Source organism: Sphingobium sp. DC-2, from assembly GCF_000722555.1.
Lineage (GTDB): Bacteria > Pseudomonadota > Alphaproteobacteria > Sphingomonadales > Sphingomonadaceae > Sphingobium > Sphingobium quisquiliarum.
In genome coordinates this window covers 1-56,834 of record NZ_JNAC01000024.1, presented here as the reverse complement: position 1 = coordinate 56,834, position 56,834 = coordinate 1, and the positions used below count along the sequence as shown (strand labels likewise).

Sequence of the window (56,834 nt, the reverse complement as noted above, 5' to 3'; positions counted from 1 at the left end):
GGCAGCGGCCGTGACGGGCCGCGACACGGTGACGCCAAGCCGCAAGGCCAGCCGCACCATTGCCGCAAGTTGCGGAATGGCGAGCACGGCGCCAACATCCGCCCCCGCCTCCCGCTGCAATTGCAATAGCGGCGGGTCCGCGCTCAGCAGCAGGCCGTTGGCCGCCACCATCGCACGCACGACGGCCGGGTGCGCGGACATATGCATCAGAAAGCGACCCGGCGCAGATGATCCAGCTTCGCCCGCAGCGCAACCGGAGCGCGCATCGTGCTGACGGCCGCGTCCGCCTGTGCTTCGGTCAGCGCCTGGTAACGATCCGCTTCCCCGATGATCGCCGCATCTGTGAGGGACGGGCGCACCGGCCGCAAGGCAAGCAGCAGATGCCTGTAGTCCGCATCCGATCCGCCAAGGGACCGGCACAGCGCCGCCAGTTCGTTCACCGGGCCCAGCACCATGATGTCGGCCACCTGGGCGCAATCCATGCGCAAACGCCGGGCGGCAAGGGCGGCGAACAGCAGGAAGCGCCGCTGCCCCAAAGCCGCACCCAGAAGATCCGGCGCGTCGGCCCGCTCGCCCAACTGACGCACGAGGCGCGCGGCGATCGCGATCGGCCCCCTGGCTTCGTCATGCGCCGCCAGCAGCGCCCGGCCAGCCTGTTCGAACATGGGCAGAGCCGTTTCGGCGCCGTCCATCCCGCTCCGCTGCACCACCGCCGTCATGCAGGCCGCAGCCGTCCACAGCAGCTCGGCGAAATGCTCGGCCGGCAAGTCCGCCAGCATCGGTTCATCCTCCGCGCCGATCGCCAGCCACCGGCCTTCCGCCACCGCCAGCGCCGCCAGCGTCTCTCCAATCGCCGGATCGTCATTGGCCAGCAACGCGTCGGCCTCCGCCTCTTCAAACTCCCCATCCGGCTGACCGAATTGCCGCAGCATCAGCGTTACGCCCGCTCGCATCTGCATATGGGCGAGCAGCGCCGGGCTCAACAATGTGGGCTGGGCGCATACCATCGGCCAGCACAGCATAGCCCGCTGCTGTCCGGCCAAAGCCGCGATGGCAGGCCGGTCGCGCAACGCGATTCGCAACGCCGCTTCGATCCCGGTCAGGCACCCGCCCAGATGCCGCCGCGTCTCCGCCATCAGGGCATCATGCCGGTCCCGCTCCGTTTCGGGAAAGAAAAACGCCAGATCAATGGCATGGCCGACGGGAACAGCGGACATGCCCGCCATGACTCGCGCCATGGGCCAGCTGTCCGCCACCATCGTACCGGAAGGGAACGAAAAGGCGCTCATGCCGGGCAGCATAGCCACGCGTCCTTAAAATGCACTAAACCCTAAGCAGGAAAATTTTTCAGTCGCGTTTCAGCAGGATGATGGTGCCCACGGACGCGATCACGCACAGCATCGACACTTCATAGCCCAGCGAAAATGCACCTACCCATGTGGTCAGCAGTAAAAGCAGCAGGGCGCTGGCGGGCGTGAAGATCATCCATGGCCGTGCCGCGCCGGTCCTGCGCCAGCGGTCGGCGACCTGCACGATCGCAAGCAGCAGAGCGAGGCATGTCGCCAGCACGCCTGCTCCGGCAAGCGAAATACCACCCACGGCGAAGAAGGGAACGACGAATGCGGCCCATCCCGATGGCGGCAATCGCAACGCCAGTTCATCCAGCCGGTCAGCAATCTCCGCGATCAGCAATGCCAGCAGCAGAAGGAAGAAGCCGGTCGCGGGCCACAGCAGTTCAATCGGCACCAGCGCGATTGCGCCAAGAGCCATTCCCGCTATTCGGACCTGCATCGCGGGAACCTGCGTTCGCATCAGCGCCGGGCTTGCCAGACGCGCCAGCGGTGCCAGCAGATAATGTTCGGCCAATCCCCGCACATATGTGGCGCGGGAACCGGAGGACATGACGGTCTGTGCGGCGACGTCCGCCTCCGCCTGCGTTTCGACGAGCGCCACGCGCCCGGTCAGCAGGTCGTCCTGCGGCACGGTTACCCTCCGCGCGCCGCTCTGCACCGCCGCGCGGACCAGGGTCAGCGACAGGTCCCAATCGCCGATCATGTCCAGCGTCCCGAACAGCAGATCGGGGCTGACCCGCGCCAGCCCTGCCCAGCGCTGCCCGGCATCGATGCGCTCGAACGGCGCGCTGGCGCGGCTGTCGTCAGTTACCAGCAGGGCATTGCCCTCCCGCTCGGCCATGGCATCGAAATGGCTTTGCGCGACGACGACGCCGTCAGCGACCAGCAGGACGTCCGTGTCGCGCGGGGCATCCCGCACCATCGACACCATGTCGCGTACCAGAGCAACGGGAATGCCGTCGGCGCTCAACCGGTCCACGGCCTGCGACAGGGCGGGCGTTATCACGCTGACCAGGATCATGATCCTGTCCGCCCCCGCCCGCGCCGCCTGCCGCGCCTGATATTCCACCAGCGTCTGCCCGGCGAAATGCAGGCTCGCGCGCAGTGCTCCGCTGGAATCGCCGGATGCCCGGCTGGCGCTGAGAATGGCCGCAAATGTCATGCTGCGATGGAACCGACCCGTGCTTGTGAGGCCCGCCTTTTCGCAAGGAGAAGCCGTCCGCGCAAGCGCCGCGCGTCAGCCGTTGCGAAGCCGGTCCAGCGTCATGCGCATCTGCCGCAGGACGCGCGGGTCGCCTGGCGCGCTGCTGGCCGCCTCATCCGCGATCGCCATCAGGCTGGTGAGGCCGAAGCTCGCTGCCAGCCCCTTGAGCCGCCACGCCGCCAATTCCCAGTTCGCGTCGCAACGGGCGCGGCGGAGCAGGTCCAGCTGCCGCTCGGCGCTCTCCATGAACGCCACGCGCAGATCGGCGATTAGCGCGATATCTTCGCCGACCGCTGCGGCAAGTGCGGCATCCAGGGCGCCAGGATCATAGGACATGGGGTCAACGCTATCGGGCTTGCGTTAAGTTTTGGTAACGGGGCATTTTGTTGCGCTGAAAAGCTGTTAGGATGGGTGCATGACCGGGGGCAGCACAATCGTCGAATTTTGGCGCAACAAGAGCATAGCGACCACCAATGAGTCGCAGGCGGAGGATGATCTGCAATCGAAGCAGGCCCTCCAGGATCTGGAGGCGGAAAGCGAAGCCATCGCCAGGGATGAGCGCGCGGCGCGGCGGACGGCCATGGCCTTCGCGGTGCTTGGCGCGGCATGGCTTGGCTTTGCCGGCTGGGCGACCATCAGCACGGGACAATGGCGTGCCGGTCCCGCCGCATGGCCGGGCATCGTGGCGGCGATCCTGGTCCCCATCGTACTGCTTGGCCTCTGCTACCTGCTGATGACCCGCAACAGCCGGGCCGAGTCGCGCCGCTACCTGAACAGCGCGCGCGCGCTGCGCACCGAAACGGAAATGCTGGAACTGCGGCTTGCGCGGATCAATGCCCAATTGGCGAGCGCGCGGCAGAACATGCATGATCAGGCGGAACTGCTCGACAGCTATGGCGCGGCCGCCAGCAGCAATATGGAAGCCTCCGCCGAACTGATCGCCAGCCGCGCGAACAGCACGACGGAAAAGGCGGAAGCGGCGGAACGGGCGGGCGCTGCGCTGGCGGCGCGGATGGATGCCCTGATCGCGTCCATGCCGGACCTTGAGGAACGCGCCACCCGCATGGCCGCCCAGATCAGCGACAATGGCCACGCGCTTGCCGAGCGAATCGACACGCTCGAAGCGCGCCTGCACGCCATTGGCGAACTGTCGGACGATACGCGGGCACGAACGCTTTCGGCTACCAAGAGCCTGTCCACCCAGCTCACCCAACTGCGGGAAGCGACCCGTTCCGCCAGCGAGGAAGTCAATGGCCTCGCCGATGTCGCGTCCGGCCGCATCGACGCCACGGCCCAGAGCGCGCGCAAGGCGATGGAGGAAGGCTGGCAGGATCTGGAACAGAAATCCGCCATGCTCGACAGCCTGATGGGGCGGACCAGGGACAATCTGTCTGCAACGACCCAGTCCGTTGCCGCGATCCTCACGGACCAGCTGGAAGCGGCGGAGGCTGACGTCCGGCAGCGGCTGGAAGCCTCCCTCGCCCATGCCCGCGGCATCATGGCCAGCGCGGATCAGGATCTCACCGCCCAGGCAGGCGCGCTGCGATCCCTCGTCGAAACCGCGCAGGCGGGCATCTCCGCCACCAGCCAGAACGCTACCGCCGCCCTTGCCAGGGATGCCGAAGCGATCGAGGCGGAGTTCCGCCACCGGATGGACGCCGCCCTGGCGCGGGCGAAAGAAGGCATGGCCGCCACGGATCACGGCCTCGCCCGGCAAGCCGAAGCGGTCGACGCCCTTATCACCCGCTCGCGCGCCAGCATCGACAGCATCAGCAACGAAACCGTGTCCGGTCTTGCCGACCATATGGGCGAGATCGAAAGCAGGCTTCACCAGATCAACGATCTGGTCGATGGGCAGCGGACGCTTGTCGCGGGGCTGCACGCCACCCTGGGCGAAGCGGTCGACAGCGCCCAGGCGCGTTTCGCCGCGCTGGAAGACGCCGCCTTGTCGCGCAATGAGCGGCTGACCGAAGCGCTGACCCGCCTGACAGCGGAAACGCAGAGGATCGACAGTTCGCTGGCAGCGGGCGGTGTCACCGCCGAAAAGCTGATCAGCTCCGCCGAAACCCTGCTGGTGGCGCTCGATTCGAGCGTCCGCGAATTGGACGAGACCTTCCCGGCGGCGCTGCAACGCTTCGACGCGCGGATCGAAACCAGCCGGACCCTGCTGGAAAGCGCCGCACCCGAACTGGAACGGCTGGAGGCCATTTCCGAGGCATTGGTCGGGCGCACGCAGGAAGCGGAAGAATTGCTGCGTGGACAGGGCCGTCGCCTCACCGAATGGCTGGAAAGCACGCAGAGCGGCGTCGAAGCCAATCGCGAACTGGTGGAGAAACTTCGCACGGCCCTCGACAACGCGCATCAGGACGCGACGCGCATCACCGAAGGGGCCGGGCCACTTCTCGTCACGGCCCTTCTGCGCGTCAAGGACACTGCCGATCAGGCAGCGGAGCGCGCGCGCCAGGCGCTCGGCCGGGCCATTCCCGACGCCGCCCAGTCCCTGGCCGACGCAAGCGAGCAAGCCTTGCAGCGCGCCATTGATGACAAGGTCACCGCGCAGATCGAAATGGTCGCGCGAGTCGCCGAAGAAGCGGTGAAGGCCGCACATCAGGCATCCGACCGCCTGACGCGCCAGCTGCTGACGATTGCCGACACCAGCGCCAGCGTCCAGTCGAAGATCGAGGAAGCCGAACGCGCGGCCGAGGAGCGTGACCGCGACCATTTCGCCCGCCGTGCCGCCTTGCTGATCGAATCGCTCAACAGCACCGCCATCGACGTCACCAAGATCCTGTCCAACGATGTGACGGACTCGGCCTGGTCCTCCTATCTGAAGGGCGATCGCGGGGTTTTCACCAGACGCGCGGTGAAGCTGCTCGACGCCGGAGAGTCCCGCGAAATCGCGCTGCACTATGACAATGACCTGGAATTTCAGGATCATGTGAACCGCTACATCCATGATTTCGAATCGATGCTGCGGATCATCCTGTCGGCGCGTGATGGCAATGCGCTGGGCGTCGCCATCCTGTCGTCTGACATGGGCAAGCTCTACGTCGCCCTCGCGCAGGCCATCGAGCGGCTGCGTCAATAAGAGCGAAGCGCTGCATGGGGAGAAGGTGCGATAGCCCTCCCCGGCCGCTTGCAACACCGCGAGCGCTCGTGGCGACGTGGGGCCCGCCGGTCCATATTCCTGCGCTGGCGGACAGTTGCTACTCATCAAAGGCTTCGGAGATCGAGCGCCTCGCGCGGCAGGCGGATCAGCGCAAGTTGCTGATCATCATGCTGGCGATCAACGCCATCATGTTCTTCGTCGAGTTCGGGGCGGGCATCGTTGCCGGTTCAACCGCTCTGATGGCCGACGCCACCGGCATGCTCGCGATGCGCTGGTCTATGCCATCAGCCTCTACGCGCTTGGCAGGACGGAACGGTGGAAGGCGGGCGCGGCCTTGTTCAAGGGGCTGTTTATCCTGCTGCTGGGCGTTGGCATCGCCATCAGCGTGATCGTCAAGATTCAGTCCGGCATGCCGCCCTCGCCCGTACTGACGCTCGCCTTTGGCGCGCTCGCTTTGGTTGCCAATCTCTATCGCCTGCGTTTGCTCTGGCCCTTCCGCAGCGAAGATATGAACATGGCAAGCACATTCGAATGTTCGCGCAACGATGTCATTTCGAACAGCGCCGTGCTCATTGCGGCGGCTGCGGTCGCCCTGCTGCAATCGCCTTGGCCTGACATAGCGATCGGTTCCGCCATGGCGCTGCCGCTCCTGCGAGCGGCCTGATCCGCATTGCGCTATGCTGGCCCGGTCACGACAACCGGACGAACTGATCCAGCGTCACCCAGCCCTGAACATAGTTGGCGTAGTAGATCCCGAACAACACCGCCGACAGGATCGTCGCCCGAATGGCGACAATGCCGGGACGGAAATTGCTGGGCGCGCTGTCCGCCTGTCCTTTCAGTATCACTTCGCCCGTTTCGTCGGGCGTCCTCAGTCCGAAAGGCAGCACGATGAAAGCGCTGATCACCCAGAACAACACATAGATGGCGAAGATGGCATACCAGTTCATGATGCTGTCTTAGGCTCGAATGAGCAGCACGTCGACCACGGGCTTCTTGCCGGTCCAGCGCGTCGCCGTCCTCCGCACCGCCAGCCTGACCCGCTCGCGCAGGGCTTCCTCGTCCAGCGAGCCCTTGGCGACCGCCGCGACGGCCTCCTCCGCTGCTTCATCAAGAAATGCCGCCTTGTCTTCTTCCACCGGCACGCCCTGCGTCCGTAGCGCCGGCGTCCCAAGGACCCTGCCCTTGCCGTCGAGCGCCACCGCGACGCTGATCTGGCCATGCAGCGCCACCTTGCGCCGCTCATTCATCGTCGCGCCGTCTGCGGGCAGGATCACGTCACCGTCCAGCACCAGTCTGCCGGTCGCTTCATGCCCGATGATCTCCGGCCCGTTGGGGGCCAGACGCAGCAGGTCGCCATTGGATTGCACCACCGCGTGGGGAATGCCGCTGGCAAGGCCCAGCCGCGCCTGCTCGGCCATGTGCCTCCGCTCGCCATGCACTGGCAGCAGGATCTGCGGGCGAACCCAGCGATACATCGCCTCCAGCTCCGGCCGCCCCGGATGCCCGGAAACATGCACCTCGGCCTGACGGTCCGTGACCATCAGCACACCCTTGGCCGCGAGCGCATTCTGGATACGGCCGATGGCGATTTCATTGCCGGGGATCTGCTTGGAGGAAAATACGACCGTGTCGCCAGCATCCAGCTTGATCGGATGGCTGTCGAACGCGATGCGCGACAGCGCGGCCCGCGCCTCTCCCTGGCCGCCGGTGGCGATGATCATCACCTCATTATGCGGCAGGGCCATCACATCGTCCCAATCCACGGTCGGCGGAAAGTCCTTGAGATAACCCGCCGCCTTGGCGGTCGAGATGATGCGGTCGAGCGAACGCCCCGCGACGCACAGCCGCCGCCTGGTGGCGGCCGCCACCTCGCCCAGCGTCTGCAATCGCGCGGCATTGGATGCAAAGGTCGTGACCAGCACGCGGCCCTTCGCGCCCGCGACCGTCTGCATCAACCCTTCGCGAACGTCGCCTTCCGATCCGCTCGCTTCGGGATTGAAGACATTGGTGCTGTCACACACCAGCGCCAGCACGCCTTCATCACCGATCGCGGTCAATTCCTCCGGCGTCGACGGCTGGCCCAGCAGAGGCTTCTCATCCAGCTTCCAGTCGCCCGTGTGGAATATCCTGCCATAGGGCGTGTCGATCAGCACGGCATTGCCCTCCGGGATCGAATGCGCCAGCGGCACATAGCGGAAGCCGAACGGACCGAGCGCGAAGCTCCCCTCATTCTCGATGACGTTTAGCTCGACCTCGCTGGTCAGCCCCTCTTCCTCCAGCTTCAACCGGATCAGGCCAGCCGTGAACGGGGTCGCATAGAGCGGCACGCCTAGATCCGCCGCCAGATAGGGCAAGGCGCCGATATGGTCCTCATGCCCATGGGTCAGCACGATGCCCAGCAGGTCGTCGCGCCGCTCCTCGATGAAGGTCAGGTCGGGCAGAACCAGTTCGACGCCCGGATAGGCGGGATCGGCGAAGGTCAGGCCCAGGTCGACCATCACCCATTTACCCTGGCAGCCATAGAGATTGACATTCATGCCGATCTCCCCCGACCCGCCCAGGGCCAGGAACAGCAGCTCATTTCCAGGTGTCATCAGTCTTTCAAACTCCGTTCGTGCAGCAGCGCCAGCCCCATGATCGTCAGGTCCGGCACGATCGCATCGAAAATATCGCTATTCTCGTCAAAAAGGACGGCAAGGCCGCCCGTCGAAATCACCTTGGCAGGGCGGCCGATTTCGGCGCGCATCCGCGCCACCAGCCCTTCCATCATCGCCACATAGCCCCAGAATACGCCGATATGCATCTGCGCTTCCGTCGTTCGCCCGATAACCGATCGGTTCTCCGGCGGAGCGATGGCGATCTTGGGCAGCTTCGCCGCCGCAGCAACCAATGCATCAAGGGACAGGTTGATGCCAGGGGCGATGATGCCGCCCTTGTAGCTCCCCTGATAATCAACCACGTCGAAGGTCGTCGCCGTCCCGAAATCGATGACGATCAGGTCGCCTTCATAAAGGTGGTGGGCAGCGATGGCGTTTACAACCCGGTCAGCGCCGACCGAAGCAGGCTCCGCAACGTCCAGTTCAATGCCCCATTCCACCGGAGCCTGTCCCGCGATCAGCGCCGGCACCTTGAAATATTTCTCGGCCAGCACCTGCAAATTATGCAACGCCCTGGGAACGACCGTTGCAATGATAACCGCATCGACATCATTGATCTTGTGGCCTTCCAGCATCAGCAGCTGGTTCAGCCAAACGGCATATTCGTCTGCCGTCCGGCGCGGGTCGGTCGCAATGCGCCAGCGCGCGCGGATTTCGCGCCCGTCCAGCAGCGCGAAAACCACATTGGTGTTGCCCGCGTCGATCGCGAGAAGCATGGCCGGTCCTCGAATTCAGATGAGAAATATGTCGCCCGCATGAATGGCACGCGTGTCGCCATTCGCCAAGCGGAGGATCAGCATTCCCTGCCGGTCCAGCGTATCGAACGCACCCTCGATCACCTGACCGTCGGGTTGCACGACACGCATCGGCGTTCCGGCCGGATGGGCGTTGAGCAGCCAGTGCGTCAATACCGGCTCCAGCCCCTGCGCCCTCCAGATCGCCAGCCAATGAGCGAACAGATGGGCCAGCCGCTCAAGCAGCAGGCCCGCGTCAGTCTCCGGCGCGCCTTGTGCCGTCAGGCTCGTCACGGGCCGGTCGAGCCCCGCCGGATGTCCGGCCACATTGACGCCGATGCCGACGACGATCGCGTCGCCCGCCCGCTCAAGCAATATGCCCGCGATTTTCGCGCCATCCACCAGCAGGTCGTTCGGCCATTTGATCTGCGCCTGCCCCTTGCACAGCGGTGCGATCAGCGCATGGACCGCGTTGGCCGCGACCAGAGCCAGGGTGTGCGCCAGCGGGTCGCCAGCGTGCAGCCGGACGAGGGTCGAACAATGAAGGTTGCCTTCCGGGCTTTCCCAGGAACGGCCCATCCGCCCCCGGCCGCCGGTCTGGCGCGCCGCCCGCAGCCATGTGCCTTCGGCAGCGCCCTGCTCCGCCAGCGCCAGCATGTCGGCGTTGGTGGAGCCGGTCTCCTCGACGAAGCGGATGCCGGTCAGAATAACGACGCCGCAGCCACCGCGCTGGCATGATCAAGCGCCGGATTGAGAAGGTAGCCGACCACGATCACCACGGCACAGGCCGTCAGGATGACATTCTCAACCGGGCCGCCCCGTGACTCATAGGCGTCGGCAGGCTCATCGAAATACATCGTCTTGATGATCTTGAGATAATAGAAGGCGCCGATCACCGAAGCGGCAATGCCGAACACCGCCAGCGCCGTCAGGCCCGCCGCGACGGCGGCATCGAACACCAGGAACTTCGCCCAGAAGCCGAAGAGGGGCGGAATGCCCGCCATGGAGAACATGAAGATGGCGAGCGCCGCCGCCAACCCCTTGCGCGACTGCGACAGTCCGGCCAGGCTGGCAATGCTCTCGACCGGACGGCCTTGTGCATCGCGCATTTGCAGGATGCAGGCAAAGCCGCCGATGGTCATCACGACATAGATTGCCATATAGCTCATCGTCGCCGCCACGCCCGCGGGCGTCGCTGCGGCCAGACCGATCAGCGCGAAGCCCACATTGTTGATCGACGAATAGGCCATCAGGCGCTTGATGTTGGTCTGCCCGATGGCCGCTACCGCGCCGAAGATGATGGAGGCGAGCGCCACGAAGATCACGATCTGCTGCCAGTCCAGCCCGGCTGGACCCAGCGCCTCGATCGCGACGCGTACGGTCAGCGCCATGGCGGCGACCTTGGGCGCGCTGCCGAAGAAGGTCGTGACCGGCGTCGGCGCGCCTTCATAGACGTCCGGCGTCCACATATGGAACGGCACGGCGCTCATCTTGAAGGCCAGGCCCGCCAGCAGGAACACCATGCCGAACAGCTCGCCCCTGCCCACGCCATCGCCCATTGCGACGGCGATGCCGTCAAAGCTCGTGCTGCCGGTAAAGCCGTACAGCAGCGCGATGCCGTAGAGCAGGATGCCGCTCGCCAGCGAACCCAGCACGAAATATTTCAGGCCCGCTTCGGACGAACGTTCATCCTGCCGCATGAAGCTCGCCAGCACATAGGCGGCAAGGCTCTGCATCTCCAGGCCGACATAGAGCGTCAGCATGTCGCCCGCCGACACCATCATGCCCATGCCCACGCTGCTGAACAGGATGAGGACCGGATATTCAGGCCGCAGCGCGCTTCCAGCAAGGAAATAGCGCGGCGCGAGCAGGATCGCCGCGCCAGCAGCGGCATAAATCAGCGCCTTGGCAAAGACCGAGAAAGCATCGGCGCGGACTAGCCCGTCAAAAGCAACGGGCCCATTGGCCACGGAGGTCGACAGGGCGAGGCCCGCAACCAGCAGGGTCAGGACCGACAGCCAGTTTACGACGCGCGCGGCCGCGTCACCGCTAAAGGCGGCGATCATCAGCAGCACGAGACCGCCAGCGGTCAGGATCAGTTCCGGCAGGACAGCCAGAAGGGAAGCGGATTCAATCATCAGTGCGCCTCCCCATGCGCTGCTTCTTCTTCATGATGAGCCTGCGCCGTGGGAATGGCGGGCCCCATCTTGATCTTGGAATCCCCCGCCGGAGCGGCAGAGGCAATGCGAGCTTCCAGCGCGCGAATGTCTGACCGCATCGGCGCCAGGAAGCTTTCGGGATAGATGCCCATCCACAACACGGCGGCGGCGATCGGCGCCAGCAGCCAGATTTCGCGCGCCGACAGGTCGGGCATGGCCGCGGCGTCGGCATTCTTCTGCTCGCCATAGGCGATGCGGCGGTAGAGGTAGAGCATATAGGCCGCGCCCAAGATGATGCCCGTGGTGCAGACCAGCGCCACCCAGGTCGACACCTGGTAAATGCCCATCAGCGCCAGAAATTCGCCGACGAAGTTGCTCGTGCCCGGCAGGCCGATCGAAGCCATGGTGAACAGCAGGAACAGCACCGCATATTTAGGCATGTTGATGCTGAGGCCGCCATAGCGCGAAATCTCACGCGTATGCAGGCGGTCATAGATGACGCCGACGCACAGGAACAGCGCGCCCGACACGAGGCCGTGGCCCAGCATCACCATCATCGCGCCCTCGATGCCCGCCTGGTTGAAGGCGAACAGGCCGACCGTCACGATCGCCATATGCGCGACCGAGGAATAAGCGATCAGCTTCTTCATGTCCGTCTGCACCAGCGCGACGAGGCTGGTATAGACGACCGCGACCATCGACAGTCCCCAGATCAGCCAGGCAAGCTGCGCCGAAGCCTCCGGGAACATAGGCAGCGAGAAGCGGATGAAGCCGTAACCGCCCATCTTCAACAGCACGCCCGCCAGGATGACCGAACCGGCGGTCGGCGCCTGAACGTGCGCGTCGGGCAGCCAGGTGTGGACCGGCCACATCGGCATCTTCACCGCAAAGCTCGCGAAGAAGGCGAGGAACAGCCAGACCTGGACCTGCGGATCGAAATTATAGGTCATCAGCGTCGGGATGGCGGTGGTGCCAGCTTCATGCACCATCCACATCATCGCGATCAGCATCAGCACCGATCCGAGGAGCGTGTAAAGGAAGAATTTGTAGGAAGCGTAGATGCGATCCGCCCCGCCCCAGATGCCGATGATGAGGTACATCGGGATCAGGCCAGCCTCGAACATCACGTAGAAGAGGTAGAGATCCTGCGCCGTGAAGACGCCGATCATCAGCACCTCCATGAACAGGAATGCGGCCATATATTCGCCAACGCGCTTTTGGATCGCTTCCCAGCTCGCCCCGATGCAGATCGGCATCAGGAACACGGTCAGCATGATCAGCACCAGCGCAATACCGTCAATGCCCAGCGCCCAGGCGAACCGGCCGAAGATCGGCGCATATTCCTGGAACTGCCACTGCGCCCCGCTGCCCGACTGGTCGAAATTCGCCCAGAGCAGGATACCGAGCGCCAGATCGACCAGCGTCGCCAGCAACGCGATCCAGCGCGCCTGGTTGGCGCCCGCATAAAGACAGGCGATGGCCCCCGCCATCGGCACTGCCATCATCAGGGAAAGGATGGGGAAGCCGTCCATTATCGTGTCATCGCCCAGGTTGCGGCCGCGGCGAGGCCGATCAGCATCACCAGCGCGTATGTGTAGAGGTAGCCGGATTGCAGCCGGCGGGTGACTTTATTGCCCTGCACGACCAGAGCAGCGAGGCCATTAGGCCCGAAGCGGTCGATGAAGCCCACGTCGCCGAACTTCCAGAAGAAGCGGCCGATGGCGAAGGCAGGCTTGACGAACAGGAAGTTGTACAGCTCGTCGAAATACCATTTGTTGAGCAGGAACTGATAAAGGATGCCGAAGTGGGCGACGAAACGCCGCGGCCAGTCGGTGTTCTTGATGTAGCTTAGCCACGCGATGACGAAACCCGTCAGCATCACCGCGAAGGGCGAGAACTTCACCCATACCGGCACTTCATGCGCTGCATGCATCAAATGGCTGTCGAACGCGAGAGCTCCCTTCCAGAACTCGACGCCGCCTTCGGCCCCGATGAACTGGTCATGGAAGATGAAGCCCGCGAACACCGCGCCCAGGCTCAGCACCACCAGCGGCAACAGCATGACCCAGGGGCTTTCGTACGGATGGTAGCCGCCCGTTCCGGCGGGCAGAGCATGCGCGTCCCTCTCAGCACCGTGCGGATCATGACCCGCATTCTCCTGCGCGGGCGCATTGTCATCCTCCGCGCCATGGCCATGGGTGGCATGATCGTCATGCCCATGGCCATGCGCGTCGTGGATCGCATGCTGAATATGCTCCGACGCGGCCCAGCGCGGTTTGCCGAAGAAGGTCAGGAACACCAGCCGCCAGCTGTAGAAGCTGGTGAGCAGCGCCGCGAACACGCCGACCAGGAATGCGCCGGTGCCATATCCGCCAGCCGCAAAGGCCGACTCCAGAATGGCGTCCTTCGAATAGAAGCCCGCGAAACCATAGCCCAGCAGCGGAATGCCGACGCCGGTGATCGCCAGCGTGCCCAGCGTCATCGTCCAGAAGGTGACCGGAATCTCCTTCCTCAAACCGCCATAGTAACGCATGTCCTGCTCATGGTGCATCGCATGGATGACCGAACCCGCGCCCAGGAACAGCAGCGCCTTGAAGAAGGCGTGGGTGAAGAGGTGGAACATCGCCGCGCCATAAGCGCCGACGCCCGCCGCGAAGAACATATAGCCCAGCTGTGAACAGGTCGAATAGGCGATGACCCGCTTGATGTCGTTCTGCACCGTGCCCACCGTCGCCGCGAACAGGCAGGTGGCCGCGCCGATGAAGGTCACGAAGCCCAGCGCCGTCGGCGAGGTTTCGAACATCGGGGACAGGCGGCACACCATGAACACGCCCGCCGTCACCATGGTGGCGGCATGGATCAGCGCCGACACGGGCGTCGGGCCCTCCATCGCGTCCGGCAACCATGTGTGCAGACCAAGCTGTGCCGACTTGCCCATCGCGCCGATGAACAGCAGCAGGCAGAGCACGGTCATCGTGTCGAAACGATGGCCAAGGAATCCGATGGTCGAACCGGCCATCGACGGCGCGGCGGCCAGGATTTCCGGGATCGAGATGGTGTCGAACACCAGATAGGTGCCGAAAATGCCCAGCATGAATCCAAGGTCGCCGACGCGGTTGACAACGAACGCCTTGATCGCGGCCGCGTTGGCGGAAGGCTTGCGGAACCAGAAGCCGATCAGCAGGTAGGAGGCAAGGCCCACGCCTTCCCAGCCGAAGAACATCTGCAACAGATTGTTCGCCGTCACCAGCATCAGCATCGCGAATGTGAAAAGCGACAGATAGGCGAAGAAGCGCGGCTGGTCCGGCTCCTCCTCCATATAGCCCCAGCTATAGAGATGGACGAGGCTCGATACGCTGGTGATGACCACCAGCATGACCGCCGTCATCGCATCGACACGAAGCGCCCACTGCGCATCGAAGCTGCCCGACTGAATCCAGGTGAAGGCGGGCGCGACATAGGGTTCCGCATGTCCGGTCAGGAAGCTGATGAAGATCGGCCAGCTCAGCGCGCAGCTGACGAACAGCGCGCCGGTGGTGATGATCTTCGCGGGCAGCTTGCCCAGCGCCTTGTTGCCGAGACCGGCGATGACAGCCGCGATGAGCGGGAGAAGGACGATAAGCTGGATCATCGAGCTTTAGCCCTTCATCCGGTTGACATCGTCAACGGCGATGGTGCCGCGACCACGGAAATAGATGACGAGGATGGCAAGGCCGATGGCCGCCTCACCCGCCGCAACGGTCAGCACGAACATGCTGAACACCTGCCCCACCAGATCGCCCAGGAAGGCGCTGAAGGCGACGAAGTTGATGTTCACGCTCAGCAGGATCAGTTCGATGGCCATCAGGATGATGATGACATTCTTGCGATTGATGAAGATGCCCAGCACCCCCATCACGAACAGGATCGCACTGACCACCAAATAGTGCTGAAGGCCGATCACAGCTCCACCCCCTGCCCCACGGGCTGATTGACGTTACGCACGGCATCCTGCGGACGGCGGCGGTTCTGCTTCGCAATGACCTGTCCGCGCACGCCGCCGCGTGCACGATGGGTCAGCACGATCGCGCCGATCATCGCGACCAGCAGCACGATGCCGGCCGCTTCGAACAGGAAGATATAGCGCGTGTAAAGAAGCGTCCCGATCGCCTGGATGTTCGACATTTCCGGGTTCACCGGAGCCGCGCGCTGCGCCAGTTCGATAGGGCCTGCGCTCCAGATGCCGATGCCCAGCACGATCTCGGCCAGCAGCACCAGCGCGATCAACATGCCGAAGGGCAGATAATCGACGAATCCGGCGCGCAGCTCGGCAAAATCGATGTCCAGCATCATGACGACGAACAGGAACAGCACGGCGACCGCGCCCACATAGACGATGACGAGCAGCATGGCGATGAATTCGGCGCCCAGCAGCACCATCAGGCCAGCCGCATTGAAGAAGGCCAGGATCAGCCACAGCACCGAATGAACCGGGTTGCGCGACAGGATCGTCAGCGCGCCGCTGCACACCACCAATGTGGCGAACAGGTAAAAGGCGAAGACGTGAATCATGTCAGAGTACCAGCCCCTTCATGCGGCCTTGGATTAACCGCCGTTCGTTTCGAGCGCGGCCGAGAAACGCCGCGCCAGGTTCCAGTTTCTCGACGGCGCTCAAAACGAACGGAGCCGAGTGTAATGGCAAGTGCGCGCCCATTAGCGGTAGGGCGCATCGGCGGCAAGGTTCGCGGCCAGGGCGCGTTCCCATTTGTCACCATTTTCAAGAAGCTTGGCCTTGTCGTAGATAAGCTCCTCGCGGGTTTCGGTCGAAAATTCGAAGTTCGGCCCTTCGACGATGGCATCGACCGGGCAGGCTTCCTGGCAGAAGCCGCAATAGATGCACTTGGTCATGTCGATGTCGTAGCGCGTCGTGCGGCGGCTTCCATCCTCGCGCGGCTGCGCCTCGATGGTGATCGCCTGCGCGGGGCAGATCGCCTCGCACAGCTTGCACGCGATGCAACGTTCCTCCCCGTTGGGATAGCGGCGCAGCGCATGCTCTCCCCGGAACCGCGGCGAAATCGGGTTCTTCTCATAGGGATAGTTGATCGTCGCCTTGGGCTTGAAGAAATATTTCAAGGTCAGGGCATGCGCCTTCACGAACTCCCAGAGGGTGAAGGATTTGACATAATAGCCGAGGCTCATTGAACGCCTCCGTAGCGCGTAAACATCAGGAAGCCCGAAACCAGGAAGACGAAGAAGAGGGAGACCGGCAGGAACACTTTCCAGCCCAGCCGCATCAACTGGTCGTACCGGTAGCGGGGCACCGTCGCCTTCACCCAGGAGAAGACGAAGAAGAAGAACAGGATCTTCGCGAAAAGCCAGATGATGCCCGGCACATAATAGAGCGGCGCCCAGTCGATCGGGGGCAGGTAGCCACCCCAGAACAGGACGGCGTTCAGCGCGCACATCAGCAGCACGTTCGCATATTCGCCCAGCCAGTAGAGCGCGAAGGCCATGGACGAATATTCGGTCTGATAACCGGCCACCAGCTCCGACTCCGCCTCGGTCAGGTCAAAGGGCGCGCGCGCCGTTTCGGCCATGGCTGAAATCAGGAACATGATCGCCATCGGAAAGAGCAGCGGGTTGAAGCCATTGCCGTTCAGGAAGCCATAATAGCCCTTCTGGCTTTCAACGATCATGGTCAGGTTGAAGCTGCCCGCCCACAGCACGACGCAGATCAGGATGAAGCCGATCGAGACTTCATAGCTGATCATCTGCGCGCTGGCGCGGATCGCCGAATAGAAGGGATATTTGGAGTTGGACGCCCAGCCAGCCAGCACGATGCCGTACACCCCCAGCGAACTGATCGCGAGGATGTAGAGCAGGCCGACATTGATGTTGGCCAGCACCACCCCGGCCTGGAACGGCACCACCGCCCAGGCGATCAGCGCGACCGTGAAGGTGATGATCGGCGCGATCAGGAACAGCACCCGGTTGGCGGCCGAAGGAATGATGGTTTCTTGCAGGAACGCCTTGGCCCCGTCGGCGAAAGATTGGAGCAGACCGAAAGGTCCGACGACGTTCGGGCCGCGGCGCAGCGCCATCGCCGCCCAGATCTTGCGGTCGGCATAGATGATCATCGCCACCGCCAGCATCAGCGGCAAGGCGATCAGCAGGATGCCGATGACAGTGGAAAGCAGCCACGCACCGTTGAAGGGCATACCAAGATTTTGGAAGAAAGCGGTCATCGGGCCTTATGTCCTTCCCCCGTTCGCTTCGAGCGAAGTCGAGAAGCATGTTTCGCAAGGTCGGTGCAGCGGTTCTCGACAGGCTCGAACCGGACGGATGTATGTACCTGTTCCATCACTCCGCGGCCTCCGCGAAGCTCTCGCCATGGATCAGCTCGGCCGAACATTGCTGCATCGTCGGGCTGGCGCGGCAGATGGCGTTGGTCAGGTAGAAGTCCTTGATCGGCGAACCGAACTCGCCGCTCGCGCCGGTAGGTAGCCTGGGCATGGACCAGCCATAATCGGCCAGCCCTTCGACGCCCAGCGCCGGAACGGCCTTCGCCATTTCGGCCCGAAGCTGCTCGAAGCTGTCGAACGGCAAGGTCGCGCCCAGCACTTCGGACAGCGCGCGCAGGATCGACCAGTCCTCGCGCGCGTCGCCTGGCGCGAACACGGCCTTTTCGCCGTGCTGCACCCGGCCTTCCAGATTGACGTAGGTGCCCGCCTTTTCGGCATAGCTCGCGCCCGGCAGGATCACGTCCGCCGCATGCGCGCCCTTGTCCCCATGGTGGCCGATATAGACCTTGAAGCTGCCTTCGAACGCCGAATAGTCAACCTCGTCCGCGCCCAGCGACAAGAGCAGCTTCGGCTTCGCCGCCGCCACCGACCTAATCCCGCCGTCCACCGCATAGCCCAGCATCAGCCCGCCCATGCGCGCCGCTGCGAAATGCAGGACATTGTAACCGTTCCAGCCATCTTTGATGAGGCCCAGCGTCTCGACCAGCGCCAGCGTATCGCCATGCGCGCCGTCCTTGGCCAGAACGCCGCCGCCGACGATCACCGCCGGACGTGCCGCCTTTCCGAACGCCTCGACCACCGCTTCCGGCAGCTTGGCCAGCAGCGAAGCGTCATTGCCCAGCCATTCGACCTTGTAGGTCAGGTCCACCTGCGGGCCGAGGGCGAAGACCTTCGCGCCCTTCTTGATCGCCTTGCGGATGCGCGTGTTCACCAGCGGCGCTTCCCAGCGCAGGTTGGTGCCGACCAGCAGGATCGCGTCCGCCGTTTCGATGCCGTTCAGCGTCGTGTTGAAGTTCACCGCCGACAGGCTCGACACGTCATAGGCAAGGCCGGTCTGACGCCCTTCCAGCATCGTCCCGCCCAGCTTCTGGACCAGCAGCTTGGCCGCGAACATCGTCTCGCAATCCAGCAGATCGCCCGCGAGCGCGGCCACCGAACCGCCATGCTTGACGGCGGCGATCGCGGCGAACGCCTCGTTCCATGTCGCCGGCACCAGCTTGCCGTCTCTGCGCACATAGGGCTTGTCGAGCCGCTTGCGAACCAGGCCATCGACATTGTGCCGGGTCTTGTCGCTCGCCCACTCCTCGTTCACGTCATCATTGATGCGTGGAACGGCGCGCAGCACCTGACGGCCACGGCTGTCGAGCCGGATGTTGGTGCCGACCGCGTCCATCACGTCGATCGCCGGGGTCTTGCGCAGTTCCCAAGGACGCGCCTCGAAGGCATAGGGCTTGGACGTCAGCGCGCCGACCGGGCACAGGTCCACCACATTGCCCGACAGTTCGCTTTTCGCGGCATGTTCGAGATAGGTGGTGATCTGCATATTCTCGCCGCGATAGATGGCGCCGATTTCCGGCACGCCCGCGACTTCCTCGGCAAAACGCACGCAACGGGTGCACTGGATGCAGCGGGTCATGACCGTCTTAACGATCGGACCCATATACTTCTCGGTAACGGCGCGCTTGTTCTCGTCGAAGCGGCTGCCGCCACGGCCATAGGCGACCGATTGGTCCTGCAAATCGCACTCGCCGCCCTGGTCGCAGATCGGGCAGTCGAGCGGGTGGTTGATGAGCAGGAACTCCATCACCCCTTCGCGCGCCTTCTTGACCATTTCAGTCTGCGTGAAGATTTCCTGATTGTCCGCTGCCGGGAGCGCACAGCTCGCCTGCGGCTTGGGCGGCCCGGGCTTCACCTCGACCAGGCACATGCGGCAATTGCCCGCGATGCTCAGCCGCTCATGATAGCAGAAGCGCGGAATTTCCTTCCCCGCCAGCTCGCAAGCCTGGAGGACGGTCGCGCCCGCCGGGACTTCGAGTTCTACGCCGTCTACTTTGACCTTGGGCATGATTACTCCGCTGCCTCCATGACGGGGGCGCCACCCTTATTCTCGTTGATCCGCCGCTCGATCTCCGGGCGGAAGTGCCGGATCAGGCCCTGGATCGGCCAGGCCGCCGCGTCGCCGAGCGCGCAGATGGTGTGGCCTTCGACCTGCTTGGTGACCTCATGCAGCATGTCGATTTCGCCGATGTCGGCCTCACCGGTGCGCAGACGCTCCATCACCCGCCACATCCAGCCGGTGCCTTCGCGGCAGGGCGTGCACTGGCCGCAGCTCTCATGCTTGTAGAAGTAGGACAGCCGCGAAATCGCCCGGACGATGTCGGTCGACTTGTCCATGACGATGACCGCCGCCGTGCCGAGGCCGGAGCCAAGCGCTTTCAGGCCATCAAAGTCCATCGGCGCGTCCATGATCTGCGCCGCCGGAACCAGAGGAACCGAAGAACCGCCGGGGATCACCGCCAGCAAATTGTCCCAGCCGCCGCGAATGCCGCCGCAATGCCGGTCGATCAGTTCCTTGAAGCTGATGCCCATGGATTCTTCGACGACGCAGGGCTTGTTCACATGGCCGCTGATCTGGAACAGCTTCGTGCCCTTGTTATTCTCCCGCCCGAAGCTGGAGAACCATTCGGGCCCGCGCCGCAGGATCGTCGGCGAAACCGCGATCGATTCCACATTGTTGACCGTCGTCGGGCAGCCATAGAGGCCCGCGCCCGCCGGGAAGGGCGGTTTAAGGCGCGGCTGGCCCTTCTTGCCCTCCAGGCTTTCGATCTGCGCGGTTTCCTCGCCGCAGATATAGGCGCCCGCGCCGCGATGGACGAAGACGTCGAAATCATAACCGGAGCCGCATGCGTTCTTGCCCAGGAAACCCTTTTCATAGGCCTGCTCGACAGCGGCGAAGAGGACTTTCGCCTCATAGATGAACTCGCCGCGAATATAGATATAGGCGGCCCGCGCCCGCATCGCGAAACCGGCGACCAGCGCGCCCTCGATCAGCTTGTGCGGATCATGACGGATGATCTCGCGGTCCTTGCACGAACCGGGTTCGGATTCGTCCGCATTGATGACCAGGAAGCTCGGACGGCCATCCTTGCTTTCCTTGGGCATGAAGCTCCACTTCATGCCGGTCGGGAAGCCTGCGCCGCCACGGCCGCGCAGACCGCTGGCCTTCATGCGCTCGATGATCTCGTCCTGGCCGATGTCCAGCAGCGCCTTGGTATTATCCCAATCGCCGCGCTTCATCGCCGCGTCGATGCCCCAGTCCTGGAAGCCATAGACGTTTGTGAAGATGCGGTCCTTATCGGCAAGGGGTGCGATGACGTCAGACATCAAGAGTCACTCCACATCCGAACGGAGTTTCCTTGGAAGGCATGCGGTTCATTACCACTCCCCCCGGTAATCGTGATTTTCGCTGACCATCTCCCTGAGCGTGGTCGGGCCGCCTTCGGGGCAGCTGGTCTGGCGATCGATCTGCGGCCCGATCCTGGGCTGCTTGCCAGCGGCGAGATCGTCGAGGATCGCGCTCATGCTGTCATAGGTCAGGTCTTCATAATTGTCGTCGTTGATCTGGACCATCGGCGCGTTGGCGCAGGCGCCCAGGCATTCGACCTCTGTCAAGGTGAACAGGCCGTCCGGCGTCGTTCCGCCCTTCACCAGCCCCTTGTTCTTGCAGGCCGAAAACACATCATCCGAACCGCGCAGCATGCAGGGCGTCGTGCCGCAGACCTGCACATGATAGCGGCCGACCGGCGCGAGATTATACATGGTGTAGAAGGTCGCGACCTCGTAGACGCGCATGTACGGCATCTCTAGCTGGTCGGCGATATATTCCATCACCGGCACCGGCAGCCAGCCCTGGGTCTGCGTCTCTTCCCCCACCTGACGCTGGGCAAGGTCGAGCAGCGGCATGACCGCCGATTGCTGGCGGCCTGCGGGATAGCGGGCGATCACCTTCCTGGCCTGCTCGGCATTGTCCGCCGTCCAGGCGAAATTGCCCCAGCGGGCGCGCGTTTCCGCTTCGTCAGGGATATGAACTGCGTCAGCCATTAGCGGTCACATTCTCCGAACACGATGTCCATGGCGCCCAGGACAGCGGTGGTGTCGGCCAGCATGTGGCCCTTCATCATGAAATCCATTGCCTGCAAGTGCGAGAAGGCCGTCGGGCGGATCTTGCAGCGGTAGGGCTTGTTGCTGCCGTCGGCGACCAGATAGACGCCGAATTCGCCCTTGGGGCTTTCCGTCGCCACATAGACCTCGCCCGCCGGAACGTGGAAACCTTCGGTATAAAGCTTGAAATGATGGATCAGCGCTTCCATCGACCGCTTCATCTCGCCGCGCTTGGGCGGCACCACCTTGCGGTCGAAGCTGGCGATGGGTCCTTCCGGCATCTGTTGCAGGCACTGCTTCATGATGCGGGCCGACTGGCGCACTTCCTCGACGCGGACCATGAAACGGTCATAGCAGTCGAAATTGGTGCCGACCGGAATGTCGAATTCCATGCGGTCATAAACGTCATAGGGCTGCGACTTGCGGATGTCCCACGGAATGCCGGACCCGCGGATCATCGGGCCGGAAAAGCCCCATTTGAGCGCGTCTTCCTTCGACACAACGCCGATATCGACGTTGCGCTGCTTGAAGATGCGGTTGTCGGCCACCAGGCTGATCGCATCCTCGAACAGGCGGGGCAGGCGCGTGTCCAGCCAGTCGGCAATGTCGGTCAACAGCTTGAGCGGCACGTCCTGATGCACGCCGCCGGGGCGGAACCAGGCCGCATGCATGCGCGCGCCCGATGCGCGCTCATAAAAGTTCATGCAGTCTTCACGGATTTCGAACAGCCACAGGTTGGGCGTCATCGCGCCCACGTCCATGACATGCGAGCCGAGGTTCAGCATGTGATTGCTGATGCGGGTCAGTTCCGCGAAGAACACGCGCAGATACTGCGCGCGCAGCGGCACTTCCAGGTTCAGCAGCTTTTCGATCGCCAGCACATAGCTATGCTCCATGCTGAGCGGCGAGCAATAATCCAGCCGGTCGAAATAGGGCAGCGCCTGAAGGTAGGTCTTGTATTCGATCAGCTTTTCGGTGCCGCGATGCAGCAGGCCGACATGGGGATCGCACCGTTCCACGATCTCGCCGTCCAGCTCCATGACCAGGCGCAGCACGCCATGCGCCGCTGGATGCTGCGGGCCGAAGTTGATCGTGTAATTCTGGATCTCGGTATCGCCCAGCGTCGGATCTTCCGGGCTGGTCTTGCGCTCCAGTTCGTCGAGATAAGTGGACATCAGGACTTGTCCTCGGGCTTGGCGGCGCCTTTGCCTTCGTCAGTATGTTCTTCGGGCTTCACCGGAGCGGCAGGCGACTTTTCCGCGCCCTTGCTGTTGGCGGGTTCGCCCGCGCCGGTATCCCCGGACTTTTCCGTCACCTTGGGCGTCGCGCCAGCGGGCTGGCCCTGCGGCGAAGCGGGCGGCGGCGGGGGAGCGGCGGCAGGCGTCGGCGCGCCGGGCGCCTGGGGCGCCTTCTCGTCACCGGGCAGCAGATATTCCGCGCCTTCCCACGGGCTCATGAAGTCGAACTGGCGGAAATCCTGCGCGAGGCGGACGGGCTTGTAGACGACCCGCTTATCCTCCTCGCTGTACCACATTTCGACATAGCCGGTCAGCGGGAAGTCCTTGCGGAAAGGATGCCCCTTGAAGCCATAGTCGGTCAGGATGCGGCGCAGGTCCTGGTTGCCAGCGAAAACCACGCCGTACATGTCGAACACTTCGCGCTCAAGCCAGCCAGCAACGGGCCAGATGTGCGTGACGGTCGGCACCGGCGTGTCCTCATCCGTCGACACCTTGACGCGGATGCGGTGGTTACGCGTGACGGAGAGCAGATGGTAGCAGACCTCGAACCGCTCTGGACGGTCGGGATAGTCGACGCCCGCAATCTCCATCAACTGTTGATATTCCGCGCGGTCGCGCAGCAGCAGCAGCGCTTCTGCCACTTGCTCGCGGACGACGGTGAAGCTCAACTCGTCGGCATGATCGATGGTCTCGACCAGCATGGGCCCCAGCAGGCCGCCAATTTCCTGCGCGATGCCCTCAATGGCCGCGATCTTCGGTGCAGAATGACCCATATCAGCGCTCGATTGTCCCGATCCGGCGGATCTTCCGCTGCAACTGCATCACGCCGTAGAGCAGCGCTTCGGCGGTCGGCGGGCAGCCGGGCACATAGATGTCCACCGGCACGATCCGGTCGCAGCCGCGCACCACCGAATAGCTATAGTGATAATAGCCGCCGCCGTTGGCGCAGGACCCCATGGAGATCACATATTTGGGCTCCGACATCTGGTCGTAGACCTTGCGAAGCGCCGGGGCCATCTTGTTGCACAGCGTGCCCGCGACGATCATCACGTCCGACTGGCGCGGGGACGCGCGTGGCGCGACGCCGAACCGCTCCATATCGTAACGCGGCATGTTGGAATGGATCATCTCGACCGCGCAGCAGGCAAGGCCGAAGGTCATCCACCACAATGACCCCGTCCGCGCCCATTTGAACAGTTCTTCGGTCGAGGTGACAAGGAAGCCCTTGTCGCTGACTTCGCTGTTCAGCGCATTGAAGAAATCCTGGTCGGGCTGCGTCCCCGCGGGCAGCATCGTGCCGGGCGCGGGACTTGTCAGTTCTACTCCCAATCGAGGGCTCCCTTCTTCCACGCATAGACGAGGCCGAGCACCAGCTCCGCTATGAAGATCATCATCGTCGCCCAACCGGCCCAGCCAATCTGGTCAAGGCTGACCGCCCAGGGATAAAGGAACGCCGCTTCCAGATCGAAGATGATGAACAGGATCGCGACGAGGTAGAAACGCACGTCGAACTGGCTGCGCGGTTCTTCGAAGGCGGGAAAGCCGCACTCATATTCGCTGAGCTTGGCCGGGTCCGGCTTGTGTGCGCCCGTCAGGCGGCCCACCAGCATCGGCAGGAACACGAACGTGACGGAAAGCAGCAAGGCGATCCCCAGAAAGATCAGGATCGGCAGATATTGGGCTAGATCGACCAACGGAATCCCCTGGGCGAAAATGACTATGGGCGCGCTTTAGGCCTGCCGCATAAGCGAAGCAAGGCCCGGAGGCGTGAGAATGATTCGCAACAATTCACTTCTTGTACGCAGAAACAATTGGCCGCCTCAGCGCAGCGCTCCAGCCACAAGCTTGTGCAATTTGCTATGGATAGCGTCGTTGCCTGCGATCACTTCCCGGCGCTCGATCGGCTGGTCGCCGCCACGGAAGTCAGTGACGAAGCCGCCCGCCTCGCGCACCAGCAGGATGCCTGCCGCGACGTCCCAGGGTTGAAGGCCGCTTTCCCAATAGCCGTCATAGCGCCCCGACGCGACATGGGCGAGGTCCAGCGCCGCCGCGCCAAAGCGGCGGATGCCCGCCACCGACGGACCCACCGCGCCGAAGACGCGCGTCCACTGCGCGAAATCGCCATGGCCAAGGAAGGGGATGCCGGTGGCGATCAGGCAATCGCCCAGGTCGCGGCGGGCCGACACGCGCAGTCGCTGGTCATGCCGCCATGCGCCACGGCTCTTTTCCGCCCAATAGCTTTCGTCAGTGACCGGCTGATAGATGAGGCCGGTGGTGACTTCCCGCTTGTTGCCGCCATAGAGCGGCTCCTCGACCGCGATGGAAATGGCGAAATGCGGGATGCCGTGCAGGAAATTGGTGGTGCCGTCGAGCGGATCGATGATCCAGCGCGGCTTGGTGGGATCGCCCTCGATCACCCCGCCTTCTTCCAGCAGGAAGCCCCAGTCGGGCCGCGCCTTCTGCAATTCTTCCACCAGCGTGCGCTCGGCCTGCTGGTCGGCCTTGGACACGAAATCCGCCGGGCCCTTGCGGGACACTTGCAGATGTTCGACTTCGCCGAAATCGCGGCGCAGCTTCGCGCCAGCCTTGCGCGCGGCGCGCTCCATGACGGTGAGAAGGCCGGAATGGGATACCATTTTCTATTCTCCCCCCTCCCGCTTGCGGGAGGGGAGATTGTCATCAATCCGCCCGCTTCACATATTCCCGCTCATACACATCCACGACGATGCGGGTTCCGGTGACGATGTGCGGCGGCACCATGACGCGCACGCCATTGTCCAGGATTGCGGGCTTGTAGCTGGCCGAAGCGGTCTGCCCCTTCACCACGGCGTCGGCCTCGACCACGGTCGCCTCGACCGTTTCGGGCAGCTGCACGGAGATCGGGCGTTCCTCATACATTTCCAGCATGACCATCATGCCGTCCTGCAAGAAAGCCGACGCTTCGCCCACCAGGTCCTGCGGCAGGTTGATCTGCTCATAGGTTTCCGTGTCCATGAAGACGAGCATGTCGCCCTCTGCATAGAGATATTGGAAATCCTTGGTGTCGAGGCGGATGCGCTCGACCGTCTCGGCGGAGCGGAAGCGCACGTTGTTCTTGCGCCCGTCGATCAGGTTCTTGAGTTCCACCTGCATATAGGCGCCGCCCTTGCCGGGCTGGGTGTGCTGGATCTTGACGGCACGCCACAGGCTTCCGTCATATTCGATATTGTTGCCGGGACGAATCTCGACGCCGCTGATCTTCATGGGAAGAGCCTGCCTATATGCTTGAAGGTGAAAAGAGCCGGCCTCTTTAAGGCTTGGGGGCCTCTACATCGTGCCGCCGCCAAGGGCAAGTGGGGTCATCGGGGCGGATGCGCCAGCAGCGGATAGGGATTGATGGCGCGCCCGCCATGCCATGGCTCGCCCGGCATCATCTCAAGCACGGCGAAGTGGAGATGCGGCGCGGCCGGGTCGGCATTGCCGCTGCTCCCCACGGTGGCGATCTTCTGCCCGCGCCGCACCGTCTGCCCTTCGGCCAGCCCCGGCGCATAGCCGTCCAGATGCGCATAATAATAGATGCGGCGCCCATCGCCCGACCGCTCATAGATGGTAAGGCCGCCGTCCGCGCTGGAGAACAGCTTCTCGACCCGTCCGTCGGCGGCCGCCAGCACCGCCGTTCCGCGCGCCGCCATGATGTCGATCGCGTCGTGCGGACGCGCGCCGCCCGCCCGCGACTGGGTGAATGTGTCGGTCAGCGCCGCCGGGGGCACGCCCTCCACCGGGATCAGCAGCGCGCCCGCATTCGCCGCAGCGCGTTGGGGAGGCGCCGCAGGCGGCCTTTCCGGGCCGCCCCCTGGCACGATCCGCACGCACATTTTCAGGAACAGGACCAGCAGCAGGATGGCGAGCGCTATGCCCGCCCACCCGCGCCGTCCCGGCCTCCTCATGCCTGGAACACGGCCTTCACCCCGCTTTTCACCATCTGCGCCAGCCGCGCGGCATCCCAATTGGTCAGGCGGATGCAGCCGTGGCTTTCGGTGCGGCCGATGGTCTGCGGCTCGGGCGTGCCGTGAATGCCGTAATGGGGTTTCGAAAGGTCGATCCAGACCACGCCGACCGGACCGTTCGGCCCCGGTTTGAGCACGGCTTTCTCATCCTTGGCGTCAGCGTCCCAGAAGAGGTCGGGATTATAGTGGAAATCCGGGTTGCGGCTGATCCCCTTGATCTCCCATGTGCCCAGCGGCAGCGGATCATGCTGCGATCCCATGGTTGCGGGGAACTGGGCGATCAGCTTGTCCTGCGCGTCGAAGACCCGCAGCACCCCGTCCGACTTGTCCACCACGATATGGTCCGCCTGCGGCTGGTCCTTGGCCACCGCCAGGCTGGCGAGCGTGCTGCCCCAGCCCCGCTCATCTCCCTCGATCCGGGCCACCGGCTGATTGCCGATGGCCGGCACGCGCACCGTCGCCCCCGGCCCCAGCTTCGTGCCCGGGGCGTTCAGCGCCACCAGCACTTCGGGCTTAGTATGGAAGCGTTCGGCCAGCTTCTCGATCAGGTTGCGGTAGCCAAGCGCAGGCAGCTTCGCCTGATCGGCATATTCCTTGGGGATATTGCTATACGGCCCGCGCGCAAAGCCTTCGGGGATCGTCACCAGCCATGTCGCCGGGGGCGGGCTGTCCCCCAGCAGCGCCTTGGCGGTCACTTCGTCATATTTGCCTGTCTCCGGCAAGCCCCTGGCTTCCTGGAATCCCTTGAGCGCCGCCGTGAAGGACATGCCCTCCTTCCCGTCGAGAACGCCGGGGGAGAAGCCCGCCCGGTCGAGCGCCACCTGCGCCTGGAGGATTGAGTCCGCCCGCGCGGGCGCGCCACCCGGTTCCGGCACGATGGTGAAGGCAAAGGGGTCGCCCCCCTGATTTGCCGCCGCGCTCTGCTGCTCGCTGTCCGAGGGCGCGCGCCCGCTTTCGTTGGCATCAGTGACGGAAACGTTGCAGGCGGTGCACAGCAGCGTGAGCGCAAGCAGATGTGTCTTCAAGGCGAAACTCTCCCGATGGTTGGGAAAGGAAACGCGCAAATGCCAGGAAAGCTGCCTGCCTCCCTTCCGATGCGTCAGGCCTTGCCCAGAACCCCCGCAAAAGCCGCCACCCCGGCGCGCGCTCCGTCCGGGTGGCTCCACACAGCGCTGCTCACCGCCAGGAAATCCGCGCCCGCCTCCACCAGCGGCGCGGCATTGGCGGCGGTGATCCCGCCGATCGCCACGCAGGGAAGCTCGAACACGGCCGTCCACCAGCTCAGGATCGACGGGTCCGGCCGGTACAGCGTCTCCTTGGTCGTGGTCGGATAGAAAGCGCCGAACGCGACATAGTCCGCGCCCGCCTCCCCCGCTTCCATCGCAAGGTGGCGGCTGTCATGGCAGGTGACGCCGATCTGCATGGACGGGCCCAATATCTTGCGCGCCTCACGCGGGTCGCCATCGCCCTGCCCCAGATGCACGCCGTCCGCGCCCAGCCGCTTGGCCAGAGCGATGCTGTCGTTGATGACGAACGCAACCTCCTGCTCGGCGCACAGCTTCTGCAATGGCTCCGCCGCGCGCGCGACCACCTCTTCGTCCGCGCCCTTCAGCCGCAACTGGAACGCCGCCACATTCCCGCCGTCGAACGCTTCGGCCAATTGCCGCACGAAATCCTCCCCGATTACCGGCGGGGAGATGAGGTAAAGCTGGCAGGGCGGGCGGAAGCCCTTTTCGAACTGGTCGGCGAAATGGGGGTCAAGCGCCAGTTCTTCGTCAGTGAAGTCGGTCATGCGCCGCCCCTTAGCGCGTTTCGGCACCCAAGGAAAACTATGGAACCGCTTCACGGCCCGGCAGCTTGTCTCGGCTATGATCAGGATCGGCTGTTCAGGTTGGAACTATCGTCACTGGCGCGGCCGCTTCTATCCCGAAAAGCTTGCCAGAAGCGCTGGTTCGCCTTCTATGCCGAACATTTCGACACGGTGGAGATCAACAACAGCTTCTACCGCCTGCCCAGGCCGGAGACGGTGGATGGCTGGCGCGATCAGGCTCCGTCCGGCTTCTGCTATGCCGCCAAGGCGAACCGCTACCTCACCCAGGCGCTGAAACTGAAAAATTGCGAGGAACCGATGGAGCGGATGATGGAATCCTTCCGCCATTTCGGCCCGGCGCTGGGACCTGTGCTCTATCAGCTACCGCCCAGCATCCGGCTTGATCTCGACCGGCTGGACAGCTTCCTCAAGCTCCAGCCCGCGGACATCACGCCCGTCTTCGAATTCCGCCACCCAAGCTGGTATCAGGACGGCACCTATGAACTGCTCGAACGCCATGGCGCGATCTTCTGCGTCCATGACATGGCCGGATCGGCCAGCCCGCGCATCGCGACGGGCAGCGCCGCCTATGTCCGCTTCCACGGCGCGGGCGGCAAATATTGGGGCCGCTATCCCGAAGCGCAGCTACGCGACTGGGCGGAGTGGATGCGCGATCAGGCGCGCCATGGCCGCGCCGTCTGGGCCTATTTCAACAATGACATGGAAGCGCATGCGATAGCGGACGCGCTCGCGCTCAAAGCCATGGCCGCTTAGGCCATTGTCCCATATATCGGTCGTGGCTCTTGATTGATCGCGCACGAGCGGCGATAGTTGATCCGCCGGAAATAGAGCAGCAGGTCGGTAGTTCCTGCACCCCACCGGGGTTCTTCCCAGCCGCGGCGTCACCCCAATTCGGGGAGGCGCTGTCCCGTGGGTTGGCGCTTCCTCGAACCAGGCGAGGAAGGGTTATGATAATCTCACTTGTTGCTCTGCTCAGCGCGACGCTTTTCACTGGCGCAGCTTTCTACATCACGCTGGTCGAGCATCCCGCGCGGCTTGGCCTGGGCGACGGGCCGATGCTTCAACAATGGCAGCCAAGCTATAAGCGCGCACTACCCATCCAGTCTGGCTTGGCCGTGATTGGCGGAGTGGCAGGCCTGATCGCAGGCTATCTCACGAAAGACTGGCTCTGGGTGGCAGGGAGTGTCGCCCTTCTTGCGAACTGGCCCTTCACGCTGTGGGCCATCTTCCCCGTCAATAAGCGGCTCATGGCCCTGAACCCACGTCTCGCCGACTTCGAAAGTCGCGCGATGCTCGTCCAGTGGGGCCGGCTTCATGGTGTCAGAAGTTTTCTGGGAGCCGCAGCCATGCTTTTGTTTGCCTTGCCATTCATGCGATGACACGCAGATTCGCCACGCTTTTTATGTGTCACAGTCTCGCTGACCGTGATCGTCTTGTACGGAAGCCTCCGCATCAAGGCTCGCTATCCATCATCCGGGCTTGTCGAAGGTCCGGGATGAAGATCACTCAAACATGATCATGCTCTAAGCACGCGGCGCTATGTCGAAATGCAGCACATCCTCGCGCGCGCCCAGCCTGGTGTAGAGCGCGACCGCAGGCTCATCCTCCAGATCCGCCTGCACATAGATCACCCACGCGCCCGCAGCGATGGCGACCGGCCGCAACGCGTCGATCAGCGCGGTGGCGATGCCTTGCCGCCGCCGGTCTGCCGCCACGGCGAGATCGTAAATGTAGATTTCGCTGCGCTGCTGCTCGAACTTGCGCAATTCATACGCGGCCAGCGCGCCGACAACCCTGTCCCCCTCCAAAGCGGCCAGCGCGATGAAGCGGGGATCGGCCAGCAGATCGGTCAGATAGCCGTCGGACGGCGGCAGGCCGGCATAGGATTGCAGGTCATCGAAGACCTCCGCGAACAGCGCATTCACTGCCCGCATCGTCGCGACGCCGTCCGGTCCGATGCGGATGACGGCGGCCCCGGAATGGCTCCCTGCCGCCGTCATCGCCGGATCAGGCCGCCTTCTTGGTGGAGGCGGTGTAGATTTCGTCGATCGCCTGACCCAGCGAGGCGTTGAACTCGTCATCGCTCATCTGATGGCGCAGGTCGTTCAACAGCGCGCGGCTGAAACTGGCGATGATTCCCCGGTTCTTGGCCAGTTCGACACAGGCTTCCGCGCGCGAAAAACCGCCGGACAGCGCCACGACGCGCAGCACGCGGGGATGATCGACCAGCGGATCGAACAGGCCGGGCTTCGTCGGCAACGACAATTTCAGCATCACCTGATCGTCGCCCGGCAAGGCGTCGAGCGCCTTCACCAGTTCCTCCAGCAGGATCTGGTCGGCATCGGCCCGCTCAGGGCTCTTGATGTTCACTTCGGGCTCGATCATCGGCACCAGCCCGGCGGCCAGAACCTGCTGCCCCACTTCGAACTGCTGCTTCACGACAGCGGCGATGCCCTCGCGATTGGCGAGATTGATAACCGAACGCTCCTTGGTCCCGAACACGCCCAGCGACTTGGCGCGCTTCAGCAGCGTGTCGAGTTCCGGCATCGGCTTCATCAGCTGCACGCCGTTCGCTTCATCCTCCAGACCCTTGTCGATCTTGATGAAGGGCACGACGCCGCGCTCGATCAGCGCCTGCGGCACCGGCTTGCCGCCTGCCTCGCCGTCCATGGTCCGCTCGAACAGGATCGCGCCGATCACCTTCTCACCCGAAAAGGCGGGCGAGGTGATGATGCGGCTGCGCATGTCGTGGATCAGGCCGAACATTTCCTCATCGTTCGACCATGCTCCTTCTTCGATGCCATAGCCTTTCAGCGCCTTAGGCGTCGAACCGCCGCTCTGGTCCAGCGCGGCGATAAAGCCGTTGCCGCCCGCAATCTTGTTCTTCATGTCCTGATCCAGCATCTGCACATACCTTCTCTGTAGGGTTGCGCCGCCACGATGGCAGCGACGGAAAATGAAAGGGGCCGCCAATCACGGGCGGCCCCTGATATTCAAGCCATCAGCGCCTTGACGCCTGGCAGTTCCTTACCTTCCATCCATTCGAGGAAAGCGCCGCCAGCGGTGGATACGAAGGTAAAGTCGCCCGCCACGCCCGCATGGTTAAGCGCCGCGACGGTATCGCCGCCGCCCGCCACGGACGTAAGCTGCCCTTCCTTGGTCAAGGCCGCCGCCGTCTTCGCCAGGGCCACGGTCGCCTTGTCGAACGGAGCGATCTCGAACGCGCCCAGCGGCCCATTCCACACCAAGGTGCGGCAGTTCTTGAGCGCATCGCCCAGCGCCTCGACAGCCGCCGGTCCCACGTCCAGGATCATCTCGTCAGCCGCGACCTCATGCACATTGCAGGTCCGCACCGATGGCGGATTGGCCGCGAACTCCTTCGCCACCACCACGTCATAGGGCAGATGGATCGTGCAACCGGCCTTCTCCGCCGCGTCGAAAATCGCCTCGGCCGTGTCCGCCAGATCCTTCTCGCACAGCGACTTGCCGACATCCACGCCACGCGCGTGCAGGAAGGTATTCGCCATGCCGCCGCCGATGATCAGATGATCGACCTTGGCGACGAGGTTGTTCAGCACGTCGAGCTTGGTGGAAACCTTCGCCCCGCCGACAACCGCCGCTACCGGCTTCACCGGCTCGCCCAGCGCCGCCTGCAACGCGTCCAGTTCCTTCTCCATCGACCGGCCAGCAAAGGCGGGCAGCTTGTGCGCCAGTCCTTCGGTCGAGGCATGGGCGCGGTGCGCGGCCGAAAAAGCGTCGTTCACATAGAAGTCGCCGATCGCAGCCATGGCTTCCGCCAGCGCCGGATCATTCTTTTCCTCGCCGGGATGGAAGCGGGTATTTTCCAGAATGGAAATGTCACCGGGACGCATCACCGCGATGCCATCGACCGCAGCCTCGCCGCAGCAATCGGGAATGAACTGAACGTCGCGACCCAGCACCTGCGTCAACGGGCGGGTGATCTTCGACAGCGAATATTCCGGGTTCTTCTGACCCTTGGGCCGCCCGAAATGCGCCAGGATCAGTACCTTCGCGCCACGATCGGCCAGTTCCAGGATCGTCGGCATCGCCGCCCGCAGGCGGGTGTCGTCGGTCACCGATCCATCCTGCATCGGCACGTTCAAATCTTCGCGCACCAGCACGGTCTTGCCGCTGATGTCGCCCATATCGTCCAGCGTCTTGAAGGGCTTGGCCACGTCTCGTTTCTCCGCCTCTATTGTTTGGACTTCCCTCCAACCGTTCGGGCTGAGCGAAGTCGAAGCCCTTGGCCGAGCGGAGCGAGGCCAGATCGGCCTTCGCTCCGCTCAGGCGAGCCCTTCGACAAGGCTCAGGGCGAACGGATAAAGGTTCGCCCAGGCTTGCCGCCTTACAGCAGCCCGGCAACCACGCCGGTCGTATCGACCATGCGGTTGGAGAAGCCCCATTCATTGTCGTACCAGCTCAGCACGCGCACCAGCTTGCCGTCGATCACCGCCGTTTCCAGGCTGTCGATGGTCGAGCTGGCCGGATCGCCATTGAAGTCGATCGAAACCAGCGGCTCGTCGGTATAGGCCAGCACGCCCTTAAGCGCGCCTTCGGCAGCGGCCTTGAGCAGGCTGTTCACTTCCTCGACGCTCGTGTCGCGCTTGGGCGTGAAGGTCAGGTCGACGACCGACACGTTCGGGGTCGGCACGCGGATCGCCGAACCGTCCAGCTTGCCCTTCAGTTCGGGCAGCACCTCGCCCACCGCACGGGCAGCGCCGGTGGTGGTCGGGATCATCGACATGGCGGCCGCGCGCGAACGGCGGGCGTCGCTGTGGATCTGGTCCAGGATCTTCTGATCGTTGGTATAGCTGTGGATCGTCGTCATCAGGCCACGTTCGATGCCGATGCTGTCGTTCAGCACCTTGGCGAGCGGGGCAAGGCAGTTGGTGGTGCACGAGGCGTTGGAAATAACGACATCGTCGGCGGTCAGCGTCTCATGATTGACGCCGAACACGACGGTCTTGTCCACGCCCTTGGCCGGAGCCGAGATGACGACGCGCTTGGCGCCCGCCGCCAGATGCTTCGACGCCGATTCCCGATCGGTGAAGAAGCCGGTGCACTCCAGCGCAATCTCAACGCCCTGCGCCGCGTGGGGCAGCTTGGCCGGGTCACGCTCAGCGGTCACGGCGATGCGCTTGCCGTTGACGACCAGCACGTCGCCATCGACGCTGACGTCGCCGGGGAAAGCGCCATGGACGCTGTCACGCTTGAACAGCAGGGCGTTCGCCTTAGCGTCGCCCAGATCGTTGATGCTGACCAGCTCCAGGTCATGGTCGGTGCGCGACAGGATTGCGCGCGCCACCAGGCGGCCGATACGTCCGAAACCGTTAATTGCTACCTTCGTTGCCACTGCACTAGCCTCCTGATTGGTAGATGTTCTTCTCAATGATCCAGCGCGGCCGCAACCTGCGGCGCGATCTTGGCGGCGGTCAGGCCGAAATGCTCATACAGCACTTCCGCCGGAGCCGAAGCGCCGAACGTGTCGATGCCAAAGCGCAGGCCCGCAATGCCGGTATAGCGTTCCCAGCCGAACGTCGTCCCTGCCTCAATCGAGACACGCAGGACATGGTGCGGAAGGAGATCATCCTTATACGCCTGCGGCTGCGCCTCGAAATGCGCCCAGCTCGGCATCGACACCACGTCCGCGCCGATGCCCTGGCTTTCCAGCAGATCGGCCGTCGCGACCGCGATCTCGACTTCGGAACCCGTGGCGATCAACACAACCTTGCGATCCGCCTTGGCGGCGCGCAGGCGATAGGCGCCCCTCGCGCAGAGATTCTCGCCCGCCTTCTCCGTCCGCAACTGCGGCAGGTTCTGGCGGGTCAGCGCCAGCACGGACGGACCATCCTTGTCCTGCAACGCCAGCTCCCAGCATTCCGCCGTCTCGACCACATCCGCCGGGCGATAGACGTCCAGGTTCGGGATCATGCGCAGCGACATGACATGCTCGATCGGCTGGTGGGTCGGACCATCCTCGCCAAGGCCGATGGAGTCATGGGTCAGCACATGGATGACCCGCTGCTGCTGGAGCGCGGCCAGACGGATGCCGCCACGCATATAGTCGGAGAACACAAGGAAAGTGCCGCCATAAGGGATGACGCCGCCATGCAGCGCCAGCCCATTCATCGCGCAGGCCATGCCGAACTCGCGGATGCCATAATAGACATAGCGGCCGGAATAATCGTCCCTGGTGAGCGGACCGGTGCTCTTGGTCTTGGTGTTGTTGGAGCCGGTCAGGTCCGCCGAACCGCCCAGCGTTTCGGGCAGCAGGTCGTTGATCGCGCCCAGCGCCAGTTCGCTCGCCTTGCGGGTCGCGACCTTCTGCGGATTGGCGATCAGCGTGTCGATATAGTTGGAGAGCGAGAAACCGGCGGGCAATTCCCCCGCCATGCGCCGCTCGAACTCCGCCTTCTGGCCATTGCCCGCCAGACGGTCTTCCCAGCCCGCGCGCACGTCCGCGCCGCGCGCACCAATGCGCCGCCATTCGGCCGCCACATCTTCGGGAATGACGAAGGGTTCGGCCGTCCAGCCCAGGAACTCGCGCGCCGCAGCCACTTCCTCGACGCCCAGCGCCGAACCATGGACGCCAGACGTACCAGCCTTGTTGGGCGCGCCATAGCCGATCTTGGTGGCGCAGGCGACCAGCGACGGGCGCGGATCGGCCAGCGCCTCGTCAATCGCGCGTCGCACGTCCGCCACATCATGGCCGTCGCACGAAACCACATGCCAGCCGGTCGCGGCATAGCGGGCGCGCACATCTTCGCTGCTCGACAGGTCGACCGCGCCGTCGATGGTGATCTTGTTATCGTCCCACAACACGATCAGGCGGCCGAGGTTCAGGTGCCCCGCAAGCCCGATCGCCTCATGATTGACGCCCTCCATCAGGCAGCCGTCGCCAGCGATCACCCATGTACGGTGATCGACCAGATCGTCGCCGAAGGTCGAATTGAGGTGCCGCTCGGCGATCGCCATGCCGACCGCGGTCGCCAGGCCCGAACCCAGCGGCCCGGTCGTCGCTTCCACGCCCGCCAGTTCGAAATTCTCAGGATGCCCGGCGCAGGGGCTGCCGAGCTGGCGGAAGTTGCGAATGTCCTCAATGGTCGGGCGCGCATAGCCGGTCAGGTGCAGCAGCGAGTAGATCAGCATCGACCCATGGCCCGCCGACAGCACGAAACGGTCGCGATCGGCCCATTTGGGCTGGCTTGGGTCGAACTTCAGATAATCCTTGAACAGCACCGTCGCGACGTCCGCCATGCCCATCGGCATGCCCGGATGGCCGCTGTTCGCCGCCTGCACTGCATCCATGGAAAGCGCCCTGATGGCGCTGGCGAGCGACTTTTCGGAAACGGTCATCTGGGCTGGCGTCTTTCCTGCTCTAAAAAGCGGCCCCCTGCTGAGCCGACGAATCGAAATCGGGTCCCCTTTGTCGCCTCTGGCACGGGGCGTCAACCACGGCAGGCCGCAACGCCGGGCCGAGCGGCCCAATGACGGCTTTTGCGCGGCGAAAACTTTGTCTATGCGTTGGTTATGGCAAGCAATCGCATGATGCAGGCGATCGGCGCTCTGGAGCGCGCGGTTGGCAGGCTTGAGCAGCAGGTGGACCGGTCCAGACCCTCCGCTCCCCCACCCGGCGGCATCGATGCGGCGGCGGCACGGGAAGCGCTTCGATCGCTCGACGCATTGATCGCCGAGGTGAAGGGACAGGCGCATGGCTGAAACGACTCTCGTAATCGCCGGGCGTCATTATCCAGTGCGGTGCCGCGATGGCGAGGAAGCGCATCTCGCCCATCTCGCCAGCCTGATCGAACGCAAGGCCCGGCTCGCCCAGCAGAACACGCCCGGCCTGACGGAAGTGCGCACGCTGCTGTTCGCCGCGCTGTTCCTGGCGGACGAGCTGAACGACCTCAAGCGGGAGGCCATTGGGCGGCAACAGCAACTCGCGCTGGGCGATGAGGACGAATCCGCCGCCCAGACGATCGAAAGCCTCGCCGCTCGCCTCGAAAAGCTGAGCGACAGGCTTGCCGCGGCGGCGGACGATGCCTAGATTGCCGGTGACGGGCACTGCGCGGTACGAGCTTTAGCGAACATCCCTGAGGCGATAATCACATCCACGGGGACTGTCCCTGGGCGGGCTCCGGCCTGATCTACATGGTTCCCACCTGACGTTGAGGCGTCAGAGGATATTCCAGCAAACGGCCGAGGCGGTCCCGTCACCCTCCCTCTCGCTGGCTCCCACAACACCGTTGGTTTCGAACGAAGCCTGTCCTGAGTTATCGAAGGGTCGAGAAACAGGTTCCCAGCCCCCTCCGCCGGGTCTAAACGCGGCTCATGAGCGACGACCCCGATAAAGCCGCCCTGCGCGCCCTCGCACGGGAGCGCCGCCGTGCCTTCCTCATCGCGCTCGATCCGCTCGCCCACCGCCTGGCCTTCAAGGCGATCCCCTCCCCCCTCGCCCGCCGCCTCACCGGCGCGAACACCGTCGCGCTCTATATGGGCCTGGACGATGAAGCCCCTGCCCAGCGCCTCGCCCCGCAGCTCGCGGCCATGGGCAAGACCCTCGCCCTCCCGCGCGTCATCGACCGTTTGGGCAGCATGGACTTCCTCGCCTGGACGCCGGAGGATCAGCTTCATCCCGGCCTTTACGGCACGCACCATCCCGAACCCAGCGGTCCGCCGGTCACGCCCGACATCATCTTTGCGCCGATGCTGGGATTCGACCGGGCGATGAACCGGCTGGGGCAGGGCGGCGGCTATTATGACCGGGCCTTCGCCCGCTATCCCGATGCGCTGCGGGTCGGCATCGCCTGGTCGGTGCAGGAGCATGACGCCCTGCCCGCCGATCCGTGGGACCTGCCGCTCGACATCATCCTCACTGAAATCGAACTGATCGAAGGACCCGACGCGTGAACCGCCAGCCCGCCCCCTATGAGCCCAGCTGGCGCAAGCCCGTGGGCATGTTCATCATATTGGCGCTGATCGCGCTCTGGGCGATCCTGATCGGCAGCCTGTCGAGCCTTATCGGCCGCCTGCCGATGATCGCGCAGGTGCCGGTCTATGTCTTTCTGGGCCTGATCTGGATCTGGGTGCTGCCTTTGAAGCGCCTGCTCGCCTGGATGGAAACCGGCCGCTGGCGGCGCGGCTGAACGCGCTACCCCGCCATCACGGCGAAAGCTGCGCCTTCTGGCGCGGACACCGCCTGGCTCGACAAGGTGCCAGCTTCCGCTGACATGACGATCATAATATCGGGATAATATGGTTCTTCGGGACCATTCACTCTACTAGGAGAGTGGCGCGAGTGACGGGGCTCGAACCCGCGACCTCCGGCGTGACAGGCCGGCGCTCTAACCAACTGAGCTACACCCGCGTTCGGTGTGGGCGGGCATCTATGCGGGCGCGCCGGACCTGTCAACCGGCTCTTTCAACTGTTTCCTCCGTTTCGTCATTTTCTTTGCGCGGCGGCACCGTGAGTGTCCCGCGTTCGAACAGGAAACCGGCGATGTCGGGCATCCCCGCAGCCGAAATCACCGTCTGGATGATGATCAGCAGAGGCACGCCCAGCAACGCGCCGGGCGTTCCCCACACCCAGCCCCAGAAGGTGAGCGCGACCAGGATCAGCAAGGGGTTCATGGTCAGCCGCCGCCCCAGCACCATGGGCGTGATCGCATTGGCCTCGATCAGGTGAAAGCCGATCTGGATCGCCGCGGGCAGCAACGCCATCCATATGTCGTCGAACATCATCAGGCCGCCCAGGCCCAACAGCACCGCCGCCAGCATCGGCCCGAAATAAGGGATGAAGTTCAGCATCGCGACGATGCCGCCCCACATCAGCGGCGACGGCATGCCGATCAGCCACAGCGCGATCGCGACCGAAAGGCCAAGGCACAGGTTGATGGTGGCGATGGTCAGCACATAGGCCGATGTCGCATCGACCACATTCTGGATGACGCGCGCCACCGCCATCGCGCCGTCGAAGCTGCCCCGGCTGTTGATCGTCCGCCGCCGCAGCCGCGTCCATCCGGCAAGGAAGAAATAGATGATGAGCAGCGCGAAGACCATCTGCACGATGGCCGACGGCGCTGACGTCGCGGCGAATTGCAACAGCGATCGGGGCGCGTCGACCGACGCCGTCCGCGCAACAGCGCCGGGGCCGCTCGCAAGCGCCTGAATCGTTTCGTCTACGAAACGTTGCAGCTGCGAATAAAGGTCGATCAAAGGCGCTAGATTACTCTGTATTTTGGGCAGCCTTTCGGGCAGCAGCACGAACCAGTCCGCCGCCGGAACCACGATCATCACGATCGCCGCATTGGCCACCAGCAGGAAGACGATCACCGCCACCAGCGCCGCGATCGCGGACGGCACGCCCCGCCTCTCCATCCACTCCAGGAACGGCACGAGCGCAATGGCGATCACCAGCGCGGCGGTCAGCGGCAGGAAGAATTCCGCGCCTTCGCGCAAGGCGAAGGGCAACGCCAGGATCAGGCCGATGCCCAATGTCAGCGCGATCGACGCGAGCAGCCGGTCGCGGCGGCGGTTGATCTCATTCTGTTCATGGGGTGTCACCTAGGATCGTTCCCTGCCGTCTTGCCTGCGCGCCCGGCCATTTCGCCGCGCCAATTTCATGTTGCAGTGCGGACATATAATCAACAGACGATTAACCGAATCTTCGGCCATCTCCCTTTATCACCGGCTCCATGAACTATCGGACTTCCGGCCTGATCAGGCGCTGCGGCGTAATGGGATGCGGGCTGCTGGCGGCGTCCGCTCCGGGCGGAGCTTTCGCCCGGCAGGATATCAAGGTCGATACCCAGCTTTTCGTGGAGCGGGTCCATACCGACATCAACGGACGTCCCCGCCGCGTTCTGGCAAGCGCGGACCGCGTCGCGCCCGGCGACCAGCTCATACTGGTGGTCAACTGGCGTAATGCGGGGACCCAGCCCCTGCGCGGACTGGCCGTCACCAATCCGGTGCCGCGCGGCATGCAGCTTGCCACATCCGATCCCGCTGTCCAGGTCTCCGTCGACGGCGGGCAGCGCTGGGGACGGCTGGGGGAACTATGGCTGCCGACGCCGCTCGGCGGCACCCGGCGCGCCGTGCCCGCCGACATCACCCATATCCGCTGGACCATGCCCGACCCCATCTCTCCGGGCGAAAGCGGCCGCCTCAGCTACCGCGCGACGGTACGCTGAACGCCGCCACCCTCAATCAGCGAACAACAGCACCGGCGTTTCCAGCAGCGTCTTCACCGCCTGCACGAAACTCGCCGCGTCCCAGCCGTCGACGACGCGATGGTCGCAACTGATCGACAGGTTCATCAGCTTTGCCGCCACTATGTCCTTGCCCCTGAAGACGGGACGCTCGATGATGCGGTTGGGGCCGATGATCGCGACCTCCGGCCGGTTGATCACCGGCGTCGTCGCCACCCCGCCAAGCGGACCCAGCGACGTGAGGGTGAGGGTGGAACCGGACAATTCCTCCGCCTTCGCCTTGCCGGCGCGCGCGGCGTCGGACAGACGGCGGATTTCGGCCGCGAGCTGCCAGATATTCCGGTCCTGCGCGTCGCGGATCACCGGCACCATCAACCCGGCGCCGGTCTGAGTCGCGACGCCCATATGCACGGCGCCGTGCCGCGTCACCACGCCCGCTTCATCGTCGTAGCGCGCATTCAGCATCGGGAAGTCAGGCACGCAGCGGCAGATCGCACTGATCAGCAGCGGCAGCAGGGTAAGCCTTGGCCGGTCGCCCCGGCTGGCGTTCAACTGCTCGCGCATCCGCTCCAGTTCAGTGACGTCGATCTCCTCGACATAGGAAAAATGCGGAATATGCCGCTTCGACGCCGCCATATTCTCGGCGATTCGGCGGCGCAGCCCGATGACCTTCACCTGCTCGTCCGGCCGCCGCACCGACACCCCCGCCGGTCGATAGCCCTGTCCCGCGCCGTAAAGCAGGAAGGCGTCCAGGTCCGAATGGCGCACGCGCTCTCCGGCGGTCTTCACCTGCGACAGATCGACGCCAAGCTCCTTCGCCCGCGCACGGACGGCTGGAGAGGCAAGAACCTGTGAGGGGGCGGCCTCCATGGTTGAGTTAGGGAATGTGTTAGCCGCACCACCGTTCGGGCTGAGAGAAGTCGAAGCCTCCTGCTGAGCCAAAGGCGAAGCGCCCGTGCCGTCCTCCGAACGCGCCTCGTCGATCACCGACTCGCCCGGCGTCTCGGCCTCGATCACCTCTTCGGATGGCGGCGGCGCATCGGACAAGGCGGTCACCTCCGCTTCCTCCTCCGTCTCGATTTCCACCAGCATCGCCCCGATCGCGACCTGATCGCCCACCTCGCCCGCCAGCCGCAGGACGGTTCCCGCGACCGGGCTCTCCATCTCCACCGTGGCCTTGTCCGTCATCATGTCGGCGACCGGCTGGTCTTCCTCGACCCGGTCGCCCGCTTTCACATGCCATGCGACGATTTCCGCTGCGGAGATGCCTTCGCCAATGTCGGGCAGCTTGAACGTGAACAGGGCCATGGCGCGCCTCAATCCTTCATGATCTTGTCAATGGCTTTGCGGATGCGCACGGGCCCCGGGAAATAGGCCCATTCCAGGCTGTGCGGATAGGGCGTGTCAAAGCCGGTCACCCGCTCGATCGGCGCTTCCAGATGGTAGAAGCATCGTTCCTGCACCAGCGCGCTCAACTCCGCGCCAAAGCCGCTGGTCCGCGTTGCCTCATGCACGATCAGGCAGCGGCCGGTCTTCTTCACGGATCGCTCGATCGCCTCGATGTCCAGCGGGATCAGGGTGCGCAGGTCGATGATCTCCGCATCCACGCCCATGTCGGCGACCGTGCTTTCCACCACATGCTCCATCGTGCCGTAGCATAATATGGTGAGCGCCTCACCCTGCCGCACGGTCCGCGCCTGCCCCAGGGGCACGCGATAATGGCCCTGCGGCACCATCGCGCCGGGATGTCCCGCCCACCCCTTGGCCGGGCGGTCATAATGGCCGTCGAAGGGGCCGTTATAGATGCGTTTGGGTTCGAAGAAGATGACGGGATCATTATCCTCGATCGCCGCGATCAGCAGCCCCTTGGCGTCATAGGGCGTGGACGGGATCACCGTCTTGACGCCCGATACATGGGTGAAGATGCCTTCGGGCGACTGGCTGTGGGTCTGCCCGCCGAATATACCACCGCCAAAGGGCGACCGCACCGTCAAGGGCGCGATATATTCCCCCGCCGAACGATAGCGCAGCCGCGCCGCCTCGCTCACAAGCTGGTCGAGCGCCGGATAGATATAGTCGGCGAACTGGATTTCCGGCACGGGCCGCAGCCCATAAGCCCCCATGCCGATCGCCACGCCGATAATGCCGATTTCCGTTATGGGCGTGTCGAAGACGCGGTTCTTGCCATATTTTTTCTGCAAGCCCGCCGTCGCGCGGAAGACGCCGCCGAAATAGCCGACATCCTCGCCCATCACCACGACATCGGGATCGCGCTCCATCATCACGTCCAGCGCGCTGTTGATCGCCTGGATCATGGTCATCTGCTGGAGCCCGCCGCTCCCGGAATCGCTTAGGCTGCTGCTCACAGCCCGGCTGCCTTCGCTTCGTCCAGCATCTGCTGCTGCTGTTCGCGCAGATGCCAGGGCATGTCCTCGAACACATCCTCGAACATCGTTTCCATCGGATGATGGTGCAGCCCGTGGCCTAATATGCCGTTCTTTTCCGCTTCCCGCGCGGCGTCGCGCACCTGTTCGGCCAGCTCCTTGTCCATCGCCGCCTGCCGTTCCTCATCCCATATGCCCAGGCGGATGCAATGCTGCTTCAACCGGGCGATCGGGTCGCCCAGCGGCCAATGGCTGCCTTCGTCCGCCGAACGATAGGCGCTCGGATCGTCCGAGGTGCTGTGCCCTTCCGCCCGGTAGGTGAAATGTTCGATCAGCGTCGGTCCGGCATTGGCCCGCGCCCGGTCGGCGGCCCAGCGGGTGGCGGCATAGACGGCGAGCGCGTCGTTGCCGTCGACCCGCAGGCCAGCAATGCCATAGCCCAGCGCCCGCGCGGCGAAGGTCGTCGCCTCCGCCCCCGCAAAGCCGGAAAAGCTGCTGATGGCCCATTGGTTGTTGACGATGTTCAGGATGACGGGCGCGCGATAGACGCTGGCGAAAGTACAGGCGGAATGAAAATCGCCCTCCGCCGTCGATCCTTCCCCGCACCAAGTCGCGGCGATTCGCGTATCCCCCCGCGCCGCGCTGGCCATCGCCCATCCGACCGCCTGCGGATATTGAGTGGTCAGATTGCCGGAGATGGAAAAGAAGCTCGCATCGCGTGCCGAATACATGATCGGCAACTGCCTGCCCTTCAGCCGGTCGCCCTTGTTCGAATAGATCTGGTTCATCATGTCGATGATCGGCCAGCCGCGCGCGATCAATATGCCCTGCTGGCGATAGCTGGGGAAACACATATCGTCGCTGGCAAGAGCGGTGGCGGCGGCGATCGACACGGCCTCTTCACCCGTCGACTTCATGTAGAAGCTCGTCTTTCCCTGCCTCTGGGCGCGGAACATGCGCGCGTCGAAGGCGCGGGTCAGGGCCATGGCGCGCAGCATCTTCAACAGCGTTTCGGCGGGCAGATGCGGGTCCCATGGCCCCACCGCCGCGCCCTCATCGTCCAGAACGCGGATCAGCCCATAGACCAGACCCTGCATCGTGCCGGGATGCGCGGCCTCATCGGGGCGCGGGGCTTCGCCCGCCGCCGGTATCTCGAAGCTGCTGAAATCGGCCGTGTCGCCGGGGCGAAACTGCGGCTCCGGCACATGCAGGCGCAACGGCGGCAGGTTGCGCCCGTTCCCCTGATCTCCAGCGCCCGAAGCAGGCTGATCGCTCATCCCGCGCTCTCTCCGTTGTTGCAATAAAATTGCTTATAGCAATTACTATATTACAACGTTTGAGAAAGGCAACTGTTCCTGTTGAGGTGCTCGCTACACAGCGACGGGCGCTGCGATATGGGCTTGGGGAGCATAGTCCAGCACCTCGAAATCCTCGATCCGGTAGTCGAAGATGCTGGGGGGCCGCCGGTTGATCTTCAATCGGGGCGCACCGGCGGGCGTGCGGCTGATCTGCTCCTCAACCAGCGCCGCGTGGTTCAGGTACAGGTGAACGTCGCCGCCCTGCCAGACCACTTCGCCCGGTTCCAGATCGCATTGCTGCGCCAGCATCCGGGTAATCATCGACAGGCCGAAGATGTTGAAGGCAAAGCCCAGGCCCAGGTCGCAGCTACGCTGGAACAACAGGCCGTTGAGCCGCCCGCTCGCCACCTGGAACTGATAGGTCATATGGCACGGCGGCAGCGCCATCCGCGCGACTTCCGCGACGTTCCAGCCGGTGAAAAGCAGGCGGCGCGAGCCGGGATTGGTCCTGATCCCCTCGACCAGATCGGCAATCTGGTTGTGCCCTTGCGCTGCGCGTCGGTAGAGCCCATCCCCCACCGGCTCGTAGCGCGGCCAATTCACCCACTGCGCGCCATAGACCGGGCCAAGCTCTCCCCATCGGGCCGCGAAATCGTCATCCTCGATGATCCGCGCTTCAAAGGCGTCCCGGTCGATCGTCTCGCCCGTCGCCCTGCGATAGGCATCGAGCGGCCAGTCGGTCCAGATGTGAACGCCCTGGCGCACCAGTTCGCGGATGTTGGTGTCGCCGCTCAGGAACCACAGCATCTCGCGCGCGGCGGCCTTCCAGAAGACCCGTTTGGTGGTCAGCAGGGGCACTGCATTGTCCGCCAGCGAAAAGCGCATGGTTGCGCCCAGGATCGACCGCGTTCCCACGCCCGTCCGGTCGACACGCTCATCCCCCTGCGTCCAGATGAGGCGCATCAGGTCCAGATATTGCTGCTCATAATGTGCGGCGTCCGGGGTCAGCATGCGGGTCAAGTCGATCTTTCCTGATGAGCCGTGAGGCGAACGGCGAGTCCCTGCCGGATGTAGCCGAGCGTCCCGCGATCGCCAATGTTCGCTTTGGATCAAAAGCCCGGCAGTCCCCTCCGAATTGGACGCAACGTCAGGTGAAGAACGACGCCGCCCGCACCATCCTGCCCTCATGGACGTTACGGAAACGGTGCAAATCATCGTACTGGATGAAGACTGGAGGCTGCTGGGGCGCATCGACGGCAGGACCGGCTGGACCGGCATCGTCAGGGCGCTGCTCAGTCTGGACAGCGCCTGGCTGGTCATAGAACAGCAGCGGCCGGGCGAGCCCATTCCCCAGCCGCGCCTTGAGGATATTCGCCTGTCACGGGCGATCGCCAGCCGCCTGCGCCCGATGGAAATGAAGCTTGCCGACCATGTCATCCTCGGCGGGCAAAGGCTGTTCAGTTTCCGGCAGGCGGGGCTGCTGTGATCATGGCAAAAAAAGCGCGATCAGCCGCTTGCCAGCCGGAAAACCCGCCTCTATAGACCGCCGCCTGCCCAGCGGCATCGCCAAGCGATACCGCCGACGGTCGGGGAGTAGCTCAGCCTGGTAGAGCACTGTCTTCGGGAGGCAGGGGCCGGAGGTTCGAATCCTCTCTCCCCGACCACTTTATCGCAAAAGCGACGGAAATCCGCCTTTAGGCGTGGCTCATCGGACGGTGTTGCGAACATGACCAGCATACATGACGGTGATACACGCGGAAAGGTGATGACCTGTGTCCCGCATACCCCACACCGCTCGCATTGCTGGCCGATATGCGTTCCGCCGCCGCATCTATTTCCGAAATATTAGCTCCAAGATCCTATCGATCGCATTGCAGACCGCCGACCCGAAGGTGGCTCGCAGGCGCGCGGCCTTCTTGTCCGCGCGCTTCGCAATCGTGAAGTTGAGCGTGGACCTGATGCTGAAAACCAACGGAGTGTTAACCGGCGACCAGATTGAGGCGATTTTCCGTCAGGAGCTGGAGGATGAACTAACGCAAGCTCTTCATGACGCATATGAGAATGCGTCATGGTCGTCATCGATCGCGGAATGTGCCGTGCCGCTGGCGGAAGCCTATCGCATCGCGCGCCGCCCTGACCGGCCCCGCCAGCTCACCGACGAGGATCGGAAAGAATTAAGTGCGCGCGGGCTCGGCCGAGACTTGTCGCAGATAGACGGTTATCTGCGCGAGCTGTGTCATGAAATAGCCGACAGGGAAGTTTGCCTACGGCTCGAAGCTGTCGGCATCGAGCCAACAGCCGACCTCATCTCGACGGCACGTGCGCACATCCTGCGCGCCAGGGCGGATGCATGGAAACGCGCTACCCGAATGTTCGATGACGATGTCATGGACGCGGCCAATCCGTTGCAAGCGCTCACTGCCGACCTTGGCACACCGACCGCGAGGGTCGAAGCGCTCAGATATTCTGCCCGTTGCCCTCCTGTGCTCCAGGCGGGAACGCCCCCTCTTCCCCCCAACGTGGCGCATGCCGTCCCATCGGAATGTCATTTCATGACTTATGATGATCGACGTTTCGGCGATGTGATCGATGAGGTGATAGCCGAGTTGAAAGCAGATGGCGTCTGGAAAGGCCCTACGCACCAGCAACGACGGATCATGGAAACCTTCGCCTGGATCACGGGCAATCGCCCATTGGGCAGCTACAACCATTTGGATGCGCCTCGCTTCAAGCAGGGCATCCAGAAGATGCCTGTCACATTCCGGTTCGGTGGGCTCTCTGAAGGCGCCATGTCTCGGCCGTTCGAAAAGGTCCTATCCGAACTTCCGCCCCTCAGTCCGTCCGACCGGCGCAGCAACAAGACCGTCAACCGCGACCTTTCCTTCATGGCGACCGTCGCCAAACATCTCGGCAAGACCGCGTGGAAGCCTAAAGCGGCGGGCGCCGTGATTATGGATTTTGGCAGCGTGCGGGTGAGGATCAAAACGGAGGACAGCACCGAATTGCGGCCGCCTTGGACCCGGGCGCACATGGAGATTCTCTTCGCTTCGCCGCTATATCTCGGCGGCGGCGGCGCGCTGCATCGTCTCAAGACAGATGGTCCGCTCGAGCGCGTCTGGCATGACTCCGCCTTTTACGCCCCGCTGATCTGGTATTATACCAGCGCCTGCCGTGAAGAGATTTGCGGGCTGGAAGTCGCCGACATCATCGCGAACCACAGGACTCCTCACATTAAAATTCGCGATAATCTCACACGAGGGCGCGATGGAGAAAAAGCCGGCGAGAAGCGCATAGCTCGCCGCCGGGATCTGCCGATCCATCCTGAGCTCATCCGCCTCGGCTTTCTCGCTTATGTCGAGGCAATCAAAAAGGAAGGGCATGTTGCCCTTTTTCCGGAGCTTTATCCAGATGGCGCCGAAAAGCGGGGAGGCGCATTCTTCTACGAACGCGCCTGGCGGCACATGGTGGATTATATCGGCGAACGGCTGCCTTTGCCGACCAATGACCGGGGAAAGGGCCCTGACATTCACTCGATCCGCGCCCTGGGCGCCAGTTTCTATGAAGTTGACGGGGTGAATGACAATATCCGTGCCGACATCATGGGGCACGCTCGGCAGGGCACCAACGGGAAACATTATAGTAAGCGCATCCAAACGGAAGGAGCTGATGTCGTCCTGGCTGAACGCCTGACGTTCATGCTGAAATACATTCCGATCGTGTCCGAGCACATTTCAGCTGCGCCGATCCGGCTGGTTCCTTTGGAGAAGAGGGCGCGGGTTGGATCGCCCTTTGAACGCAAGACGCGAAATGACACAGGGCGAGCGCGCCGCCGGGCGTGAGGGCTATCGCCAACAAGGTCGCTATGCCCGCCGGGGTCACCAGCGGGCATAGCGTCAACATCAAACGAGGTTCCGCCCGGGACGAGGCTTTTACAACAGGCGGGCGAAATCGCGCGCGCTGACGCACCTGCGCCGCCAGGCAAATTCCATCCGCTTTTGCTGTGCCCAGCTTGCGATCCAGAATGGATGCCGCTGACCATGACGTTTTTCGTGCCGCCAGTGCAGAGCCGTGACAATCAAATGCGCATGGGGGGAGATTATCCAGTCGTTCTGGCTTCCATCACCCTCCAGCGAGTGGATGGCCCAGGCCACAGCTGCTCCCTTCACAACCAATTCGGTCTGGATAAAACCTTCAACCAACCATCGCCAGTTATTCCGACGAATAGGTGTGGGAATCTGCATCACGACGTGCCAGGCGGAAACCGCCGTCGGATCGCCTGTCTCTGCGGTTGCCGCATCGGCCTCTGCCCAGATTCTGTAAGGGTCCGTGGCGGCCCATAACGGTGCGTTGGCCGGCAAGGCCAGACCGGAGCCCTTAAGCTCACATCGCCGCTCGGCAAACCGCCGCGGCATAGGACCATGTCGATCGACTGGCGAACTATCGCGCCAGACATAGGCAGCATTCGCCGTGGCGGTCTTGTAAGCCGGGTCACGGCCGAAATACATCCACTCTTCTGAAATTGGACGAATATTGAAGTCCGGCCAGTTAACGTGGCGAACGCTTCGCCGCGGACTCACCGGTTCATCGCGATTTTTACGGAAATGATCCTGGATGATAAGCATGTTGATCTCCTATAACGCCAGCGCCGCCCATGAGGGGCGGCGCTGGAGGGCGTCATGACGACGCGGAAAGGGTTGGGATGATGGTTCAGCCGGCGATCCTGATCGCCGCGACCGGAATGGCGTCAGCGAGAGGCTTCCGCTGCGGCACGAAGCTGTTGCCCGCCAGTTTAAGGCCATCCATCTCTTCCGCCATCTTGCGCCAGCGTTCCCATGCGATCTGCTCGCCATGGGCGAGAAGATGGCGCGGCGGCAGCTTCCCGCTCACCAGCTGGTTACGCTCGTCGATGCGCCAGCGCCTGCCGCCCTGGAGCAACTCGACCGGTGCCTGTTTGCTTGCCGCATAGAGCCGGCAGCCCGGCATCCATTCGACGCAGCGGGGTTGGTGCAGGACCAGCGATATCAGGCAGGGCTCCTGGGATTCCAGTTCCTCAAAGGTCAGATGCAGCATGTCTCTGCCCATGTCCGCCGCAAGTTCGGTCAGGTGCATGATATGATCGAAGTCGCGCGGTCCGCTGGTGCAGAATCCCATGGTGTGGCGTGACGGCTCGTGGGGCGGATAGCCCATTAAGGTCCGCAGCGCGAACGTCCAGGCCTGCCCGCGTGCGAGATAGGGATGTGTCATTCAGATACTCCAATGTTGAGATGACGGCCTGCTGGCCGGGGATTTCCAATTTTCCGCTCTTTCACGGATCCCGATTTCACTGCTTTTCGCTCAGGCCGTGCCCCGGCCTGCTCTTCACGGCATGGATGCTGCGGCGGCGCATCCAGGCGAGGGTCGCGTCTTCCGCTTCCAGACCCGTCATCTGCGCCTGCCGAAGAAAGAGGAGCCAGATGGCCAATGCCTCCGCGCGAAGGTCAGCGCGCAGGACATCGAGACGGCCGACGCCCCAGTTGCCGAGCAAGGCAGCCGGGGTCATGCCGGGAGAGGCGATGGCAGCCTCTCCCGCAACTTCCCACAGCGCAGGCGCCGCTGCGCCGCCCCTGTCGATCGCCAGATCCACGACATTGTTGCGGAGCGCCCGCCCGAGGCGCAACATGAAATGGTGCGCGATGGTCGCATCGGCATGAGCGGCGGCATCGAGTAACGCTGGCACCAGCCGGTGATCGATTTGCCAGCCGATCAGCGTGTCGGCCATCGGCAGCCGGTCCGCGAGCCAGAGCAGCAAGTTCTGCTCCTTCTCGCCGGCGGCGACGGTGGCCGCCTCACTGCTGAAATGCCAGCTGGAGCCGTCGCGCGTCGCGATAAGCAACCCGGCTCCAATCAGATGCGTGGCCGGCAGGTCATTGCTGCTGTCAGCGGCCGGTATGGAGACGGCCGCAGCGGTGAGGGAAACGTAAGTAACGGGTTCGTCGGTCATGAACATGTCCTGATATGCAGGCGCGCGCCATCCTCTCCGGAAGCAGCCGGAGTGATGCGCGTGCGCGAATGGGTTTTGATGAAGGTGGGTGAAGCCGATCTAGCGAGCAGCGAAGGCGGCTTCGTCCTGCTCCCGCTTCAGCCGAAGCTCGGCGTCAGCAAGGGCGCCCTCGACCCGCAACGCCGGCGCCCGGGTCCGCGCCCGCATGGCCGGCCGACAGGTAGCGAACGGCAGGAGGTGCCGGAGCTTTGGCTCGCTCTCGATCCAGACGCTCAGGTCGGCAATCGGCAACGCCATGAGCCGTTCATCACCCTGACGCCAGGCGATGGCATGCAGGTAAACAAGGTAGCTCGCCAGCACATCCTCCTGCACATACTGCGCTACCGCCCTGACATCACCCTGTCGCCAAAGGTCACCAACATCAGCGCCGGAAACGCTTGTCTTCACCGGAATGCTGAAAGCCTTGCAGAGCTCGGCAAGCGATGATCCCCGCCCGCCATAGGCGTCGAGGAGATCGAGATGGGCGATGTCGTACCTGCCCGCGTCGGCGATCCGGGCGATGTTGCGCAGCTCATAGAGGCCGTGGCGCTGTGCCTGCAGCCGAAGCACTTGGGCGTCGAACCCACGTCCGTTCAGCGTGACCGCCATCGATCCAGACGGGAACAAGGCATCGACCTTGCGCAGGAAATGCTCTTCCCCGCCTTCGCGGCAGATAAAGGTGTGGAGGGTGAAATCATGGTCCTGCCCTTCGCGGCGGGCGGTGAGGAATGAGCCGGCCACAGGCTTATGCCGAGGCCAGGGCGGGAAGCTGCCGTCCGGCATCTCCTCATCGACAATCGTTTCCAGATCGAACACTATTACATGCTCATGCGGATATTGAAGCGGTGGATGCTGCCACTGTCGCATAGCGTTTCTCCGTAGCGTTGCGCGCCGCCGGATGGCGGTCGCGAACCGGAGCCGCCGGGCGGCCTCATACCTTTTCCCCGACGATTTCCGATCACGCAAATCCGTCATGGACGGTTCTCTCATAGGTTGGTCTGCCGGGCCGTCCTGCGCAATGAATGGGTGCCAGAAGCGCGATCTGTTCTCCGCCGCCTTTTCCACAATGGCTGTATGATGAGCCGATCATGCGGGCGGCAAAATTCTATCGCGGCGATATCGCCGCGATAATGCTGTCAGTGCTGCACCAGACTGAAACGCACGAAACGGTTTGCTGCGACGCTGTCGCCGCCTATAATTGCGCGATGGACGACAAGCCCGATCCGCATGGACAATCGAAGGGGCCGACCCGGCTGGCGATGGTCGCCGACCTGCTCGCGGCGGTGGGATCCATGCTCGTGGCCTGGGCGGCTCGTCGTCGCGGTGGTCCGGGTGCGATGCGCCGCGCGGAATCGATCGTGCTGACGCTTCTCTCCATGGCGATCGCTTTCATCCATCGCGGCGATATGATCGCGATGGGGCAACGCTGCACGATAATCACGCGCAGTCTGCGGCGACACATGACGCAGCCACCAGCAGGCTGGTCCGCTCCGTGACAAGCTCCGATGTTCAACCGCAATACCATCGCGGCACGAATTCAGAACAAGGGAGATGCTCTCCTTCCGTCGCGATATCGCGGCGATAGCGATGAACTGGCCCTGCCCCGCCAGGAGGCATTAATGACAAGACATACCGAAGAAGATTTCGCCCGCGCAGCCAGCGAGATCGCCAGCCAGCCCGGGCATAGCGGCAAAGTGACCAATTACCAGATCGCGATGCATCTGGACCGGTCACCAGGTGGCGGTCTTTACAAGCAGCTGGAAGAATGGCGCGCTGGCCGCCGTATTTCCGGAACGATCATGATCAACGGGACGCCTGCGGCCGCAGCGATGCTGGAGCAGGTGAATGACCACATGTTGTCCGTCGCCAACGCAATCGCGCGCGATATCGCGGGGCAAGAGATTGACGACCTGCGTGAACTACATGCCCGGACCGCGATGGAACGGGATCAGGCACATGAAGAGATCGAACGGCTCGAGCAGCGTCTGGCAGGTGCGAAAGCGCGCGAGCGGGATCTTATGCAGGAGGTGTCCGCGCTGCGCTTGTGCCGTGTTGATTATTCAGCGCAGATGCGGCTCGCCGCAGCAAGGTTGAGCGCCGGGATCAGGACTGCCGCTCGTGGCAGCCTGTCTGGAAAGACAGGTAGTAAAACGGACTGAAGTACGGGCTCCCTCACCTTGCCCCTCATCGCTCCAGTTCCGATGAGCCAGCCCGATGCATGCCGGCACCCTGTGCGAACGTCTGAAGCAAGAGGGCGCGAACATGAAGGTGCTGCTGAATCGTCATAAGGTTCTTCTGGTCATCCTCTGCCCAGCCGGGCGCTGTAAGCTGACCGTTCCGTCCAACCTCATAATCCGCGCGATTTTCCTGCACGTCAGCAAGCAAGTCCCGAAGCGGCCGACTAGGCCGACCGTCGCGACCGAAGAAGCGCGTAATATCCTCCGGCGCCGGATGCGGCGGCAAGTTCGGCGGTTCCGTCGGCAGTGCATCCGGAACCGCTAGCCGGCGTTCGTCATACTGCTCGACCGCCCTCCGGTTCGATCGGCTGCGGCGTGCCTGCTGCATCCAGGCTTCCCGCTCTGCCTCTCGCTTGCTTTGCTCAGCGGGCGGCAGCGTCTCCATAACTTCAGCAATCGTCACGTCGACGTAATGATCGAAAGACCGGCGATGAGCCCACGCATCGACGACCTTCTCCCCCCTGCCCTTGCCCTTCTCGCTGCCGGCCGGAGACAACGGCGACAAGCGCGCCAATGATTGACGGACATCGATCCATGGCAGGCCTCGGCGCAAAAGACTGACGGCGACATCGCGATCAATCGCGCCATATTGGACATCCCGCGTAACCGCGATGTCGACTGGAAGTTTGGACAAGACTTTATCGTAAATGGCCACCCATAGTTGATCGCTGGCACTTGCTTCTCGCGCGGCCTTCTCCATCCTGCTTATGGTGTCGTCCCGATCTTGCAGTTCCGCCAGTTCGGCTGCACGGGCGCGATTCTCTTGCGCCCTTCGCCTGAGTTTCGGCTGCTGAAGGGCTTCATCGAAGAGGGCATCGATCGACTGGGCGTTTATCGCGTCCGGCCCTGCGATGATCGTCACCGGCGAGCGCCCTACGATGAGCTTCTTGATGACGCTCTCGTCAAATCCTGCATGATCGCTCAGCAACTGGCCGATCGCATCGATCTCGATTGCGCGGATGCGATCGGCATCGACGAGTTTCCTGGCTGGCAATGTTTGCAGCGCCGACTGCCAGGCCGAGAGATAGATGCCTGTGGCCCGACTGTCGCCCGGCCGCGCCCGTGCCGCTGCGACAAGCTTGGCTCGCACATCTGCGGCGACTGCGTCCAGTGCCTGACGTTCGCGTCTTCGCGCGCCAAGAGCATCGGACATGGCCTGGCTCTTCCCGGCTTGAATGCTTTGCCGTTCCGCTGTGGCTTGCGCGGTATCCCGTTCACGTCGCTTGTGCAGCTCGGCCAATGTGGCCTGGATCTCTGGTTCGGCCTGCCACCGCAGGTGCTTGTGCATGTCCGCTTTGAGAACTGCAAGGTCGATCTCTGGGCGTCCGTCTCTAACGGCAAGGGCTTCACTTCCCCCGACAGCATCACGCAGCAATGCGATAGTGAAATCCTGCGCGTCGGCCGCGCCCTGGAACAATGACAGATGGGCCGGGTCGTTTACCAGTCCTTGCGTTTCCCTGTCAGGCCGGAAGCGGTCGATGTTGACCCGGCCGTGCGCAACCCGGATCCGGTGCCCAGCCCTGTCGAGCCGTTCTATCAAACGCTTCGCCAAGTCGCGTGCTTTCCGCGCCAGCTTCAATGTGGTCATGCGGCTGCGATGCAATGCGACGGCCTGGATCCGAACCGATTGCTTCCGGGCAGGTTCGATGCCGTCCCGCAAGTTGGCCACCAGTCCAGAGAGCTGTGTGCGAAGCCGCGCAGCATCCGCCTGGATCGATCTCGCCGCCTCCGCAAGTTTGGCAACCCGTGCCTTGTGCTCGTCAAGAGCCTGTCGCCTCGTTTCGGAGGTCTTGGATAGCAAATCCTTGTGGACCTCGGCTGCATCGGCATCGCCTTGGCCCGCTCGCTGCGCCACGAAATTGGCAAAGGTCGGACGCGGCACCTTCGGTCCTGCCTCCAAAAGCGCGAAATCCCGATCGGCTTTGATCAGCGCCAATTCGCCATACCGTTCAGCCCGAATGTCGCGGTGTAGGAATTTGTCCGGTTCATCGCTCAGCCGCTTATCGAACTCCGCCGTAATTCGCGCCCGGGCCCGCTTGTACTGACTAAAGGCAAGATTCCGGCGTTTTTGCGCCGCCTGCCAGTTTTGGAGATGAAGGCGAAACTGGCGCTGCGTGGCACGCCAGTGGTCATTGCGGGATTCGATGTTGGTTTTACGTAGATTGACGGCTGCCTTATATTCAGGATGCCAGGTGAGAAACGGCATGTCCGCGCTGGCGTCCAGCTTTTTCATGCCGCCGAGGGCGAATGCGGAAACCCTCACGGCGTCCTTGCTGTTGTTGATGCTCTGCACCATGAGGCCGCGCACTCGCCCGTTCACCTCATGCGGCCGCAGCACAAGTGCGTGGACGGCCAGCGCCGCAGCGCGTTCGTCCCATGTCGGCAGAGCCAGCGCATGGCGAACCTCACGATAAAAGCGAGCCTGAAGCGGAGCAATACCCGTGCGCGTTAGATGCTGCTGTTGGGCACGGCTGATTTGCGGTTCATCCGGATTCTGGGCCGCCCTCTTTGAACTGAGCTGGCGAAGCCCCCATTCGATCTCGACCTCACGTCCCAAAGCGGTGAGCTTCCAAGCCAAATGGCTGTCCCATGCCCGGCGCTCCACGGACCGCCGCGGCAGATTGCGCGCTTCTTCTGCGGTCACTTCCCGACGATTGACCTTATCCCACAAAAGCCGCGCGGGAACGCAGCCTTCGTCGTCGACCTCGCACACGACGAGATGAAGGTGGCCATTATCCCCATGGTTATCCGGTTCGTCATGGACCACCTTGATATGCGCGCGACCCTCAAGCCGAGCGACCTCCAACATCCGATTGCCCAATTCTGAATACTGCGCATCCGTAAGGGACCGCTCCGCGCGGGCAATCAGATGCACCACGGGGTTGCTGCGTTTGGGATCACGCGCGGCATCATAAGCCAGCTGCGCAGCGAAGGTGCGATGGTCGAACAGACCCGGCGCCTCAAGCAAACGGGCGTCGGCCTGGCCGGCATATTTGCCGCGCCGGGTGACATAGTCGATCACGCCACCGAAGAAGCTGCCCCGGACGACCTTGATGATCACGGGCGGACTGCCTTGTGGATGGCGTCAATCGCCTCCTCCAACCGCGTGCCGATCCACGCTTCCATCCGGCTGATGTCGGCAATGACGCGCTCTGCGGCTAGCGGAAGTTCCTGCCGGACACGCTCGCGATGCTCGTCGGCGATGAAGACGGGGTCGATGCGGTCCAGCCATTCGCGAAGGCGACGAAGGTCACGCTGCATACCACGCAGGTCGGATGCGACATTGCCAAGTAGCGCGAGCGCCTCCTGCCCGCCCGGCATGGCCATCGGGAATCGCTGGTGTGAGGGCTGCACCTTGCCCCGACTGCGCTTGGGCTGAGCGGTCATGCCGGCGATCTGAGAGCGCAGCCAATCTTGCCGGGCATGCGGACCTTTGAATCCCATGTCCGCAATGGCCGCATCGAAAACGGCCATGTCCTCTGGCGACAGCCTCAGGCGAAGGTCCTCGCGGCGAGGCCGACCCTTAGCGGCGTGGTCGCCGTCATTCTTCAACGGGGCGGTCATGCCCACCCCCCGCACGCGGGGAGGGTTTGGGAGGGGCATCGCCCCGCCTGACGAGAAAGGTCGTTCCACCGCCCTTCGCGACAGAGCATAGCGACAGAGACGGGGGCAAAATTGGTGGACACGACATTACTCGCTTACCGACTTATTTCACTTACCGACTTATTTCATATGATCTCACATAGATCTTGAAATGCCAAGGGAGCGTGCGCGTCTTCGAGTTCCAGAGTAGAAATATCATCCGAAGAAAAATAACTCATTCTGGGATGAGCAGCGTCGACGCGAACTTCGATCCACCACTGACGAAAAACCCAACTTGTCGAGAACGAGGCGTTTTATTCGCTGTCCGACGAAGCGAGTGAATTCCAGACTAAGGACCGGCAGTCATTCCCGCGCTTCCTGGGCGTAGGGCTGGAAAGCACCGGGCTCGATCCCACCACGATCTGGCTGTCGCGCGAACCGCTTGTGAAGGCCAAAGTGATCGATCAGCTACTCGCGCGCCTCAATGCCGCGCAAGGCTCGGGGGATGTCTGGCTGCGGATTCCGAGGTCATCGCGCGCAGCGTTCCGAGAATTGTCCGCGCAGCATTCCGAGCTGATCGCGCGCAGTTTGAGATGTGGAGAACCTGATCGTTGGGTCATTTCTGCGGTCGCATAGCGACCGGAGGAATGGATGCCGACGAGGAGGGTTTCGATGCGCCAGGTGCGCGAGATATTGCATTTGAGCCTGGATGCCGGGCTTTCCACACGTGTTGTCGGCGAGCGCACTGGCGTGGGTCCAACGACAGTTCGGGATACGATCAGGCGCCTGAGGCTGGCAGGTCTTGAGTGGCCGGTTCCCGATAGAATGACCGATGCGGAGCTGGAGGCCAAGCTGTACGGTATTCCAGGCGTGAAGCCCGGACGCCGCAAACAGCCTGAACCGGACTGGTCGACGGTCGCGCGCGAGTTAAAGCGCAAGCATGTGACGCTGCAGGTCCTATGGGAAGAGTATATCGCTGCTCAGCCTGACGGATATCGCTACAGCCGTTGGTGTGACCTGTTCCGGCGCTGGGAGGGGCGGCTGTCGCTGGTGATGCGTCAGAGCCATGCCGGTGGCGAGAAGCTGTTCGTCGATTACGCGGGCGACACGGTGCCCGTCGTGATCAACCGCCGAACCGGCGAGATCCGCGACGCCCATCTGTTCGTCGCGGTGCTGGGCGGCTCAAGCCTTTCATTTGCTTGTGCGACCTGGACCGAGCAGTTCGCCGACTGGATCGAGGGGCATAATGCCGCCTTCACCTTCTTTGGCGGTGTCACGCAGTTGCTGGTGCCCGACAATGCAAAGGTTGCGGTGATCAAGGCCGGGACTGTCAGGATTTCCGTGTGCGGCCGGGCGGTTGATCATCAGGCC

Annotated in this window: 56 protein-coding genes, 2 tRNA genes and 2 pseudogenes (1 of these 60 running past the window's edge); 16 read left to right on the top strand and 44 right to left on the bottom strand. The window is 63.5% G+C overall.

Translation table 11 applies throughout. The features are described 5' to 3' along the window. From ET21_RS0103335 to ET21_RS0103320, 4 genes are all read right to left on the bottom strand, one after another. Positions 1-207, bottom strand: the 5' end (the start) of a protein-coding gene (locus ET21_RS0103335; protein WP_030538572.1) for a sensor histidine kinase KdpD. 1,176 nt of this gene lie to the left of the window's left edge; the window shows 207 of its 1,383 coding nt (coding positions 1-207); it begins with the start codon at positions 205-207; its stop codon lies off the left edge, out of view. Then, positions 207-1,301: a DUF2336 domain-containing protein gene (locus ET21_RS0103330; RefSeq protein ID WP_021239961.1), complete on the bottom strand. Its 1,095-nt coding sequence runs from the start codon at positions 1,299-1,301 to the stop codon at positions 207-209. Before ET21_RS0103330 ends, ET21_RS0103335 begins: the two co-directional genes overlap by 1 nt. 46 nt (positions 1,302-1,347) lie before the next feature. Further along, complete coding sequence (locus ET21_RS0103325; protein WP_030538570.1) at positions 1,348-2,514, bottom strand: hypothetical protein; 1,167 nt, start codon at positions 2,512-2,514, stop codon at positions 1,348-1,350. 75 nt (positions 2,515-2,589) lie between these two features. Beyond that, positions 2,590-2,892: an Hpt domain-containing protein gene (locus ET21_RS0103320; RefSeq protein ID WP_030538569.1), complete on the bottom strand. Its 303-nt coding sequence runs from the start codon at positions 2,890-2,892 to the stop codon at positions 2,590-2,592. A 79-nt stretch (positions 2,893-2,971) separates the two neighbouring features. On the opposite strand from ET21_RS0103320, the gene ET21_RS0103315 reads away from it, so the two are divergent. Then, complete coding sequence (locus ET21_RS0103315; RefSeq protein WP_030538568.1) at positions 2,972-5,644, top strand: hypothetical protein; 2,673 nt, start codon at positions 2,972-2,974, stop codon at positions 5,642-5,644. A gap of 76 nt (positions 5,645-5,720) precedes the next feature. Beyond that, positions 5,721-6,329, top strand: a complete 609-nt coding sequence (locus tag ET21_RS28885; RefSeq protein ID WP_369291526.1) for a cation transporter — start codon at positions 5,721-5,723, stop codon at positions 6,327-6,329. A gap of 25 nt (positions 6,330-6,354) precedes the next feature. On the opposite strand, the gene ET21_RS0103305 is transcribed toward ET21_RS28885, so the two are convergent. From ET21_RS0103305 to thiE, 23 genes are all read right to left on the bottom strand, one after another. Beyond that, positions 6,355-6,615, bottom strand: a complete 261-nt coding sequence (locus tag ET21_RS0103305) for a DUF1467 family protein (protein ID WP_021239957.1) — start codon at positions 6,613-6,615, stop codon at positions 6,355-6,357. A 9-nt stretch (positions 6,616-6,624) separates the two neighbouring features. Continuing rightward, a complete protein-coding gene (locus ET21_RS0103300; RefSeq protein ID WP_030538567.1) occupies positions 6,625-8,262 on the bottom strand; it encodes a ribonuclease J in 1,638 nt (545 codons plus the stop codon). Beyond that, positions 8,262-9,041 (bottom strand): type III pantothenate kinase, encoded by a 780-nt coding sequence (locus ET21_RS0103295; RefSeq protein WP_030538566.1) that lies wholly within the window; start codon positions 9,039-9,041, stop codon positions 8,262-8,264. The genes ET21_RS0103300 and ET21_RS0103295 overlap by 1 nt, the downstream gene beginning before the upstream one ends. A gap of 15 nt (positions 9,042-9,056) precedes the next feature. Further along, positions 9,057-9,755, bottom strand: a complete 699-nt coding sequence (locus ET21_RS0103290) for a biotin--[acetyl-CoA-carboxylase] ligase (protein ID WP_272945209.1) — start codon at positions 9,753-9,755, stop codon at positions 9,057-9,059. 5 nt (positions 9,756-9,760) lie between these two features. Beyond that, positions 9,761-11,197, bottom strand: coding sequence for an NADH-quinone oxidoreductase subunit NuoN (nuoN, locus tag ET21_RS0103285; RefSeq protein WP_030538564.1), 1,437 nt, complete (start codon positions 11,195-11,197; stop codon positions 9,761-9,763). Further along, positions 11,197-12,750, bottom strand: coding sequence for an NADH-quinone oxidoreductase subunit M (locus tag ET21_RS0103280; protein ID WP_030538563.1), 1,554 nt, complete (start codon positions 12,748-12,750; stop codon positions 11,197-11,199). Before ET21_RS0103280 ends, nuoN begins: the two co-directional genes overlap by 1 nt. Further along, on the bottom strand, positions 12,750-14,849 hold the full coding sequence (gene nuoL, locus ET21_RS0103275; RefSeq protein WP_021239951.1) for an NADH-quinone oxidoreductase subunit L: 2,100 nt from the start codon (positions 14,847-14,849) through the stop codon (positions 12,750-12,752). Before nuoL ends, ET21_RS0103280 begins: the two co-directional genes overlap by 1 nt. Positions 14,850-14,855: 6 nt before the next feature. Continuing rightward, positions 14,856-15,161, bottom strand: coding sequence for an NADH-quinone oxidoreductase subunit NuoK (gene nuoK, locus ET21_RS0103270; RefSeq protein WP_021239950.1), 306 nt, complete (start codon positions 15,159-15,161; stop codon positions 14,856-14,858). After that, positions 15,158-15,769 carry an NADH-quinone oxidoreductase subunit J gene (locus tag ET21_RS0103265; protein ID WP_021239949.1) on the bottom strand — a complete coding sequence of 204 codons (612 nt, stop codon included), beginning with the start codon at positions 15,767-15,769 and terminating at the stop codon, positions 15,158-15,160. Before ET21_RS0103265 ends, nuoK begins: the two co-directional genes overlap by 4 nt. 141 nt (positions 15,770-15,910) lie before the next feature. Next, complete coding sequence (nuoI, locus tag ET21_RS0103260) at positions 15,911-16,396, bottom strand: NADH-quinone oxidoreductase subunit NuoI (protein WP_021239948.1); 486 nt, start codon at positions 16,394-16,396, stop codon at positions 15,911-15,913. Further along, positions 16,393-17,442: an NADH-quinone oxidoreductase subunit NuoH gene (nuoH, locus tag ET21_RS0103255; protein WP_030538562.1), complete on the bottom strand. Its 1,050-nt coding sequence runs from the start codon at positions 17,440-17,442 to the stop codon at positions 16,393-16,395. The genes nuoI and nuoH overlap by 4 nt, the downstream gene beginning before the upstream one ends. 115 nt (positions 17,443-17,557) lie before the next feature. Continuing rightward, positions 17,558-19,564, bottom strand: a complete 2,007-nt coding sequence (gene nuoG / locus ET21_RS0103250) for an NADH-quinone oxidoreductase subunit NuoG (RefSeq protein WP_030538561.1) — start codon at positions 19,562-19,564, stop codon at positions 17,558-17,560. A 2-nt stretch (positions 19,565-19,566) separates the two neighbouring features. Continuing rightward, a complete protein-coding gene (gene nuoF / locus ET21_RS0103245) occupies positions 19,567-20,883 on the bottom strand; it encodes an NADH-quinone oxidoreductase subunit NuoF (protein WP_030538560.1) in 1,317 nt (438 codons plus the stop codon). A 51-nt stretch (positions 20,884-20,934) separates the two neighbouring features. Then, entirely contained in the window at positions 20,935-21,600 is a 666-nt protein-coding gene (gene nuoE, locus ET21_RS0103240) for an NADH-quinone oxidoreductase subunit NuoE (protein WP_021239944.1), read from the bottom strand. Beyond that, the gene (locus tag ET21_RS0103235; protein WP_030538559.1) at positions 21,600-22,835 is read right to left on the bottom strand and encodes an NADH-quinone oxidoreductase subunit D; all 1,236 of its coding nucleotides are present in this window, start codon (positions 22,833-22,835) and stop codon (positions 21,600-21,602) included. Before ET21_RS0103235 ends, nuoE begins: the two co-directional genes overlap by 1 nt. Then, positions 22,835-23,671: an NADH-quinone oxidoreductase subunit C gene (locus ET21_RS0103230; RefSeq protein ID WP_030538558.1), complete on the bottom strand. Its 837-nt coding sequence runs from the start codon at positions 23,669-23,671 to the stop codon at positions 22,835-22,837. The genes ET21_RS0103235 and ET21_RS0103230 overlap by 1 nt, the downstream gene beginning before the upstream one ends. Before the next feature lies 1 nt (position 23,672). Further along, complete coding sequence (locus ET21_RS0103225) at positions 23,673-24,191, bottom strand: NADH-quinone oxidoreductase subunit B family protein (RefSeq protein ID WP_021237788.1); 519 nt, start codon at positions 24,189-24,191, stop codon at positions 23,673-23,675. Positions 24,192-24,217: 26 nt separating this feature from the next. Beyond that, entirely contained in the window at positions 24,218-24,592 is a 375-nt protein-coding gene (locus ET21_RS0103220) for an NADH-quinone oxidoreductase subunit A (RefSeq protein ID WP_021237787.1), read from the bottom strand. A gap of 126 nt (positions 24,593-24,718) precedes the next feature. After that, positions 24,719-25,534 carry an inositol monophosphatase family protein gene (locus ET21_RS0103215; protein WP_021237786.1) on the bottom strand — a complete coding sequence of 272 codons (816 nt, stop codon included), beginning with the start codon at positions 25,532-25,534 and terminating at the stop codon, positions 24,719-24,721. A 43-nt stretch (positions 25,535-25,577) separates the two neighbouring features. Further along, positions 25,578-26,141 carry an elongation factor P gene (gene efp / locus ET21_RS0103210; protein WP_021238169.1) on the bottom strand — a complete coding sequence of 188 codons (564 nt, stop codon included), beginning with the start codon at positions 26,139-26,141 and terminating at the stop codon, positions 25,578-25,580. 95 nt (positions 26,142-26,236) lie between these two features. After that, positions 26,237-26,824: a M23 family metallopeptidase gene (locus tag ET21_RS0103205; RefSeq protein WP_030538557.1), complete on the bottom strand. Its 588-nt coding sequence runs from the start codon at positions 26,822-26,824 to the stop codon at positions 26,237-26,239. Next, the gene (locus ET21_RS0103200) at positions 26,821-27,909 is read right to left on the bottom strand and encodes a L,D-transpeptidase (protein ID WP_030538556.1); all 1,089 of its coding nucleotides are present in this window, start codon (positions 27,907-27,909) and stop codon (positions 26,821-26,823) included. The genes ET21_RS0103205 and ET21_RS0103200 overlap by 4 nt, the downstream gene beginning before the upstream one ends. A gap of 74 nt (positions 27,910-27,983) precedes the next feature. Beyond that, positions 27,984-28,676, bottom strand: coding sequence for a thiamine phosphate synthase (gene thiE / locus ET21_RS0103195; RefSeq protein ID WP_030538555.1), 693 nt, complete (start codon positions 28,674-28,676; stop codon positions 27,984-27,986). Positions 28,677-28,715: 39 nt separating this feature from the next. Between thiE and ET21_RS25540 the strand changes: the two genes are divergently transcribed. Continuing rightward, positions 28,716-29,468, top strand: coding sequence for a DUF72 domain-containing protein (locus tag ET21_RS25540; protein ID WP_237751477.1), 753 nt, complete (start codon positions 28,716-28,718; stop codon positions 29,466-29,468). Positions 29,469-29,662: 194 nt separating this feature from the next. Next, complete coding sequence (locus ET21_RS0103185) at positions 29,663-30,094, top strand: DUF1772 domain-containing protein (protein WP_030538554.1); 432 nt, start codon at positions 29,663-29,665, stop codon at positions 30,092-30,094. A gap of 144 nt (positions 30,095-30,238) precedes the next feature. Here the strand turns inward: ET21_RS0103185 and ET21_RS0103180 are convergent, their stop codons facing one another. The 5 genes from ET21_RS0103180 to tkt form a co-directional block, all read right to left on the bottom strand. Further along, positions 30,239-30,715: an AAC(3)-I family aminoglycoside N-acetyltransferase gene (locus ET21_RS0103180; protein WP_030538553.1), complete on the bottom strand. Its 477-nt coding sequence runs from the start codon at positions 30,713-30,715 to the stop codon at positions 30,239-30,241. Between the two features lie 7 nt (positions 30,716-30,722). Next, entirely contained in the window at positions 30,723-31,619 is an 897-nt protein-coding gene (locus tag ET21_RS0103175; RefSeq protein ID WP_030538552.1) for a fructose bisphosphate aldolase, read from the bottom strand. A gap of 89 nt (positions 31,620-31,708) precedes the next feature. After that, positions 31,709-32,881, bottom strand: coding sequence for a phosphoglycerate kinase (pgk, locus tag ET21_RS0103170; RefSeq protein ID WP_190288220.1), 1,173 nt, complete (start codon positions 32,879-32,881; stop codon positions 31,709-31,711). Positions 32,882-33,081: 200 nt separating this feature from the next. After that, positions 33,082-34,089 (bottom strand): type I glyceraldehyde-3-phosphate dehydrogenase, encoded by a 1,008-nt coding sequence (gene gap / locus ET21_RS0103165; RefSeq protein WP_021236413.1) that lies wholly within the window; start codon positions 34,087-34,089, stop codon positions 33,082-33,084. Positions 34,090-34,121: 32 nt separating this feature from the next. Then, a complete protein-coding gene (gene tkt / locus ET21_RS0103160; RefSeq protein WP_030538551.1) occupies positions 34,122-36,092 on the bottom strand; it encodes a transketolase in 1,971 nt (656 codons plus the stop codon). A 174-nt stretch (positions 36,093-36,266) separates the two neighbouring features. Between tkt and ET21_RS25535 the strand changes: the two genes are divergently transcribed. From ET21_RS25535 to ET21_RS0103140, 4 genes are all read left to right on the top strand, one after another. Further along, the gene (locus ET21_RS25535) at positions 36,267-36,455 is read left to right on the top strand and encodes a hypothetical protein (RefSeq protein ID WP_150113407.1); all 189 of its coding nucleotides are present in this window, start codon (positions 36,267-36,269) and stop codon (positions 36,453-36,455) included. Continuing rightward, a complete protein-coding gene (locus tag ET21_RS0103150) occupies positions 36,448-36,783 on the top strand; it encodes a cell division protein ZapA (RefSeq protein WP_021236416.1) in 336 nt (111 codons plus the stop codon). Before ET21_RS25535 ends, ET21_RS0103150 begins: the two co-directional genes overlap by 8 nt. Before the next feature lie 284 nt (positions 36,784-37,067). Next, entirely contained in the window at positions 37,068-37,646 is a 579-nt protein-coding gene (locus ET21_RS0103145; RefSeq protein ID WP_021236417.1) for a 5-formyltetrahydrofolate cyclo-ligase, read from the top strand. Further along, the gene (locus tag ET21_RS0103140) at positions 37,643-37,882 is read left to right on the top strand and encodes a DUF2842 domain-containing protein (protein WP_030538550.1); all 240 of its coding nucleotides are present in this window, start codon (positions 37,643-37,645) and stop codon (positions 37,880-37,882) included. Before ET21_RS0103145 ends, ET21_RS0103140 begins: the two co-directional genes overlap by 4 nt. 144 nt (positions 37,883-38,026) lie before the next feature. Here ET21_RS0103140 and ET21_RS0103130 read toward each other — a convergent pair. Together ET21_RS0103130 and ET21_RS0103125 are read right to left on the bottom strand one after the other, a co-directional pair. Then, positions 38,027-38,103 (bottom strand) — tRNA-Asp (locus ET21_RS0103130). Between the two features lie 41 nt (positions 38,104-38,144). Continuing rightward, positions 38,145-39,299 (bottom strand): AI-2E family transporter, encoded by a 1,155-nt coding sequence (locus tag ET21_RS0103125; RefSeq protein ID WP_030538549.1) that lies wholly within the window; start codon positions 39,297-39,299, stop codon positions 38,145-38,147. Positions 39,300-39,472: 173 nt separating this feature from the next. Here ET21_RS0103125 and ET21_RS0103120 point away from each other — a divergent pair, with 173 nt between their 5' ends. Then, entirely contained in the window at positions 39,473-39,925 is a 453-nt protein-coding gene (locus ET21_RS0103120; protein ID WP_030538548.1) for a DUF11 domain-containing protein, read from the top strand. 12 nt (positions 39,926-39,937) lie between these two features. On the opposite strand, the gene ET21_RS0103115 is transcribed toward ET21_RS0103120, so the two are convergent. From ET21_RS0103115 to thyA, 4 genes are all read right to left on the bottom strand, one after another. Further along, positions 39,938-41,251 carry a dihydrolipoamide acetyltransferase family protein gene (locus tag ET21_RS0103115; RefSeq protein WP_030538547.1) on the bottom strand — a complete coding sequence of 438 codons (1,314 nt, stop codon included), beginning with the start codon at positions 41,249-41,251 and terminating at the stop codon, positions 39,938-39,940. Positions 41,252-41,259: 8 nt separating this feature from the next. Continuing rightward, positions 41,260-42,264, bottom strand: coding sequence for an alpha-ketoacid dehydrogenase subunit beta (locus ET21_RS0103110; RefSeq protein ID WP_030538546.1), 1,005 nt, complete (start codon positions 42,262-42,264; stop codon positions 41,260-41,262). A 41-nt stretch (positions 42,265-42,305) separates the two neighbouring features. After that, on the bottom strand, positions 42,306-43,604 hold the full coding sequence (locus tag ET21_RS0103105; protein WP_030538545.1) for a 3-methyl-2-oxobutanoate dehydrogenase (2-methylpropanoyl-transferring) subunit alpha: 1,299 nt from the start codon (positions 43,602-43,604) through the stop codon (positions 42,306-42,308). A gap of 93 nt (positions 43,605-43,697) precedes the next feature. After that, positions 43,698-44,636, bottom strand: coding sequence for a thymidylate synthase (gene thyA / locus ET21_RS0103100; protein ID WP_030538544.1), 939 nt, complete (start codon positions 44,634-44,636; stop codon positions 43,698-43,700). Positions 44,637-44,829: 193 nt separating this feature from the next. On the opposite strand from thyA, the gene ET21_RS0103095 reads away from it, so the two are divergent. The 3 genes from ET21_RS0103095 to ET21_RS0103080 all read left to right on the top strand — a co-directional run bounded on the left by ET21_RS0103095 (position 44,830) and on the right by ET21_RS0103080 (position 47,464). Further along, entirely contained in the window at positions 44,830-45,111 is a 282-nt protein-coding gene (locus tag ET21_RS0103095) for a JAB domain-containing protein (RefSeq protein ID WP_237751476.1), read from the top strand. Positions 45,112-45,212: 101 nt separating this feature from the next. Then, a tRNA-Pro gene (locus ET21_RS0103085) sits at positions 45,213-45,289 on the top strand. A gap of 108 nt (positions 45,290-45,397) precedes the next feature. Then, a complete protein-coding gene (locus tag ET21_RS0103080; RefSeq protein ID WP_156029006.1) occupies positions 45,398-47,464 on the top strand; it encodes a hypothetical protein in 2,067 nt (688 codons plus the stop codon). Positions 47,465-47,554: 90 nt separating this feature from the next. Here the strand turns inward: ET21_RS0103080 and ET21_RS0103075 are convergent, their stop codons facing one another. The 4 genes from ET21_RS0103075 to ET21_RS0103060 all read right to left on the bottom strand — a co-directional run bounded on the left by ET21_RS0103075 (position 47,555) and on the right by ET21_RS0103060 (position 50,460). Beyond that, positions 47,555-48,247 (bottom strand): MobA/MobL family protein, encoded by a 693-nt coding sequence (locus tag ET21_RS0103075; RefSeq protein WP_051767962.1) that lies wholly within the window; start codon positions 48,245-48,247, stop codon positions 47,555-47,557. A gap of 85 nt (positions 48,248-48,332) precedes the next feature. Continuing rightward, entirely contained in the window at positions 48,333-48,869 is a 537-nt protein-coding gene (locus tag ET21_RS0103070) for a hypothetical protein (RefSeq protein WP_030538540.1), read from the bottom strand. Between the two features lie 76 nt (positions 48,870-48,945). Then, positions 48,946-49,605: a hypothetical protein gene (locus ET21_RS0103065; RefSeq protein WP_156029005.1), complete on the bottom strand. Its 660-nt coding sequence runs from the start codon at positions 49,603-49,605 to the stop codon at positions 48,946-48,948. A gap of 99 nt (positions 49,606-49,704) precedes the next feature. Then, entirely contained in the window at positions 49,705-50,460 is a 756-nt protein-coding gene (locus tag ET21_RS0103060) for a hypothetical protein (protein WP_162180682.1), read from the bottom strand. Between the two features lie 272 nt (positions 50,461-50,732). Between ET21_RS0103060 and ET21_RS0103055 the strand changes: the two genes are divergently transcribed. Beyond that, a complete protein-coding gene (locus tag ET21_RS0103055; RefSeq protein ID WP_030538537.1) occupies positions 50,733-51,140 on the top strand; it encodes a hypothetical protein in 408 nt (135 codons plus the stop codon). Positions 51,141-51,149: 9 nt separating this feature from the next. Further along, complete coding sequence (locus ET21_RS0103050; protein WP_030538536.1) at positions 51,150-51,803, top strand: hypothetical protein; 654 nt, start codon at positions 51,150-51,152, stop codon at positions 51,801-51,803. A 25-nt stretch (positions 51,804-51,828) separates the two neighbouring features. On the opposite strand, the gene ET21_RS0103045 is transcribed toward ET21_RS0103050, so the two are convergent. Then, positions 51,829-54,942: a hypothetical protein gene (locus tag ET21_RS0103045; protein ID WP_030538535.1), complete on the bottom strand. Its 3,114-nt coding sequence runs from the start codon at positions 54,940-54,942 to the stop codon at positions 51,829-51,831. Next, entirely contained in the window at positions 54,939-55,445 is a 507-nt protein-coding gene (locus tag ET21_RS0103040; protein ID WP_156029004.1) for a hypothetical protein, read from the bottom strand. The genes ET21_RS0103045 and ET21_RS0103040 overlap by 4 nt, the downstream gene beginning before the upstream one ends. A 309-nt stretch (positions 55,446-55,754) precedes the next feature. Between ET21_RS0103040 and ET21_RS28335 the strand changes: the two are divergent. Both ET21_RS28335 and ET21_RS0103035 read left to right on the top strand, forming a co-directional pair. Then, a pseudogene (locus tag ET21_RS28335) lies at positions 55,755-55,934 on the top strand (transposase); the annotation flags it as partial. 201 nt (positions 55,935-56,135) lie between these two features. Continuing rightward, positions 56,136-56,834, top strand: a pseudogene (locus ET21_RS0103035) (IS21 family transposase); the annotation flags it as partial.

Bases quoted from the DNA above. Each gene is read 5' to 3' on its own strand.
- ET21_RS0103330 (WP_021239961.1), bottom strand. From the start codon at position 1,301: ATGCTGCCCGGCATGAGCGCCTTTTCGTTCCCTTCCGGTACGATGGTG.
- ET21_RS0103325 (WP_030538570.1), bottom strand. From the start codon at position 2,514: ATGACATTTGCGGCCATTCTCAGCGCCAGCCGGGCATCCGGCGATTCC.
- ET21_RS0103320 (WP_030538569.1), bottom strand. From the start codon at position 2,892: ATGTCCTATGATCCTGGCGCCCTGGATGCCGCACTTGCCGCAGCGGTC.
- ET21_RS0103315 (WP_030538568.1), top strand. From the start codon at position 2,972: ATGACCGGGGGCAGCACAATCGTCGAATTTTGGCGCAACAAGAGCATA.
- ET21_RS0103305 (WP_021239957.1), bottom strand. From the start codon at position 6,615: ATGAACTGGTATGCCATCTTCGCCATCTATGTGTTGTTCTGGGTGATC.
- ET21_RS0103300 (WP_030538567.1), bottom strand. From the start codon at position 8,262: ATGACACCTGGAAATGAGCTGCTGTTCCTGGCCCTGGGCGGGTCGGGG.
- ET21_RS0103295 (WP_030538566.1), bottom strand. From the start codon at position 9,041: ATGCTTCTCGCGATCGACGCGGGCAACACCAATGTGGTTTTCGCGCTG.
- nuoN (WP_030538564.1), bottom strand. From the start codon at position 11,197: ATGATTGAATCCGCTTCCCTTCTGGCTGTCCTGCCGGAACTGATCCTG.
- ET21_RS0103280 (WP_030538563.1), bottom strand. From the start codon at position 12,750: ATGGACGGCTTCCCCATCCTTTCCCTGATGATGGCAGTGCCGATGGCG.
- nuoL (WP_021239951.1), bottom strand. From the start codon at position 14,849: ATGATCCAGCTTATCGTCCTTCTCCCGCTCATCGCGGCTGTCATCGCC.
- ET21_RS0103265 (WP_021239949.1), bottom strand. From the start codon at position 15,769: ATGATTCACGTCTTCGCCTTTTACCTGTTCGCCACATTGGTGGTGTGC.
- nuoI (WP_021239948.1), bottom strand. From the start codon at position 16,396: ATGAGCCTCGGCTATTATGTCAAATCCTTCACCCTCTGGGAGTTCGTG.
- nuoH (WP_030538562.1), bottom strand. From the start codon at position 17,442: ATGACCGCTTTCTTCCAAAATCTTGGTATGCCCTTCAACGGTGCGTGG.
- nuoG (WP_030538561.1), bottom strand. From the start codon at position 19,564: ATGCCCAAGGTCAAAGTAGACGGCGTAGAACTCGAAGTCCCGGCGGGC.
- nuoF (WP_030538560.1), bottom strand. From the start codon at position 20,883: ATGTCTGACGTCATCGCACCCCTTGCCGATAAGGACCGCATCTTCACA.
- nuoE (WP_021239944.1), bottom strand. From the start codon at position 21,600: ATGGCTGACGCAGTTCATATCCCTGACGAAGCGGAAACGCGCGCCCGC.
- ET21_RS0103235 (WP_030538559.1), bottom strand. From the start codon at position 22,835: ATGTCCACTTATCTCGACGAACTGGAGCGCAAGACCAGCCCGGAAGAT.
- ET21_RS0103230 (WP_030538558.1), bottom strand. From the start codon at position 23,671: ATGGGTCATTCTGCACCGAAGATCGCGGCCATTGAGGGCATCGCGCAG.
- ET21_RS0103225 (WP_021237788.1), bottom strand. From the start codon at position 24,191: ATGCTGCCCGCGGGGACGCAGCCCGACCAGGATTTCTTCAATGCGCTG.
- ET21_RS0103215 (WP_021237786.1), bottom strand. From the start codon at position 25,534: ATGGTATCCCATTCCGGCCTTCTCACCGTCATGGAGCGCGCCGCGCGC.
- efp (WP_021238169.1), bottom strand. From the start codon at position 26,141: ATGAAGATCAGCGGCGTCGAGATTCGTCCCGGCAACAATATCGAATAT.
- ET21_RS0103205 (WP_030538557.1), bottom strand. From the start codon at position 26,824: ATGAGGAGGCCGGGACGGCGCGGGTGGGCGGGCATAGCGCTCGCCATC.
- thiE (WP_030538555.1), bottom strand. From the start codon at position 28,676: ATGACCGACTTCACTGACGAAGAACTGGCGCTTGACCCCCATTTCGCC.
- ET21_RS25540 (WP_237751477.1), top strand. From the start codon at position 28,716: ATGGAACCGCTTCACGGCCCGGCAGCTTGTCTCGGCTATGATCAGGAT.
- ET21_RS0103185 (WP_030538554.1), top strand. From the start codon at position 29,663: ATGATAATCTCACTTGTTGCTCTGCTCAGCGCGACGCTTTTCACTGGC.
- ET21_RS0103180 (WP_030538553.1), bottom strand. From the start codon at position 30,715: ATGACGGCGGCAGGGAGCCATTCCGGGGCCGCCGTCATCCGCATCGGA.
- ET21_RS0103175 (WP_030538552.1), bottom strand. From the start codon at position 31,619: ATGCTGGATCAGGACATGAAGAACAAGATTGCGGGCGGCAACGGCTTT.
- pgk (WP_190288220.1), bottom strand. From the start codon at position 32,881: ATGGGCGACATCAGCGGCAAGACCGTGCTGGTGCGCGAAGATTTGAAC.
- tkt (WP_030538551.1), bottom strand. From the start codon at position 36,092: ATGACCGTTTCCGAAAAGTCGCTCGCCAGCGCCATCAGGGCGCTTTCC.
- ET21_RS25535 (WP_150113407.1), top strand. From the start codon at position 36,267: ATGGCAAGCAATCGCATGATGCAGGCGATCGGCGCTCTGGAGCGCGCG.
- ET21_RS0103150 (WP_021236416.1), top strand. From the start codon at position 36,448: ATGGCTGAAACGACTCTCGTAATCGCCGGGCGTCATTATCCAGTGCGG.
- ET21_RS0103145 (WP_021236417.1), top strand. From the start codon at position 37,068: ATGAGCGACGACCCCGATAAAGCCGCCCTGCGCGCCCTCGCACGGGAG.
- ET21_RS0103120 (WP_030538548.1), top strand. From the start codon at position 39,473: ATGGGATGCGGGCTGCTGGCGGCGTCCGCTCCGGGCGGAGCTTTCGCC.
- ET21_RS0103115 (WP_030538547.1), bottom strand. From the start codon at position 41,251: ATGGCCCTGTTCACGTTCAAGCTGCCCGACATTGGCGAAGGCATCTCC.
- ET21_RS0103110 (WP_030538546.1), bottom strand. From the start codon at position 42,264: ATGACCATGATCCAGGCGATCAACAGCGCGCTGGACGTGATGATGGAG.
- ET21_RS0103105 (WP_030538545.1), bottom strand. From the start codon at position 43,604: ATGAGCGATCAGCCTGCTTCGGGCGCTGGAGATCAGGGGAACGGGCGC.
- thyA (WP_030538544.1), bottom strand. From the start codon at position 44,636: ATGCTGACCCCGGACGCCGCACATTATGAGCAGCAATATCTGGACCTG.
- ET21_RS0103075 (WP_051767962.1), bottom strand. From the start codon at position 48,247: ATGCTTATCATCCAGGATCATTTCCGTAAAAATCGCGATGAACCGGTG.
- ET21_RS0103070 (WP_030538540.1), bottom strand. From the start codon at position 48,869: ATGACACATCCCTATCTCGCACGCGGGCAGGCCTGGACGTTCGCGCTG.
- ET21_RS0103065 (WP_156029005.1), bottom strand. From the start codon at position 49,605: ATGACCGACGAACCCGTTACTTACGTTTCCCTCACCGCTGCGGCCGTC.
- ET21_RS0103055 (WP_030538537.1), top strand. From the start codon at position 50,733: ATGCGGGCGGCAAAATTCTATCGCGGCGATATCGCCGCGATAATGCTG.
- ET21_RS0103050 (WP_030538536.1), top strand. From the start codon at position 51,150: ATGTTCAACCGCAATACCATCGCGGCACGAATTCAGAACAAGGGAGAT.
- ET21_RS0103040 (WP_156029004.1), bottom strand. From the start codon at position 55,445: ATGACCGCCCCGTTGAAGAATGACGGCGACCACGCCGCTAAGGGTCGG.